This window comes from Saccharothrix sp. (genome assembly GCF_031180885.1).
Taxonomy (GTDB): Bacteria; Actinomycetota; Actinomycetes; order Mycobacteriales; family Pseudonocardiaceae; genus Actinosynnema.
Map to the genome: position 1 here is coordinate 55,845 of NZ_JAPSLK010000017.1, position 56,411 is coordinate 112,255.

The window sequence follows — 56,411 nt, forward strand, 5'->3', positions numbered from 1 at the left end:
GGGGTGGCGTGGCGCGGGCACAGTGCAGGCCGTCGAAGGAGGTCGGTACAGGTCAGAGCAGATCTGGGCGTTGCCACGGCTCGCCGAGCACGTGTTCGGCCAGGAACGCGAAGATCGTCTCGTACCAGACCTTGGTGTTGCCGGGTGTCAGGATCCAGTGGTTCTCGGTCGGGAAGTACAGGAACTTCGCCGGGACCCCGTGCCGGACAAGGTCGAAGAACAGCCGCTGGCCCTCGCCGACCGGCACCCGGTAGTCCTTGTCCCCGTGGATCACCAGCATCGGCGTCTTGATGTCGGCCACCCGCAGGTGCGGTGAGTTCGCGCGCACCCGCTCGTCGTCGTGCTGCGGGTCGCCGACCTCGCGGATCCAGTAGTAGGGGCTGTCCGTGGTCCCGGTGAACGCGTCCAGGTGCCACAGGGACGCGTGGGTCACGATCGCCTTGAAGCGGTCGGTTTGCGTGGCGATCCAGTTCGCCATGTACCCGCCGAACGACCCACCCATCGCCGCGGTCCGGCTGTCGTCGATGTCCGGCCGCCGCACGACCACGTCCGTGATCGCCATCAGGTCGGTGTACGGCTTGGCGCCCCAACTGCCCCAGCCGGCCTGGATGAACTCCTGGCCGTACCCCAGCGACAGCGCCGGGTCGGGCAGCAGCACGGCGTACCCGCGCGCGGCCATCAGCCACGGGTTCCACCGCCAGCTCCACGCGTTCCAGCTCATGATCGGACCGCCGTGCACCCACAGCAGCAGCGGCGCCGGGTCCTCGTCCGAGCAGCCCGTGGGCAGCACCAGCCACGCCCGCACGGTCCGGCCGTCATCCACGACGGTCGACACCTCGGCCAGCGTGCCCGGCAGGGACTCCACGGCACCGGGCGCGAGCAGCGCGACCGGCTGCTGGTCCGCGCCAGTCAGCTCCAGGCGCACCGGCCGCGGCGGGTGGTCCCACGCGCTGCGCAACGCGTAGACGTGGTCCCGGCCCACGATGACCTCGCTGTACGCGCCGGACGCGGTCAGCCGGACCAGCTCGTTCGACGCCAGGTCCAGCCGCCAGATCGGCTGGTGACCGCGCTGGGCGGCGGTGAAGTACACGGCCAGGCCGCCCGGTGCGACGACCGGGTGTTCGACCTCCTCGACGAAGTCCGGGACGAGTTCGGTGATCTCGCCGTCCAGGGAGATCCGGACCAGGTTGTTGCGCCACGGCCGGTCCCCGGTGGAGTCCAACGCGCGCACCGCGACCAGGCCCGACGAGTCGGGCAGGAACGCCGCCTGGCTGAACGAGTGCCCGTCCTGGTCGGCCAGCACCCGGCTGGACGACCCGTCGGCCGCCACCAGCCGCAGCCGGACCCGGGCACCGTAGGACGCACTGACCTCGACCCGCTCGGTGTGCACGACCCACTGGCCGTCCGGGCTGATCACGGCCGCGTCGTCGAGGCGGGTCGCCGACTCGGGCGTGAGGTCGACCAGCGTGGCGGGGTCGAGGCGTTCGGAATCCACGGCACCGGTCAGGAGGCGGGGGTAGGCGGGGCCGAGGTCGGAGTCCCAGTAACGGATCGGGTATGACTCGTGCAGGATCGCGGTCACGCCCGCGTCCTCGCGGGCCTTCCGCAACTCACCGTCCTTCGTGAACTCCCCGCCGGGGTGTGCGCCCGCCGTCAGCAGGAGGGTGCCGGACTCGCCGGCCACCAGGACCCGGTCCACGCCGCCCGCCGGGCGGAACAGCTCCCTCGCCTCGCCGACCGGCGGCAAGAGCCACAGGGCGGTCTTGTCCTTCGTGGAACCGGTGTCGCCGGGTTTCGCCTGCTGGTCCGGTCTGCCCGACAGGAACAGAAGATCACCCGACGGCGTGAACACCGGGTTGGACTCGCCCTTCGCGCCGCGGGTCAGCCGGCGGGCCGGGCGCTCCCCGGTCGGGTCCACTTCCCACAGCGCGCCCTGCCAGGTCTTGCCGTCCGCCGACAACCCGGCCACCACCGCGACCAGGCGCGTGCCGTCGGGGGACAGGGCCAGCGACCCGATCCTCGGCATCCGGGTGTACGCGGTCAGGTCGGCGAAGTCACCCGCTTCGATCGCCCCGCCCGCTCCGATCGCCCCGCCCGCTCCGATCGCCCCGCCAGGCCCGCCCGCTGCGCCAGGCCCGCCCGCTGCGCCAGGCCCGGCCGCCGCGCCACGCCCGCCCGCACCGGTCGCTCCGCCCGCACCGGTCGCCCCGTCGGCACCGATCGCTCCGACCGCTTCGTTCGCCTCGCCCATCAGGCGCCCTGCGACCGGGACCGGGTGAACTCCCACGCGTCGCGGACGATGCCCGCCAGGTCGACGCGCTCGGGCTTCCAGCCCAGCTCGGTGCGCGCCTTCTCGCTGGACGCCACCAGGACCGCCGGGTCACCCGCGCGGCGCGGGGCCACGTCGGCCGGGATCGGGTGGCCGGTCACCTCGCGGCACGCGTCGACGACCTGCTTGACGGTGAACCCGAACCCGTTGCCCAGGTTGTAGATCCGGTGCTCGCCCGCGGTGGCCGCGCCGATCGCCTTGACGTGCGCGTCGGCCAGGTCGACCACGTGGATGTAGTCGCGGACGCAGGTGCCGTCCTCGGTCGGGTAGTCGTCGCCGTACATGGCGACCTTCTCCCGCGCGCCGGCCGCGACCTGGAGCACGATCGGGATCAGGTGCGTCTCGGTGGCGTGCCGCTCGCCGAACCGGCCGTACGCGCCGGCCACGTTGAAGTACCGCAGGGACACCGCCGCGAGGCCGTGCGCCGAGGCGTACCCGGTGATCGCGTGGTCGATGGCGAGCTTGGTCGCGCCGTAGGTGTTGGTCGGCCGGGTCGGCGCGGTCTCCGGGATGGGCACCTCGTCCGGCTCGCCGTAGCAGGCGGCGGTCGAGGAGAACACCAGGCGCGGGGTGCCGTGCGCGAGCATCGCGTCCAGCAGCTTCAGGGCGGTGCCGACGTTGCCGTGCCAGTACTTCGCGGGGTCCTGCATGGACTCGCCGACCAGGGACTTGGCGGCGAAGTGCATGACGCCGTCGTAGCCCTCGGCCAGGACCTCGTCGATGACGTCGTTGATGTCGGCCTCGATGAGCCGGACCCCGTCGGGGACCGCGTCGGCGTGCCCGGTCGACAGGTCGTCGAGCACGACCACCTCGTGACCCGCCTCGACCAGTCGAGCCGCGCACACGCTGCCGACGTACCCAGCACCGCCCGTCACGAGCAGCTTCACCGTGATCCCCGCTTTCTACTCGTCCGCGAAATCGTCCCGGCCCGCGCCCGCCGAGGGCACGGCCGTGAAGGTCCTCGGGGTGGGCCACCCGCGCTGCGCGTACGCCGCGAGCACGGTCCGCACCACCTCGTCGTGCCGGTCGACGGGCGTCAGCGCGATCGCCGACCCGCCGAACCCGCCGCCGACCATGCGCGCGCCCAGCGCGCCCGCGGCCAGGGCGGCGTCCACCGCGACGTCGAGTTCCGGGCAGGACACCCGGTAGTCGTCGCGCAGGCTCTCGTGCGACGCGGTCAGCAGCGGCCCCAGCTCCGCCAGCCCGCCCGCGCGCAGCAGGTCCACCGAGCGCAGCACGCGCTCGTTCTCCGTCACCACGTGCCGCACCAGCGGCTGGAGCCGGTCCGGCACGCGGTCCAGGTCCGCGAGTTCCGCGTCCCGCAGCGCGGGCAACCCCAGCAGCGCCGCCGCCTCCTCGCACCCCGCCCGCCGCGCGCCGTAGCCGCCGTCGAGGTTCGAGTGGTGCGCGCGGGTGTCGATGACCAGCACTTCCAGCCCGGACGCCGCCGCGTCGAACGGCACCTGCTCGGCCTTGCCCGACCGCACGTCCAGGAACAGCACGTTCGCCTCGGTGCACAGCAGCGACGCGGTCTGGTCCAGCAGACCGGTCGGCGCGCCCACGAAGTCGTTCTCCGCCCGCTGCACCCAGCGGGCGATCTCGGGCCGGTCCTCGGGCACCCCGGCCAGCCCCAGCAGGGCCAGGGCAACCGCGCACTCCAGCGCGTGCGACGACGACAGCCCCGCGCCCGCGGGCACGTCACCCGCGATGACCAGGTCCGCACCCGACGTGACGCCGTGGTCGCGCAGCACCCAGGCGACCCCGGCCGGGTACGCGGCCCAGCCCGTCACCGCCCCGGGCGAGAGAGCGGCGACCTCGACCGGTTCGGCGCGCTGCACGCCGCCGTCGTCACCGAGGGTCGCCACGGTGAGCAGGCCGTCGGCGCGCGGGGACGCGGCCACGGCCGTCCGGTGGGGCAGGGCGAAGGGCAGCACGAACCCGTCGTTGTAGTCGGTGTGCTCGCCGATGAGGTTGACCCGACCGGGCGCCGACCACACGCCGCGCGGGGCGGCGCCGTGCAGGCGGCCGAACGCCGCCGCGGCCCGCCGTGCCTGCTTCTCCCGCCCCAGGCTCACCTCGCCTGCACCAGGACCGCGTGCGCCACGGACGGATCCAGCTCGGCCGTCGTGCCGTTGCCGCGGACCTGCACCACCTTCGCGCCGCCCATCGAGTCGACGTCCACCGTGCCGCCCGGCACCACGCCCGCCGCCTTCAGTTCGGCCATCAGGTCCGGGTCGAGCTGCACGTGCTCGGCGATCCGCCGCACCTCGACGCGACCGCCGCCGCGCCGGGCCACCTCGTCCACGCGGACCAGGTCGGACTCCGCCGGCGGGGCCGGGTCGCCGTCGCCCAGCTTGTCCAGGCCGGGGATCGGGTTGCCGTACGGGGAGGTGGTGGGGTTGCCCAGCAGCTTGACCAGCTTGCGCTCCACGGCCTCGCTCATGACGTGCTCCCACCGGCACGCCTCGCTGTGCACGTGCTCCCACTCCAGGCCGATGATGTCGACCAGGAGGCGCTCGGCGAGCCGGTGCTTGCGCATGACCGCGATGGCCAGGTTGCGCCCCTGCTCGGTCAGCTCCAGGTGGCGGTCGTCGGCGACGACGACCAGGCCGTCGCGCTCCATCCGCCCCACGGTCTGGCTCACCGTGGGACCGCTCTGACCGAGCCGCTCGGCGATGCGGGCGCGCAGAGGCACGACGCCCTCTTCTTCGAGCTCGTAGATCGTGCGGAGGTACATCTCCGTGGTGTCGATGAGGTCGTTCACACCCGCTCCCCTTCGTATGGTTGCAATGCTAGTCGCCCGGTGAGGGGTGCAGGATGGTGCCGTGCATCCATTGATCAGCACCGAAGCCCTGGCCTCCGCGCTCGCCGACGCAGCTGGGCCGGTCGTGGTGGACGTCCGCTGGCGGCTCGGCGGACCTCCCGGACGTCAAGACTACGAGGTCGGGCACCTGCCGGGCGCGCACTACCTCGACCTCGACACCGACCTCTCGGCCGCGCCCGGCGCGGGTGGACGACACCCGCTGCCCGCACCCGACGACCTGCAGCGCGTGCTGCGCTCGATCGGGGTCGACCAAGGTCACCCGGTCGTGGCGTACGACGGCGGTGACGGGTCGGTCGCGGCGCGTGTCTGGTGGCTGCTGCGCTGGGCCGGGCACCGCGAGGTGGCCGTCCTGGACGGCGGGTTCGCGGCGTGGGCCGCCGAGGGCCGGCCGGTGACCACGGAGGTCCCGACCGCCCGGGAGGGCGACATCGTGGTCAAGCCGGGCGCGATGCCCGTGGTCGACGCCGACGAGGCCGCGGCCCTGGCCCGCGAGGGCGTCCTCCTCGACGCCCGCGCCGCCGCCCGGTACCGCGGCGAAACCGAGCCGGTGGACCCGCGGGCCGGCCACATCCCGGGCGCCCTGAACGCCCCGTCCGCCGAACACGTCGGCCCGGACGGCCGCTGGCAGGACGCGGCGGCCCTGGCGGAGCGCTTCCGCGCGCTCGGCGTGCGTGACGGCGTGCGCGTGGGCGCTTACTGCGGGTCGGGCGTCACGGCGTCATCCGTCGTCCTCGCCCTGGAGGCCGCAGGCGTGACCACCCCGGACAAGCCTGCCGAGCTGTACACGGGCTCGTGGTCGCACTGGTGCGTGGACCCGTCCCGGCCGCTGGCGACCGGCCCGAACCCCTAGGCGTTGGGGATCTTCTCGAAGCCCTTGGTGGCGAGCTTCAGGGCCGCCTCGCAGGGCTTGCCGTTGTCGTCGATCGGCGTCACGGTCGCGCTGAAGGCGGGGGTGATCCCGATGCTGTCCGGCTCGTCCAGCACGACCACGACGGTGCAGGAGCCGCCCTCCTCGGGCACCTCGTAGGCCGTGTTGCCGCCGATCTCGAACGCCCGGCGCTGCTGGTCGTCGGTGATGTCCGCGCCGATCCGGAACAGCACCAGGGTGAACGGGTCGTCGGTGCTCTGCACGCAGCCAGGGTCACCGGGCTGCTGGGCACCGACGGCCTCGGCGACGTCCTGCGGCGTGAGCAGTTCGCAGCTGTCGAAGCCCTCGGACTTCTTGCGCGTGCCGATCTTGACGTCACCGCCCGACGAGCTGCCCGGCTTGGTCGCCGTGGTGCTCACCGCCGTCTTCTTCCCGCCCGTGGACTCCTTGGTCGAGCTGGGCTTGCCGGACGTGGTCTTGGTGCCGCTCGACCCGCCCGCGGCCGGCTTCGCGGAGCCGGTGACCGTGGTCGCGCACGCGGAGAGGCCGAGCACGAGGGCCAGCGCCAGCGCGGCCGTGAGGGTGGTGGAGCGTCGCATTCCTGTCTGACCCCGTTCCGACGCGCGGGGTTCCATCCTGGTGAACGCGTTCCGCCCCGACTCGTCGCGGCAGACTCTAGGACCTGGCGATCGCGGCGCACGCCGAGCGCCGCCAACCTGTGATCACACCGCCCGCGGGTGCGTGCATTAGGTTCCGGGGTCATGGGCGCCGAAGAAACCGCCGCGGTCGTGTGGGACGAGTCGTTCCTCGGCTACGACCTGGGCGGCGACCACCCGTTGAACCCGGTCCGGCTCGACCTGACCATCCGGTTGGCGACCTCGCTGGGCGTGCTGGACGGCGTGGAGACCCTGGTGCCGCACCCCGCGACCGACGCCGAGATCGAACGCGTCCACGAGCCGTCCTACCTGTCCGCCGTGCAGGCCGCGCCGATGGCCGCCTGGGACGTCGGCCACGGTCTGGGCACCGCCGACAACCCGGTGTTCGAGCGGATGCACGAGGCGTCCGCGCTGGTCGTGGGCGGTTCGCTGGCGGGGGCGCGGGCGATCGCCGACGGGCGGACCAAGCGGGCGGTGAACATCGCGGGCGGGCTGCACCACGCCATGCGCGACCACGCCGCCGGGTTCTGCGTCTACAACGACTGCGCGGTGGCCATCTCGTGGCTGCTGGACAACGGCTTCGACCGGGTCGCCTACATCGACTCCGACGTCCACCACGGCGACGGCGTGCAGGACGCCTTCTACGACGACCCGCGCGTCCTCACCATCTCCCTGCACCAGAACCCGCTGAGCCTGTGGCCGGGCACCGGGCGTCCCGCCGAGCTGGGCGGACCGGGCGCGGAGGGCACCGCGGTGAACGTCGCCCTGCCGCCGGGCACCCGCGACCCGGGCTGGCTGCGCGCGTTCCACGCGACCGTCCCGGCGCTGCTGCGGGGTTTCCGGCCGCAGATCCTGGTCACCCAGTGCGGCGTGGACACCCACCGCGAAGACCCGCTGGCCGACCTGGCGCTGTCGGTCGACGGGCACCGCGCGATCTACCGGACCTTCCGCGACCTGGCCGAGGAGATCACCGGCGGGCACTGGCTCGCGCTGGGCGGCGGCGGGTACGAACTGGTCCGCGTGGTGCCCCGGTCCTGGACGCACCTGCTGGCCACCGCGCTGGACCGCGACGTCGACCCGAAGACCCCGCTGCCCGCCGACTGGGTCGCCGACACCGCCAAGCGCGCGCCGAACTGGCCGCTGCCGGCCACCATGTCCGACGACGCCGACGTGGCGTTCGAGCCGTGGGGCGGCGACGCGGACACCCCGCTGGACGCCGCCGTCCGCGAGACCCGCCGCGCGGTGTTCCCGCTGCACGGCCTGGACCCCGACGACCCGAGGGACTGACCCGGTGGACCCGTACGACTACCCGCGGACCTGGGAGGCCGACGTCGTCCTGATCGACGGCGGCACCGTCCACCTGCGCCCGATCACACCCGACGACGGCGAGCGGCTGCTCGCCTTCCACGGCCGGCTGTCCGAGCGGACCCGGTACTTCCGCTTCTTCGGGCCGTATCCCCGGATGCCGAAGCGGGACGTCGAGCGGTTCACCACCGTCGACCACGCCGACCGGGTGGCGTTCGTCGCCCTGCTGGGTGACGACATCGTGGCCGTGGGCCGCTACGACCGGCTGGGTGGCGGGGACAGCGCCGAGGTCGCGTTCGTCGTGCAGGACGAGCACCAGGGTCGGGGGTTGGGGTCGATCCTGCTGGAGCACCTGGCGGCGGCGGCCCGCGAGCGCGGGCTGAGCCGGTTCACCGCCGAGGTGCTCGCGGAGAACGGCCAGATGGTGCGGGTGTTCCGGGACGCGGGGTACAAGGTGAGCCGCGCGTTCGAGGAGGGCGTGCTGCACCTGGAGTTCGACATCGACCCGACCGAGGAGTCGGTCGCGGTGGCGCGGGCGCGCGAGCAGGCGGCCGAGGCGCGAAGTGTGCACAACCTGCTGCACCCGCGGTCGGTGGCGGTGATCGGGGCGTCGACCGACCCGACCAAGATCGGGCACGCGGTGCTGGTGAACCTGTTGGAGGGTGTTTTCCACGGGCCGGTTTACCCGGTCAACGCCGAGCACCGGTCGGTGCGCGGGGTGCGGGCTTATCCGTCGGTGTTGGACATCCCGGACGACGTGGACCTGGCTGTCGTCGCGGTGCCGGCGGCTGGGGTCGACGAGGTCATGGATGCTTGTTTGGCCAAGGGCGTGAAGGCGCTCGTGGTCGTGACCTCGGGGTTCGGGGAGACCGGGCCGGGTGGGTTGAGCGCGGAGCGGCGGTTGGCGGCGGAGGCTCGGGCGCACGGGATGCGGGTGGTCGGGCCGAACGCGTTGGGTGTGCTGAACACCGAGCCGTCCGTGCGGCTGAACGCGACGCTGGCGCCGCGGTTGCCGGGGCGTGGGCGGACGGGGTTCTTCTGCCAGTCCGGTGCTCTGGGGACGGCGATCCTCGCGGCGGCGGCCGAGCGGGGGTTGGGGCTGTCGACGTTCGTGTCGGCGGGCAACCGGGCGGACGTGTCCGGCAACGACATGCTCCAGTACTGGGAGACCGATCCGGCCACCGATGTGGTGCTGCTGTACCTGGAGTCGTTCGGCAACCCGCGCAAGTTCGCCCGGCTGGCGCGGCGGTTGGGGCGGACCAAGCCGATCGTGGCGGTGAAGTCGGGGCGGCACGCGGTGTCTCCGGCGCTGGCGGCGACCGGGGTGCAGGTGGACGAGTCGTCGGTGCAGGCGTTGTTCGAGCAGGCCGGTGTGATCCGGGTGGAGTCGCTGGCCCAGTTGTTCGACACGGCGTTGCTGTTGGCCCACCAGCCATTGCCTGCCGGGCCTCGGGTGTCCGTGGTGGGCAACTCGACTGCGATCGGGTTGTTGGCTGCGGATACGGCTCTGGCCCAGGGGTTGGAGTTGGCTGGGGCACCGGTGGATGTCGGTGCGCAGGCTGGGCCGGAGGTGTTCGCCAAGGCTGTGCAGGACGCGTTGGCGAACCCGGACACGGATGCGTTGGTGGTGGTTTTCGTGCCGCCGTTGGCGGTGCCCGGGGCTGCGTTCGCGCGGGCGTTGCGGGATGTGGCTGGGACCAAGCCGATCGTGTCCACGTTCCTCGCGGTCGAGGGTGTGCCGGATGAGCTGGCCGTGCCCGGGCCGGACGGTGCCCCGGGGCGGGGGTCGGTTCCGTCGTATCCGAGTCCGGAGCGTGCGGTGCTCGCGTTGGCGCGGGCGACTCGGTACGCGCGGTGGCGGTCTGCGCCCCAGGGGCACTTCGTTCGGCCGGACGGGATTGACGCTGAGGCTGCGCAGGCGTTGGTCGAGTCGCTGGCGTTGGCTGAGGAACAGCGGGTGGACGACGAGACCGCTGTGCGCTTGTTGGCTTGTTACGGGGTCGAGGTTGTGCCGTTCCGGGTGGTGTCGTCTGCCGAGGAGGCGGTGGCGGCGGCTCGGGCGTTGGGGTTCCCGGTCGCTTTGAAGTCGGTGGACGAGCGGCTGCGGCACCGGACTGACCTGGTCGGCGTGCGGTTGGACCTGACCGGGGAGGACGCGGTGCGGTCGGCGTACGAGATGCTGGCCGAGGTGTCGGAACGGGCCGACGTGTACGTGCAGCGGATGGCGCCCAAGGGCATTTCGTGTGTCGTGGGGCTGCAGGACGACCCTTCGTTCGGGACGTTGGTGTCGTTCGGGCTGTCCGGGTTGGTCAGTGATCTGCTGGGGGACCGGGCTTATCGGGCTGTGCCGTTGACGGAAACGGATGCGCGGGCGTTGGTGCGGGCGCCCAAGGCGGCCCCGTTGTTGGCGGGGTACCGGGGTGGGGAATCGGCCGACCTCCCGGCGTTGGAGGAGTTGGTCCTGCGGTTGGCGGCTTTGGCGGAGGACCTTCCCGAGGTGCGGGAGTTGGCGTTGGAGCCGGTGTTGGCCAGTGCGGCGGGGGCGTTTGTGACCAGTGCGCGGTTGACGTTGGGGCCGCCGCCGTCCCGTCATGACACCGGTCCGCGGCGGCTGCGGTCGCCTGGGGGTGCTCGCTAACGCTCTCCGCTCGCGCGGTGCTTTCTCAAGCGTTTTAGTAAGAGGTTTGAACGACGCGCGTAGCGCTCTCAAGAAACGCGCTTCGCACTCTCAGGACGTACGCGCCGGCGCGCTTTCAAGATCAAAGCCAAAAGCGCGCCTGGAGGCCCCCCGGGGGACGAACCGAGGCCCCGCTGCGGCTTGGCAAGCCCGGGTGCGCCTGCGCCGCAGTGGGGGAGTGCCAGGGTTGGGAGTGTAGTGGTGAATTATTGACATTTCACGTTACGGTGATCTTGAGGTTGATGCGGAACCGTCATCCTTGACCGATCCGGAACGTGTCAACCGTCGCTCGACTATGGACGGTAAACCTTTCGCCGCTTAGGTTTCCGACATCTTTCGAGGAACCCGAAAAGGGGAAGAATGGCACTGGCATCGCTGCGCGCCCTCGCTGTGGCGTGCTCCGCCGCGCTGGTCCTGGCCTCGTGCTCCGCCGGCGACGACACGACCCTCGTCGGCAAGGCGACGTCCAACAAGTTGACCATCGCCGTCGCCTACGACCAACCCGGTTTGGGCGTGCGCCGGCTCGACGGCGTCTACAAGGGATTCGACGTCGACGTGGCGCGGTACGTCGCCAAGGAGTTGGGCGCGGACGAATCGAAGATCAACTTCGTCGAGGCGACACCCTCCCAGCGGGAGAAGCTGCTCACCGACGGCACGGCGGACCTCGTGGTCTCCAGCTACTCGATCACCGAGAAGCGCAAGGAGGTGATCGACTTCGTCGGGCCGTACTTCATCGCGGGGCAGGACCTGTTGGTGCGGTTGTCGGACACGCGGATCACCGGGCCGGAGTCGCTCACGGCGGGCATCCGGCTGTGCTCGGTGGAGAACACGACCTCGGCGCAGTACGTGAAGGACCAGTTCGCCCAGTCCGTGGAACTGGTGAACTACCCGAACTTCAGCGACTGCGTGACCGCCCTGCTGGCCGAGCAGGTGGACGCGCTCACCACCGACGACGTGATCCTCGCGGGCTACGCCGCGCAGAACCCCGAGCTGCTGCGGGTGGTCGGGAAGCCGTTCAGCGAGGAGCGGTACGGGATCGGCATCCGGCGCGGGGACGCGGCCGGGAAGGCGAAGGTGGCCGCCGCCGTCCAGAAGATGATGGACACCGGCGAGTGGCGCAGGTCACTGGAGGCCAACGTGGGGCAGTCCGGCTACGCCATCCCGGACCCGCCCAAGATCACCCCGTGACGTGCGACCCACTCCGATAGCGGTCTGACCGGCGGGTTCCAGGTCGTAGGCTCGCCGGGTGCCTGCTTCGCACTTCGCACCCCAGTACCGAGCGGACGGACCGGTCCGCGCCGGTATCCCCGAGCACGGTCGCATCCCGCGCTACTACGCGGTGAAGACCGAGCTGCTCTGGCTCATCGAGGCGCTGGGGGAGGGGACGGCGCTGCCCTCGGAGCGCGAGCTGGCCGAGCGCTACTCGGTCTCGCGGGTGACGCTGCGGCAGGCGGTGGGCGAGCTGGTGCTGGAGGGCAAGCTCCAGCGCCGGCAGGGGTCGGGCACCTACGTGGCCCCGCCGAAGCTCGTGCAACCCCTGTCGCTGGTGAGCTACACCGAGGGCATGCGCCGGCAGGGCGTGGACCCGGCGCGCAGCGTGATCACCGTCGAGCACCTGCCGGCGGACGACGTGCTGGCGCGGGACCTGCGGATCGAGCGCGGCGACCAGGTGGTGCACCTGGAGCGCGTGCTGCTGGCCGACGAGGAGCGGGTCGGGCTGGAGTCGACCTACCTGCCGGAGGCGCGGTTCCCCACTCTGCTGGACGTGTTCGACCCGACGACCTCGCTGTACGCGTGCCTGACCGACCGGTTGGGGGTCGTGTTCGCCGAGGCGGAGGAGCGGGTGGAGACGGTGTTGGCCACGCCCCGGGAGGCGTTGCTGATCGGCACGAACCCGGCGCTGCCGATGCTGTTGCTGCACCGCGTGTCGCATGACAACGATGGCGTGCCGATCGAGCGCGTCCGGTCGCTGTACCGGGGGGACCGGTTCAGCTTCGTGGCTCGGTTGCGGGCCGAGGGGCGTTGATCGGGTAGAGCTGGGCCATCGCGTGCACCGCTTTGGTGATGTGGAACCGGTGGCGGTTGCGGGTCGAGGCAAGCTCCAGCCCAAGGTGTCCAAGGGCGAGATCTTCGTGGCCAACGGCGATGTCCAGATGAACCCCTGGCCTCGATCCGCGACGACAAGTCCGAGTTCGAGATCTTCTTCCCGGCGGATGAGAAGGGTGTGCGCTCGACGTTCGCCATCCCGTACTTCGCGGGCCTGGCCGCGGGCGCGCCGCACGCCGACAACGGCAAGAAGTTCCTGGACTTCCTGCTGTCGGCGGAGGTGCAGAAGACGATCCCGACGGATGCCCTGGGTCAGGCGACCCGGTCCGATGTGCAGGCCGAGGGTCGGGTGTCGGAGGTGTTGAAGGGCGTCGAGGTGTGGCAGCCCGACTGGACGGCCGTTGTGGCGACGCTGGACGCCGACATCGCCGCGTACACCAAGGCCGTCGGGCGATGACGCCGGCGGTCGAGCCGCGCGACGTGTCCGTCTACTTCGGACGGACTGTCGCGCTCCACGGCCTGGACCTGTCGGTGGCGCCGGGGGAGACCCTGGCGCTGCTCGGGCCGTCCGGGTCGGGCAAGTCCACCGCGTTGAAGGCCATCGCCGGGTTCCTGCGGCCCACGTCGGGGCGGGTGCTGCTGGGTGGCCGGGACGTGACGGATTGCCCGCCGAACCGGCGTGGTCTCGGGGTCGTGGTGCAGAGCTACGCGTTCCCGCACATGAAGGTGTTCGACAACGTGGCCTTCGGGCTGCACGCCCGGCGGGTGCCGCGGCGGGAGGTGGCGGCCCGGGTCGCTGAGGTGTTGGACCTGGTGGGGATGGGGGGCGTTCGCCGGGCGGTACCCGCGGCAGTTGTCGGGCGGGCAGCAGCGGCGGGTGGCGATCGCGCGGGCGTTGGCGATTCGGCCGCCGGTGTTGCTGCTGGACGAGCCGTTGTCGGCGCTGCGCGGTTGCCGGCTGTGCAGTGGCGGGGGACCGGGTTTCGGTTGGGTGGAACTGGAGTTGGGGCATCGGGTGCGGGCGGAAGTTGCCGATGTGTCCGGGTTGGTGGTGGGGGCTCGGGTTGAAGGGTCCATTCCGGACGGTTGTCCGTTGGTTCGGGTGGCGTGAATGCGGCGGGTGGGTTGATGCGGCGGGTGGTGTGGCTGGTGCCGCCGGTGGCGGTGTTGGCGGTGTTCTTCGGATATCCGCTGGTGCTGGTGTTGTGGCAGTCGTTCGTCGCTGATGACGGTGCGGTCGGGTCGCAGACGTGGCAGGCCGTGCTGGGGTCGGCGGAGTTCCAGCGGGCGGTGGTGCGGATGGCGTTGCCGGCGGTGGCGGCCACCGCGGGTGTCTCGTGTTGGGCGTTTTTCTCGCGTTGGTGATCGCGTTCGCGCCGTTCCCGGGGGTGCGGGCGGTGTCGCGGCTGGCGGGCGCGGTTCGGGGGATGCGGTGGCCAGTGCTGTGGTGAGTGCGCAGACGGCCGTTGTCGCGGCGTTGGTGGCGGTGGTGCTGGGGACGTGGTTGGCGCTGGGGACGGCTCGGGCGCCTGCGGCGGTGCGGCGGGTGTTGGACGGCGCTGCTCACCTGCCGCTGGCCGTGCCGTCGGTGGTGGTGGGGTTGGGGCTGGCGCTGTCGATGGGGGAGGTGGGGGCGACGAACATGTTGTACCCGCCGGATTGGCGGACGTTGCCGGTGAGCGTGTTCGCGTTGACGGACCGTGGTCAGGTGTTCGCGGCTTCGGCGTCGACGGTGGTGTTGCTGGGGTCACGTTGGCGGGGCTGGTGGCGTTGGGGGCGGTGCGGCTTCGGGCGGCTGAGCGGTAGCTGCTGGGCTGTAGTTGCTGGGTGGGCGTGGTGCCCCTGTTGGGGCGTGGTGGTGCCTGTTGGGCGCGCAAGAGAACGTTAGCGAAGTGTGTCCGGATACCGCCCATTGGCAGGCGTCGCCTCGTGCCGGTGCGGAGCTATCGTTGGTGCTCGGGGAAGTCGAGTCTCCCTCACCCGCAACGGCGCGGGGGAAGCGGGGGTGAACCGGTGACGTTCAAAGAGGAGTTCCTGTCGGAACTCGAGGACTGCCTGCGCGGGTACGGCGCGGTGCCGGTCCTCGACCCGGGTGCGCTGGCACGGTTCATCGAGTACGTGCGCCTGCTGCCGGAGGACGACTCCCGGCTGCGGTGCCTGGAGGGTGTCGACCAGGGGTCGGGGTCGTTCTGGAACAACCCGGCGGTGTGGTGGGAGGAGGTCCCCCGGTTCGGCGTGGGGACCACGGACTGCTCGGCGTTGCTGGACCGGATGCTGGACGAGGCGATCAGCGACGAGATCGACGTCTTGGAGATGGAGATCCGCGAGCTTCCCGGCTGATTTTGGGAACGCGCTTCGCGCTCTCAGGACGTACGCGCCGGCGCGCTCTCAAGATCAAAGCTTGAAGGATCAAAAGCGGCGCTCGCCGCGCGGCAGGCCCCCGAGGCCCTTCCTGTGGCTTGGCAAGCCCGGGGAGCGCCTGCGGCGCCGAAAAGCGGAAAGCCGGCGGGTGTGCGGCGGTTTGGGCTGGTCAGGGGGTCGCCCGTGGTGCACCCGGGTCGCCGGACGCACCACGGGGGGACACATCCCACTTGGAATCTTCCAGTTGGAACTGTCGAACAACTACACGGACAGCAGTCGGTCGAAGAACGCGCGGTAGCGGCGGAGGGCCATGCGCAGTTCTTCCGTGTCAACCTGTTCGCCCTGCTGCCACTGGCCCTCCAGGGACCGTTTGTGGTCGGCGAACGTCGTGGCCAGGCTCTGGACCACCTGGGCGACTAGTTCGTCCGCGCGGCGCACCGCGTCACGCGGGTCGTCCACGAAGTCGGACTGGAGGGTTCGCCATTCGTTCCGGTACCCGTCTGCCTCGGCCGGAGCGAACAGCGGCTCGGAGTCGGAGCGGTCCGTGGGGGTCGCGGGCTGCTCCTGGGTGTACTGCTGGTCAGCGGGCGCGTCCGTGGTCGGGGTGTCCGTGGTCGGGGTGTCCATGGACGGTTGTTCCTGGCGGTCCTGTTGGGGGACGGCGTGGGGTTGGTCTCTGTCGGTGGTGGTGGTGTCGTAGCCCGTTGGTTCCTGTTCGTAGTCCGCGACGGGCTCCTGGTAGTCGGCGGGTTGGTCGCCCTGCTTGCGGTTCGCGAAGTCTTCGGTGCTCAGGCGCTCGGTCATGGTCAGCGCGCTCCTTCTTCCCTGCGGTCGTCTTCGCGACGGTCCAGCAGGTCCTCGAAAAGCGTGCGGTAGTGCACCATGGCCGCACGCAGGTCCTCGGTGGACGCCTCGCCCCGGTCCTGGCGCTGCGAGATGGTGTGCGCCTCGCGGTAGTGCTCCAGGGTGTTCGCGTGCTCGACGGACAGCAGCGCCTCCTGGCGCTCGTACCCCTCGGTGGGGTAGCCGCGTTCCGCCATCAGGTCGGTCACCAGGCGGTCCGCCTGGGTCACCGCGTCCTGCGGGGTGTCGACGAACTGCTCCTGGATGCGCGACCAACTCCGGGCGTAGCTCTCCCGGGTCACCGGCGTGAGCGGGCGGAGTTGGAGCTTGGCGTGTTCACGCTCGCGCTCGACCAGTTCACGCTCCGCAGCCATCCGGTTGTCGCTGCGCTCTACGGCCCGGTCGTACTCGGGGCCGAACCGCTCGCGCAACCTCTTGCGCTGCAAGAAGAATCGCGACAGCAATGCGACCGCTGCCACGACGACCAGCACGACGACGATGACGCCGACAAGGGTGCCGGTGGACATCTGTGGCCTCCTTGGGCTCGGATGTCCACCGGGGTTCCCACGATCGAGTGAGGGTAAAACAACCTACCCCTTCACGCAGACGACCTGCTTGAGCCGCGTGACGACCTCCACCAGGTCGCTCTGCTGGGCGATCACGGTGTCGAGGTCCTTGTAGGCGCCGGGGATCTCGTCCACCACGCCGACGTCCTTCCGGCACTCCACCCCGGCGGTCTGCGCGGCCAGGTCGGCGGCGGTGAACGTCTTGCGGGCCTTGGTGCGGGACATCCTGCGGCCGGCGCCGTGCGACGCGGACTCGAACGAGTCCGGGTTGCCCAGGCCGCGCACGATGTACGAGCCGGTGCCCATCGAGCCCGGGATGATCCCGAGTTCGCCCTTGCGGGCCCGGATCGCGCCCTTGCGGGTCACCAGGACGTCCTCGCCGAAGTGGTGCTCCTCCGAGACGTAGTTGTGGTGGGCGCTGATCGGCTCGTCGAAGGTGGTGTCGGGGAAGTGGCGCAGGAGGACGTCCGTGACGAGCTTGAGCATGGTGGCTCGGTTGCGGCGCGCGTACTCCTGCGCCCAGTACAGGTCGTGCCGGTACGCGGCCATCTCCGGGGTGCCGGACAGGAACACCGCCAGGTCCGGGTCGGGCAGGTCCTCGTTGTGCGCGAGGGTCCGCGCGACCGAGATGTGGTGCTGCGCCAACTGGTTGCCGACGCCCCGCGAGCCCGAGTGCAGCATGACCCACACCCGGTCGTCGGTGTCCAGGCACACCTCCAGGAAGTGGTTGCCGCCGCCGAGGGTGCCCATCTGCCGCAGCGCCTTGCCCTGGTCCAGGGTCGGCACCAGGCGGTCGAAGGAGTCCCAGAACGGGTCGCGCGCGACGACCGGCTCCTTGTGCATGGCGAACCCGACCGGCACGGCCTTCTCCAGCGCGCTGCGCAGGTGCTTCAGGTCGGCCGGGAGGTCGTTCGCGTGCAACGAGGTCCGCACCGCCGTCATGCCGCACCCGATGTCGACGCCGACGGCCGCCGGCGACACCGCGTCCTTGAGCGCGATGACGGACCCGACGGTGGCGCCCATGCCGTAGTGGACGTCGGGCATGACGGCAACGTGCTTGACCGCCCAGGGGAGGGCGGAGATGTTGCGCAGCTGTCGCAGCGCCTGCTCCTCGACCTCGTCCGGGTTGGCCCACAGCCGGATGTCCACGCGGGAACCGGCGATCGTCGTTGCGGTCATGGTTCAAGGCTAGGTCGGGCGGTGGCGCGCCGCGATCGGTTTACGGGGTGCGGGTGGGTGTTGCGCCCACCCGCACGGCCACGTGGTGTTACCGGCTGACTGCCTTGCGGTACTGGCGGATCGCCAGCGGCACGAACACCACCAGGAAGACCACCACCCAGATGAGGGTGGTCAGCACGGGGTGCTGGAGCGACCAGACGTCCGCCTTGGGGAACTCCGGGTTGGTGTTGCCGAACAGCTCGCGCGCGGCGGCGGTGACCGCTGAGACCGGGTTCCACTCCGCGAAGACCTTCAGCGGCCCCGGCAGGTTGCTCTCCTGCACGAAGGTGTTCGCGATGAAGGTCAACGGGAAGATCGCGATGAAGCTCGCGTTGTTGAACACCTCCGGGCTGCGCACCATGAGCCCCACGATCGCCATGCCCCACGACAGGGCGTAGGCGAACAGCAGCAGCAGCGCGAACCCGGCCAGCGCCTCGAAGAACGACGAGTGGATGCGCCAGCCCACCAGCAGACCGGTCAGCGACATCACGATGATGACGATGACGTTGTTCAACAGGTCCGAGGTCGTCCGCCCGACCAGCACGGCCGACCGCGCCATCGGCAGCGACCGGAACCGGTCGATGACGCCCTTCTGGATGTCCTCCGCGAGACCGCTGCCGGTGATGGTCGCGCCGAACACGACGGTCTGGGCGAAGATGCCCGCCATCAGGAACTCGCGGTAGTCCATGCCGGGGATCTGGATCGACCCGCCGAACACGTACGCGAACAGCAGCACGAACATGATCGGCGACAGCGTGGAGAAGACCAGCAGGTCCGGCACGCGCTTGATCTTGATCAGGTTGCGCTTGGCGACGACCGCGCCGTCACCCAGCGCCTGCACGATGGTGCTCATTCCCCCTGCTCCTCCTGCTTCTCCTCGGCCGCGTGCCCGGTCAGCGTCAGGAACACGTCGTCCAGCGTGGGCCTGCGCAGACCCACGTCGAGCACCTTGATCGCCTCGGCGTCCAGCCGCCGGATGCCGTCGACCAGCACCTCCGACCCGCCGGACACGGGCACGGTGAGCCGGTGGCCCCGCTCGTCCACCACGATCTCGCCGATCGCCAGACCCCCGAGGACCTCGCGGGCCCTGGCCACGTCGCCCTCGGTGCCCACGGACAGCTCCAGCCGCTCGCCGCCGACCTGGGCCTTCAGCTCGTCGGCGGTGCCCAGGGCGATGACGTGGCCGTGGTCGATGACGGCGATCTTGTCCGCCAGCCGGTCGGCCTCCTCCAGGTACTGGGTGGTCAGCAGCAGCGTGGTGCCGCCCGCGACCAGTTCCTCGATGACGTCCCACATGCCCAGCCGGCTGCGCGGGTCCAACCCTGTTGTGGGCTCGTCCAGGAACAGCACCCTGGGCGTGGCGACCAGCGCGCCCGCCAGGTCCAGCCGCCGGCGCATGCCCCCCGAGTAGCCCTTCACCGGCCGGTCGGCGGCCTCCACCAGGTCGAACCGCTCCAGCAGTTCGCGCGCCCGCTCGCGGCTGCGCTTCTTGCCCAGGTGGTAGAGCCGGCCGACCATGTCCAGGTTCTCGAACCCGGTGAGGTTCTCGTCGACCGCCGCGTACTGGCCGGACAGGCCGATCTGCCGGCGCAGCTCCTTGGCGTCGGCGACGACGTCGAGGCCGGCGACGGTCGCCTTGCCCTCGTCGTGCTCCAGCAGGGTGGTGAGCACGCGCACCGTCGTCGTCTTGCCCGCGCCGTTGGGGCCGAGCAAGCCCATGATGGTGCCCTCTGGCACCACGAGGTCGAGGCCGTTCAGGGCGACGACCGATCCGTAGCGTTTGACCAGTCCCTCGGCCACGATTGCGTCTGCCATGACCTCATCATGGCGTCGGGGTACGACAATTCAGCGGGAATTTTCACCCGGTCAGCCCAAGTTCGTCCCTGACCAGCGGTTTTCGCAACCTTCCGTCAACATGGAGGTCGTGACGATCAAGCGAGCCTCCACATCGGACCTCCCGACCATCCTGCCTCTGGTGCGCGAGTTCTACGCCGTCGACGGGCACCACTACGACGAGGCGGTGGTGACCGCCGCGCTGGAGCCGCTGCTGGTCGACGACCGCTACGGGCAGGTGTGGCTGTTCGACACCGGGTACGCGGTGCTGACGTGGGGCTACTCGCTGGAGTCCGGCGGGCGGGACGCGTTGCTCGACGAGTTCTTCGTGCGCAACCGCGGTGGCGGTGTGGGCGGCGCGGTGCTGAACGCGTTGGTGGAGGAGGCGCGGAAGGCGGGCGCGTTGAAGATGTTCCTGGAGACCGAGGCGCCCAACGACGCGGCCCGCCGGTTCTACGGTCGCCACGGGTTCGAGGCGGAGACCTCCACTTGGCTCAGCCGGCTCCTCTAGACCAGGAGGTGACTGCGCAGTTCGGGGTCGCGGAGGATGGGCAGGACGGACGAGTCGAGCACCCGGTCCGCGCCGGGTGCTTCGGCGAGCCGCAGCATCGCCTGGCAGACGTCGGCCAGCGGCTGGCCGCGCACGGTGAGCACCGCCTCCCGCATCTGCTCCGGAGCACCCCGTTCGCGCCCCTCGACCCACTTCTGGAGGGCCATCACGACCACGCGGTGTGCCTGCTCCCGACCCTGCGTCAGCACCGGCCGGTTCAGGTCGAAGACCTCGATGGTCGCCCGGCCCTTGTCCGTCAGCCCCACGTACTGGCCCAGCGACGGCGTCAGCAGCAGGTGCTCGAACGGGTCCTCGACGGTCGGGTCCACCAGCAGCGGCGTGCCGTCGGGGGCCAGCGGGAAGCGGTCGCGCTTGAGGTTGCTGTTGCAGGTGGCGCACGCGAGCAGGTGGTTGAGCCAGTCGAACGTGCGCACCGGGTTGCGGGACAACGGCTCGAAGTGGTCGATGTCGGTGCCCTGGCTGTCCCCGCAGTACATGCACCGCTGGTAGCCGGGCGCCATCTCCTCCAGCAGCCGCCGCAGCGGCGCGTGCACGGTGCGGCGCACCACGGCCCGCTTCCACGCCGCGCGGGCCACCCGGACCCGGTCGGGGGCGGCGGCGATCTCGTCGGTCAGCGGCGGTAACCGCCTCGCCAGGTCCGGGGGCAGGGCGGTGCGGGCGAGCCGGATCACCGCTGCATCCGGGCCTGGACCTCGCGCGTGCGCGCGACCGGTGAACTGGTCAGCAGCGCCTTGAGCTTCTCGTACCGGCGCACGGTCTTCTCGTCGGCCGCGCCGGTGATCACCCGCACCTCCAGCTCCACCAGCTCCGCCCGCAGCCGCTGCGCCCGCTCCGAGTACGGGGTGTCCAGCCCGAACAGGTCGGACAACACGGCGTCGTCACCGCTGCCGTAGACGATCCGCTCGTACAGCGCCCGGTCCACCACCCGCGGCGGCTCCTGCTGGTCGGGGCCGGGCAGCCGGACCAGGCCGCCCGGGTCGGCCGCCTGGCACACGTACGGGCTGTGCGTGGTCACCAGGAACTGGATGTTCGGGAAGTGCTCCTTGAGCCACCCGCCGATCCGCTTCTGCCACGACACGTGCAGGTGCGCGTCCACCTCGTCGATGATCACGACCCCGGGCGCGGTGAGCGCCAGCCCGCCGGCCGGCGTCGGGGCGGTGCGCAGCGCCCCGAAGGACTCGTGGATCTGCTTGACCAGGTCCACCACGAGCGAGGCGACGGTGCGGTAGCCGTCGCTCATCTCGCGCAACGGGAACCGGTGGCCGCCGTTGTCCACCCAGAGCCCGTCGGAGTCCACTCCCCGGATGCGGTAGTCGTCGGGCAGCAGGCCGTCGGACAGGATCGCCAGCGCGACCGACTTCAGCTCCTCCGCGCCCGGCCGCCGTTCCAGCGACCGGAGATGTTGCTCGATCAACCATCCCACGCCCTCGGCGAGCGACGCGTCCTCGTGGAACAGGGTCGCCAGCCGGGACACCGGGCCCAGGCTCGACATCAGCCGCTGCGCGTCGGGCGTGCCGCCGACCATGCGCCGGAACGGCCCGTAGGCGGCGCAGAACCAGCCGGTGGGGTTGTCCTGCCACGGGCCGCGGGTCGCGGCGGTCTTGCTGCCCTCCAGCTTCTCCTTCAGCGAGGGCTGGAGACCGCGGTAGCCGCGCCGGTCCTCCTCGTCCGGCATGGTCCACACCAGGCCCGCCCACAGCTCGCCGGACGGCCGGCGGCCCTTGCCCGACCACCGCTCGGCGTGTTCGTCCTGGGTGAACCGCACCTGGGCGACGGCCTCGCGCTCACCGGCGGTGACCCAGTTCTCGAAGTCCGGTACCAGGTTGCGGGCCACCGCGGGACCGCTGATCGCCAGCGCGATGGCGTGCAGGAGGGAGGTCTTGCCCGAGCCGTTGCGGCCGGCGATCACGGTCCAGCCGGGGGCGGCGAGCTTGAGGTCGACCTCGCGGGCGCCGTGAAACCCCTTGATGTTCCGCAGCCGGACCTGCGAGATGTACATGGTGGCGACTGTAGTGGGGGCGGGTGTCCATCCGGTGCGGTCGGCGGGTGCGGCGTGCAGTGCTTGCGGCGGGGGCATCTTATGGGGTGCGTATGCATCTTCTTAGCGCCCGAACGAGTGAACTGAAATCGCGGCGCTCGACCACTAGGGTGTTCGCAGTCTTTTCAGAGGAGCGATGGCGGATGGCAGCGGTCCAAACCCGACGCAAGCGCAAACTGGGGCAGTTCCTCAACGCACTGCGCAAGCGCGCCGGCAAGACGGAGATCGACTACCACGCGCTCACCCGCAAGACGCAGTCGACGCTGTCGCGGATGGAGAACGGTTACATCAGTCCGAGTTGGACCGAGCTGAGCGCGCTCCTGGCGCTCTACGGGGCGAGCGACGACGAGCGGCGCGAGGCGGAAGCCCTGTGGGAGGACGCGAAGCAGGATTCCACGCGCCTGGCAAACGCCGCGGCCTACACCCCCGAGGCGCGCACGTACGCGCGGCAGGAGGCGGACGCGACCGAGGTGCGCACCATCGAGATGATCGTGATCCCGGGGCTGCTGCAGACGGCGGCGTACGCGGCGGCCATCCGCCTGGCGGGCCGGCGTTTCGTGGACACGGCGGTGTCGGTCGAGCAGGCCGTGGCGGCGCTGGCGAGCAGGCAGCGGCGGCTGCCCGGCCTGACGCTGCACGCGGTGATCGACGAGGCGGCGCTGCACCGGGTGGTGGGCGGACCGGAGGTGATGGTTGCGCAGTTATCGCACCTTTTGGACATGTCGAAGCAGAGCAACATCACGATCCAGGTGATCCCGTTCGGCGCGGGGGCCTACGGGACCATGTCCGGCGGCGGCGCGACCGCTCTCCTGTTCGAGGAAGGCGATCCCTCCACCGTGTACCTGGAGTACGCCGGCGGTGGGAAGTGGGTGGACAATCCCGCCGATGTCGAGAAGTACCTGCTTCACTTCGATGACATGGCCGGCGAGGTCGCGCTGCCGCCCAAGGACTCGGCCTCGTTGATCAGCGAACTGGCAACCGCACTGAAGGAAACATGAACACGAAGAAGACGTGGCGTAGAAGCTCGTACTCGGGCGCGGCGAACAACTGCGTCGAGCTGGCGATCGGCCCCGCGGCCGCGGTTGTGGTCCGCGACAGCAAGAAACCCGGATTGGAACTGACCTTTCCGGACCGTCCGTTCCGGGCGTTCCTCTCCACCCTCCGCAAGAGCTGACCTTTACTCACGATTCCGCCGCCGCCCGCCCTGGTGAGGGGCGGGCGGTTCCACGCGGTCCACTCCGGACTGCCCCGTCGCAGGTCACGACACCAGCCGTGCGGCCGCGACCACCAGCGGGTCCAAGGCTTCCGGTGTGGAAGTTGTGTGCTGCAGCAACTCTTCCCGCATCCGGGGCTCCCAGAACGCGCGGATGTGCTGGGCGATCGCCGCCGCCGCGCGGTCCGCCGACTGGTGGTGGAACTGCGCGGCGATCTCGTTGGCCAATCGGACGGTCGGTGGCACCGGCATCAGTCGACCACCGCCGGCTCGCGTTGCGTGGTGCGCAGCGAGACTTGAACGGCTGTCACCTTGTACTCCGGGCAGTTCGTCGCCCAGTCGGAGTTCTCGGTCGTCACCACGTTCGCCCCGGTGACCGGGTGGTGGAAGGTCGTGTAGACGACGCCGACCGGCATCCGGTCCGACAACACCGCGCGCAGCGACGTCCGGCCCACCCGACTGGCCAACGACACCTCGTCGCCGTCCCGGATGCCGCGCACCTCGGCGTCGTGCGGGTGGATCTCCAGCACGTCCTCGGGGTGCCAGGCCACGTTCGCGGTGCGGCGGGTCTGCGCGCCGACGTTGTACTGGCTCAGGATGCGGCCCGTGGTGAGGATGAGCGGGAACTTGCGGGTGGCGCGCTCGCTGGTGGGCACGAACGACGTCGGCACGAACCGGCCCTTGCCCCGGGTGAACGTCTCGACGTGCATGGTCGGCGTGCCGGTGGGCGCGTTGTCGTCGCACGGCCACTGGATGCTGCCGAGTTGGTCGAGCCGTTCGAACGACACCCCGGCGAACGTCGGCGTCAGCGCGGCGATCTCGGCCATGATCTCGCGCGGGTGGCTGTAGTCCATGGGGTAGCCGAGGGCCTGGGCCAGCTCGCACACGATCTGCCACTCGTGCTTGCCGGTCTTGGGCGCCATCACCGGGCGGACGCGGTTGATGCGGCGTTCGGCGTTGGTGAACGTGCCGTCCTTCTCCAGGAACGACGTCCCGGGCAGGAAGACGTGCGCGAACTTGGCGGTCTCGTTGAGGAACAGGTCCTGCACGACGACCAGGTCCAGCGCCTCCAGGGCGGCGGTGACGTGAGCGGTGTTCGGGTCGGACTGGGCGATGTCCTCGCCCTGCACGAACAGGCCGCGGAAGGTGCCCGCGATGGCGGCGTCGAACATGTTCGGGATGCGCAGGCCGGGCTCGGGCCGGATCGTGCGGCCCCAGACGGTCTCGAAAACCGCGCGGACGGCGTCGTCGGACACGTGCCGGTAGCCGGGCAGCTCGTGCGGGAACGATCCCATGTCGCACGAGCCCTGCACGTTGTTCTGGCCGCGCAACGGGTTCACCCCGACGCCGTCGCGGCCGACGTTGCCGGTGGCCATCGCCAGGTTCGCCATGCCCATGACCATGGTGGAGCCCTGGCTGTGCTCGGTGACGCCCAGCCCGTAGTAGATCGCGGCGTTGCCGGCCGTGGCGTACAGGCGTGCGGCGGCGCGGATCTCGGCCGCGGGCACGCCGGTGACCTCCTCGACCACCTCGGGGCTGTTCTCCGGCCGGGCGATGAACTCGGCCCACTCGTCGTAGCCCTCGCACCGGGAGTCCACAAAGGACCGGTCGACCAGGCCCTCGGTCACGACCACGTGGGCGAAGGCGTTGACCACGGCCACGTTCGTGCCGGGGCGGAGCTGGAGGTGGTGCGCGGCTTCGATGTGCGGCGACCGGACCAGGTCGATGCGGCGCGGGTCGACGACGATCAGCTTGGCCCCCTGGCGCAGGCGCTTCTTCATGCGCGAGGCGAACACCGGGTGCCCGTCGGTCGGGTTCGCACCGATCACCACGATCACGTCCGCCTGTGCCACGGACCGGAAGTCCTGCGTGCCGGCGGACTCGCCGAAGGTCTGCTTGAGGCCGTAGCCGGTGGGGGAGTGGCAGACCCGGGCGCACGTGTCGACGTTGTTGTTGCCGAACGCGGCGCGCACCATCTTCTGCACCACGTACACCTCTTCGTTGGTGCAGCGGGAGGACGTGATACCGCCGATCGACGCTTGCCCGTGCTTGGCTTGGATCTCCCGCATCCTCGCGGCCGTGTGCGAGATCGCCTCCTCCCAAGAGACCTCACGCCACGGGTCGGTGATCTTCTCGCGGACCATCGGGCTCAGCACGCGGTCCGGGTGGGTGGCGTAGCCGAACGCGAAGCGGCCCTTGACGCACGAGTGACCCTCGTTCGCGCCACCGTCCTTGTACGGCACCATCCGCACCAGCTCGTCACCGCGCAACTCGGCCTTGAACGAGCAACCGACACCGCAGTACGCGCACGTGGTCAACACGGTCCGACTCGGCATCCCGAGCTGCACCACGGACTTCTCCTGGAGCGTCGCGGTCGGGCACGCCTGCACGCACGCCCCGCACGACACGCACTCGGACTGCATGAACGGCTGCCCGCCCGCCGACACCTTCGACTCGAACCCGCGGCCCTCGATGGTGAGCGCGAAGGTCCCCTGGATCTCCCCGCACGCGCGGACGCACCGTGAGCACGAGATGCACTTGGACGGTTCGAAGTCGAAGTACGGGTTGCTGGTGTCCTTCTCCAGGCCCAGGTGGTTCTCGCCGTCGTACCCGTAACGGACCTGGCGCAGTCCGACTTCGCCCGCCATGTCCTGGAGTTCGCAGTCCCCGTTGGCCGAGCAGGTCAGGCAGTCCAGCGGGTGGTCGGAGATGTACAGCTCCATCACGCCCTGCCGCAGCTTCTCCAGCTTCGGCGTCTGGGTGCGGACCTTCATGCCGGCGGCGACCGGGGTCGTGCAGGACGCGGGTGTGCCGCGCCGCCCGTCGATCTCCACCAGGCACAGCCGGCACGAGCCGAACGGCTCCAGGCTGTCCGTCGCGCACAGCTTGGGGATGTCGACGCCCGACAACGCCGCCGCGCGCATCACGGACGTGCCTGCCGGGACGGTCACCGGGATGCCGTCGACCTCGACGTCCACCACGGCCGGGCCGGGCTGCGCCGGGGTGCCGCGGTCGGGTTCCTTCAACAGGGTCACGACGTTGCCCTCCTCGGGGTGAAGTCGTCGGCGAAGTGCAGCAGCGCGCTGCGCACCGGGTTGGGCGTGAGACCGCCCATCGCGCACAACGACCCGTCGGTCATCAGGTCGCAAAGATCGTTCAACAGAGCCATGTTCGCGTCAGGGTCCTCGCCGCCCGTGATGCGGTCGATCACCTCGACCCCGCGCACCGCGCCCACCCGGCACGGCGTGCACTTGCCGCACGACTCCTCGGCGCAGAACTCGAACGCGAACCGGGCCATGGCGGCCATGTCCACGGTGTCGTCGAACACCACGATCCCGCCGTGCCCCAGCATCGCGCCCGCCTCGGCGAACTTCTCGTAGTCCATGGGCAGGTCGAGGCCGCTCTCCGGGATGTACGCGCCCAGCGGCCCGCCGACCTGCACCGCGCGGACCGGGCGGCCGGACCGCGTGCCGCCGCCGTGGTGCTCCACCAGGTCGCGCAGCGAGATGCCGAAGTCGGTCTCGAACACGCCGCCGTGCTTGACGTTCCCGGCGAGCTGGAAGACTTGCGTGCCGCGGGACCGTTCCACGCCGAGCTTGTGGTAGGCGGTGCCGCCGTCCGCAAGGATTCTCGGGACGGACGCCAGGGTGAGGACGTTGTTGACGACCGTGGGCCGGCCGAACAGCCCGGTGATGGCGGGGATCGGCGGCTTGGCGCGCACCACCCCGCGCTTGCCCTCCAGGCTCTCCAGCATGGAGGTCTCCTCGCCGCAGATGTACGCGCCCGCGCCGACCCGGACGTGCAGGTCGAACCTCAGGCCGCGGCCGAGGATGTCTTCGCCGAGCCAGTTGTGGGCGTAGGCGATGTCGACGGCACGGCGGAAGGTGGTGACGGCGTCGGGGTACTCGGAGCGGATGTAGATGTAGCCCTCGGTGGCGCCCACCGCGTGCGCGGCGATGGTCATGCCCTCGATCAGGCAGAACGGGTCGCCTTCGAGGAGCATCCGGTCGGCGAACGTGCCGCTGTCGCCTTCGTCGGCGTTGCAGCACACGAACTTCAGCTCGCCCGGGGTGTCCGCGACCGTCTTCCACTTGATGCCGGCGGGGAACCCCGCTCCGCCCCGGCCGCGCAAACCGGACTCGGTGACCTCGGCGACGGTGGCTTCGGGCCCGATGTCGAGGGCGCGGCGCAACCCCTTGATGCCGCCGTGGTTCTCGTAGTCCGTTGTGGACAGTGGGTCGGTGACGCCGACGCGGGCGAGGCAGATCCGGTTCTGGGCGCGCATCCAGGGCAGGTCGTCGACCGGCCCGAGGTGGAGGTCGTGGTCGGCTCCGGCGCGGATGGCGTCGAGGAGTTCGGGGACGCGGTCGGGGGTGACCGGGCCGTAGCCGACTCGGCCGTGGTCGGTGGTCACTTCCACCAGCGGTTCCAGCCACAACATGCCGCGCGACCCGTTGCGGACGACCCGGACGTCGGGGTGGCGGGCGAACGCGGCGGCGACCTCGTCCGCGCCGGCGGACCGGGCGGCGGAGTCGCGGGGGACGTGGACGGTGGTCATGACGACTCCTCGCGCGTCTGGTCGGCGATGGCGGCGTCGAGCTCGTGCGGTGTCAGGCGGCCGTGGAGCCGGCCGTTGATCTGCGCGGCCGGGCCGAGGGCGCAGTTGCCCAGGCAGAAGACCTGGTCGAGCGTGACGTTGCCGGCCGTTTGGCCGATCTTGGCGATGGTGCGCTCCGCGTGGGCGACCAGTTCCTCCGCCCCGACCGCTTGGCACGCCTCGGCCCGGCAGAGGAGGACCGTCACGCGGCCGGGTGGTTCGCTGCGGAAGTCGCGGTAGAAGGTGACGACACCGTGGACGTCGGCCCGGGAGAGGTTCAACTCCTTGGCCAGCAACGGGATCACGGACTGGTCGATGTACCCGAACTCGGCTTGGAGCCCGTGCAGGATCGGCAGCAGCGCGCCTCGGTCGTGGCGGTGCGCCTCGATCACGGCCAGCACCCGATCGGCCACATCCATGTCGACCTCCCTTGGAGAGGGTTGCGGTCGGATGTAGGCTACTCAATACTGTATACAATCTGCAAGGTGGGTGATCCGCTCATGCAGGCACACCACGTCACCGACATGTACGGCCGCCGCTACCGCATCGGCGAGACCGACCGCGAACTCCTCGGCCGCCCCCGCTCCTGGACGACCTGGCTCACCACCACCGCGATGCTCGTCACGGGCATCGGCCAGTACGGCTTCGGCGCCCTCGTCCCCGCCCTGTCGGCCCGCTGGGGCCTGGTCGAGGTGTGCTGGGCCTTCGCCCTGTGGACCGCCTGCCAGGCGGGCGTCGCCTACCCCGCCGCCCGGTTCCGGCACGTCCTCGGCCCGGCCCGCGCGCTGCCGCTCGGCGCGGTGCTGAGCGCGATCGGCCTGCTCGCCCTCGCCCACGCCGACACCCTGCCGACCCTCTACCTCGGCTACGGCCTCATCGGCGGACTGGGCGCGGGCCTGGTCTACGCGACCTGCGTGGGCACCGCCGTCCGCTGGTTCCCCGACCGCACCACCAGCCGCATCTCCCTGGTCACGGCCGCGTTCGCACTCGGCGGGGTCCCGTTCCTGCCGGTGGCCGGGCACCCCGCCGCACTGGACGTCGCCGCCCTCCTCACCCTGGTCGTGGTCACCGCCTGCGGCCTGCCGTTGCGCGACCCGCCGCCGCACTGGTGGCCGCCCGACGTCGACCCGCGCCGCCGCGCGTTGACCCACCGCACCAACCGGCCCGCCATCCGCCCCTTCGCCCCGGCCGAAGCCCTGCGCAGCGGCACCCTCGCCCCGCTGTTCCTCACCGTCACGGCCGCCGCCGCGGTGTCGCTGTTCGACTTGGTCTTCCTGGCCGTGCCGGGACACCTGCCGACCCTCGCCGTCCTCGCCGCCGCGACCGCCCTCGGCAGGCCCGCGGCGGGCCGGCTCTCCGACCGCATCGGCCGCCGCCGCACCCTCCGCCTCGCCCTGGCCACTGGCGGCGTGGCACAGCTCGTGATCTTGTCAGGACAGGACTCGCTCCCGATCCTCATGGTCGGCGCGGCCCTGGCCGGGCTGGGCACGAGTTGCTGCTACGCCCTCCTGGTCAACCTGGTCCGCGAGTACTTCGGCGAGGACACCGCACCGCTCAACTTCGCCGTCATCTACAGCGCCAAGGCGGTCGGCGGTGTGCTCGGCGTCGGCCTGGCCTCGATCCTCGTCACGCACCAGGGCTACGCACCCGCGTTCCTGACCGCGGCGGCCCTCGGCCTGGCGGGCGCGGCGCTCGGTGGCCGGCTCAGCCACCCCGGCCGGCCCCGCGGACTCCTGCCCAGCGAGGCGTCGTGACCACCCGGTTGCCGCACCTCGCACCCGGCCGCCACCCCACGCCCGCGCACGGCCGCTGCCTGCTCGAACTCGTGTCCCAACTCGCTGACGAGGTCTGGTCGGACCGCCCGGCCGCCGTGCACCCCGTCTTGGCGGCGGTCGCGCGCTGCGTCAACGACCGCACCACCCCGCACGGCCGACAAGCCCTCTTACCGCTCGCGGTTCCCTTGCTGCACACCGCGAACGCGCCCGCCCACGCGATCGTCGACCACTGCCTGCGCACCGCAGGCTTAAAGAAGCGTTGGTGGACCGGGATCTTCCCCACCATGGCCGTGGCACGCGCGGTCCGTCGCCTGAACACCGACGAAGCGCTCCGGCGCCTGCTCACCGAATGCGTGCACCTGAGCCGAAAGGACCCCACATGGGCAGAGTGACCAGCAGGCGGCGCGTGGTGCGGCTGGTGGACGGCGTCGCGCGCGCCCGACCGGACACGCTCACCGTCGAGGAACCGCTGGAGATCCGGGTCGCGGGCAAGCCGTTGTCGATCACCATGCGCACCCCGGGCGGCGACTTCGACCTGGCGGCGGGCTTCCTGGTCAGCGAAGGGGTGGTGCGCGCGCCCGACGACATCGCCGCGATCCGGTACTGCGCCGGGGCCACCGACGACGGCTCCAACACGTTCAACGTGCTGGACGTCGCCCTGGCCGAAGGCGTCGCCCCGCCGGACCCGTCGATCGAGCGCAACTTCTACATGACCTCGTCCTGCGGCCTGTGCGGCAAGGCGAGCCTCGATGCCGTGCGCACGACCGCCGCGTGGACCGTGGCGGAGGACCCGGTGGAGGTCGACATCGACACCCTGGCCGCGCTGCCCGACGAACTCCGTGCCGCACAAAGGGTTTTCGACCGGACAGGCGGCCTGCACGCGGCCGGGCTGTTCACCGCCGGCGGCGAGCTGCTGTGCTTGCGGGAGGACGTCGGACGGCACAACGCGGTCGACAAGGTGGTCGGCTGGGCGCTGCAGCACAGGGGATTGCCGTTGCGGGCGACGGTGTTGATGGTCAGCGGTCGGGCGTCGTTCGAGTTGGTGCAGAAGGCCGTGATGGCGGGGATTCCCGTGCTGGCAGCGGTGTCCGCGCCGTCCACGCTAGCCGTCGACCTCGCCGACGAGATGGGCATGACGCTCGTCGGGTTCCTGCGTGGCACGTCGATGAACGTCTACAGTGGACGGCACCGCCTGGTCGGTTGACGCCGACCAGGCGGTGCGCCGGTCACGCCAGCACTTCGCGGAGCAGCCGCGCGGTCTCGCTGGGCGTGCGTCCCACCCGGACCCCGGCCGCCTCCAGGGCTTCCGCCTTGGCCTGCGCGGTGCCCGCCGAGCCGGACACGATCGCGCCCGCGTGGCCCATGGTCCGGCCCTCGGGCGCGGTGAACCCGGCGACGTAGCCGACGACCGGCTTGGTCACGTGCTCCCGGATGTACGCGGCGGCCCGCTCCTCGGCGTCCCCGCCGATCTCGCCGATCAGGACGATCGCCGCCGTGTCGGGGTCGTCCTCGAAGGCGGCCAACGCGTCGATGTGGGTGGTGCCGACGATCGGGTCGCCGCCGATGCCGATGGCGGTGGAGAACCCGACGTCCCGCAGCTCGTACATCAGCTGGTAGGTCAGCGTGCCGGACTTCGACACCAGACCGATCGGGCCGTGACCGCAGATGTCGTCGGGGATGATGCCCGCGTTGGACTGGCCGGGGCTGATGATGCCGGGGCAGTTCGGGCCGATGATCCGGGTCCGGTTGCCCGTCGCCACGGCGTGCGCCCAGAACCCGGCGGTGTCGTGCACCGGCACGCCTTCCGTGATCACGACCGCCAGCCCGATGCCCGCGTCGATCGCCTCCACCACCGCACCGCGGGTGTGCGCGGGCGGCACGAAGATCACGGTCACGTCCGCGCCGGTGGCCTCCATCGCCTCGGACACGGACCCGAACACCGGCAGCACTGCTTGCCACGGGGCACTCGCACCCGAGCCGCCGTCGAAGTCGAAGGTCACCTTCTCGCCCGCCTTGCGCGGGTTCACCCCGCCCACGACCTGCGTGCCGGACTTCAGCATCCGTCTGGTGTGCTTGGACCCCTCCGCGCCGGTCATGCCCTGGACGACCACTTTGCTGTGCTGGTCGAGGAAGACAGCCATTCAGACCTCCCGGGAAGCGAGCCGCGCGGCCCGGTCGGCCGCGTCGTCCATCGTGTCGACCACGGTCACCAGCGGGTGGTCCGCCTCGGCGAGGATGCGCCGACCCTCCGCCACGTTGTTCCCGTCCAAGCGCACCACCAGCGGCTTGGTCGCGGTCGGACCCAGCACGTCCAGCGCCCGCACGATCCCGTCCGCCACCGCGTCGCACGCCGTGATGCCGCCGAAGACGTTGACGAACACGCTCCGCACGTCCGGGTCGTTGAGGATGACGTCGAGCCCGTCGGCCATCACGGTCGCCGACGCGCCGCCGCCGATGTCGAGGAAGTTCGCCGGCCGCACACCGCCGTGGGCCTCACCCGCCCGCGCCACCACGTCCAAAGTGGACATGACGAGCCCCGCCCCGTTGCCGATCACGCCGACCTGGCCGTCCAGCTTGACGTAGTTGAGGCCCCTGTCCTTCGCCTCGGCCTCCAACGGGTTCTCGGCCCGGCGGTCCGCCAGTGAGGCGTGCCCGGGGTGGCGGTAGGCGGCGTTGCCGTCCAAGGTCACCTTGCCGTCGAGGGCGACCACCGACCCGTCCTCGGTGCGCACCAACGGGTTCACCTCGACCAGCGTCGCGTCCTCCGCGACGAACGCCCGCCACAGCTTGACCAGCACGTCGGCGACCTGGTCGGCCACCTCGGGCGGGAACTTCGCCGCGGTGACGATCTCGTGCGCCTTGGCCAGGTCCACGTCCGTCACCGGCAGGCGCACGAGCGCGTCCGGCCGGGTGGCCGCGACCTGCTCGATGTCCATGCCGCCCGCCACGGACGCCATCGCCAGGAACGTCCGGTTGGCGCGGTCGAGCAGGAAGGCCACGTAGTACTCCTCGGCGATCGCGCTCGCCTCGACCACCAGGACCTCGCGCACCCGGTGGCCCTTGATGTCCAAGCCCAGGATCGAATCGGCCACCGCCTGCGCCTCCGGAGGCGTGCGGGCGAGCTTCACGCCGCCCGCCTTACCCCGCCCACCCGTCTTGACCTGCGCCTTCACCACTACGGGCAGCCCGAGCAGTTCGGCGGCACCGCGCGCGCCGGCCGGGGTGGTGGCGAGCACGCCGCGCGGCACGGGCACGCCGTGCGCGACGAACAGGTCTCTGGCCTGGTGTTCGTAGAGGTCCACGGCAGACGTCCTCTCCGAGGGAGGTTCCAGTCGGGCTCAGGGGGATTTCGGGTCCGGTCGGCTCTGGACATCGGCCCGAACTAGGCGTAAGCATATGGCTACCCCATACGGTATGCAATCTACAACGGGCCGGTTCCAGTGTCGGAAGCCCCGCTCCTCTCGGTGCTGCCGACCGCGATCGAAGGAGTTGACCAGCACATGACGCGGACAGCGACCGAGGCGGCAACCGGCGGGTCCGATGCGGGGCCGGCACTGATCTCCGGCGGCCACCTGGTGGCCAAGGCGCTCAAGGCCGAGGGCATCGACACGATCTTCACCCTGTGCGGCGGCCACATCATCGACATCTACGACGGCTGCGTGGACGAGGGCATCACCGTCATCGACGTCCGCCACGAGCAGGTCGCCGCGCACGCCGCCGACGGCTACGCCCGCATCACCGGCAAACCCGGCTGCGCGGTCGTCACCGCCGGCCCCGGCACCACCGACGCCGTCACCGGCGTGGCCAACGCGTTCCGCGCGGAGAGCCCGATGCTGCTCATCGGCGGCCAGGGCGCGTTGACCCAGCACAAGATGGGGTCACTGCAAGACCTGCCGCACGTGGACATGATGACCCCGATCACCAAGTTCGCCGCGACCGTCCCGTCCACGGCGCGCGTGGCGGACCTGGTGTCCATGGCCTTCCGGGAGTGCTTCCACGGCGCGCCCGGCCCGTCGTTCCTGGAGATCCCGCGGGACGTCCTCGACGCGTCCGTGCGGTTGGACCAGGCCCGCATCCCGGAAGCAGGCCGCTACCGCGCGTCCACGCGCAGCGCCGGCGACCCGGAGTCGGTCGAGAAGCTGGCGGACCTGTTGGTGCACGCCAAGAAGCCGGTCGTGCTGTTCGGCAGCCAGGTCTGGACGACCCGCGCCACCGACCCGGCGATCGAACTGGTCCGCACCCTCAACATCCCCGCCTACATGAACGGCGCCGGCCGTGGCACGCTCCCGCCCGGCGACCCGCACCACTTCCAGCTCTCCCGCCGCTACGCGTTCGACAACGCCGACGTCATCGTCATCGTCGGCACCCCGTTCGACTTCCGGATGGGCTACGGCCGCAGGCTCTCCGCGCAGGCCACCGTCGTGCAGATCGACTTGGACTACCGGACCGTCGGCAAGAACCGGGACATCGACCTCGGCATCGTCGGCGACGCGGGCCTGGTGCTCGCCGGCGTCACCGCCGCCGCGTCCGGCCGCACCGACAACGGCGCGGTCGGACGCAAGCCGTGGCTGGAAGAACTCCAAGCGGTGGAGGAGAAAGCGCGCGCCAAGCGGCTGCCGCAGCTGATGTCGACGGCCTCGCCGATCCACCCTTACCGGCTCGTGCACGAGATCAACGAATTCCTCACCGAGGACTCGATCTACATCGGCGACGGCGGCGACATCGTCACGTTCTCCGGCCAGGTCGTGCAGCCCAAGTCGCCCGGCCACTGGATGGACCCCGGCCCGCTGGGCACGCTCGGCGTCGGCGTCCCGTTCGTGTTGGCGGCCAAGCACGCCCGCCCGGACAAGGAGGTCGTCACGCTGTTCGGCGACGGCGCGTTCAGCCTCACCGGCTGGGACTTCGAGACGCTGGTGCGGTTCAACCTCCCGTTCGTCGGCATCGTCGGCAACAACTCGTCGATGAACCAGATCCGCTACGGCCAGGCGCAGAAGTACGGCACGGCCCGGGAACGCGTCGGCAACACCCTCGGCGACGTCCGCTACGACGAGTTCGCCCGGATGCTCGGCGGCTACGGCGAGGAGGTCCGCGACCCCGAGGACATCGCGCCCGCCCTGCGCCGGGCCCGCGAGTCCGGCCTGCCGTCGCTGATCAACGTGTGGGTCGACCCGGACGCGTACGCGCCGGGAACCATGAACCAGACCATGTACAAGTAGGGGAGCCCCGCATGGGAAAGGCGTTGGAGGGCATACGAGTCCTCGACCTGACGCATGTCCAATCAGGACCGTCGGCGACCCAGTTGCTGGCGTGGCTGGGCGCGGACGTCATCAAGGTGGAAGCACCCGGCCGCGGTGACGTGACGCGCGGCCAGCTGCGCGACCTTCCCGGCGTCGACAGCCTGTACTTCACGATGCTCAACGCCAACAAGCGCAGCATCACGCTGAACATGAAGAGCGACGAGGGCAAGGCCGTGTTCGGCCAGCTCGTCACCACCGCCGACGTCCTGGTGGAGAACTTCGGTCCCGGTGTGGTCGACCGGTTCGGGTTCACCTGGGAACGCCTCCAGGAACTCAACGAGGGCCTGGTCTACGCGTCCATCAAGGGTTTCGGCCCCGGCCGGTACGCGGACTTCAAGGCCTACGAGGTGATCGCGCAGGCGATGGGCGGCTCGATGTCCACCACCGGTTTCGAGGAAGGCCCGCCGCTGGCCACCGGGGCCCAGATCGGCGACTCGGGCACGGGCATCCACCTGGTCGCCGGCATCCTGGCCGCGCTGTACCAGCGGACGCGCACCGGCAAGGGCCAACGGGTGCAGGTCGCCATGCAGGACGCGGTGCTCAACCTGTGCCGGGTCAAGCTGCGCGACCAGCAGCGGCTCGCCCACGGCCCGCTGGGGGAGTACCCGAACGAGGTGTTCGGCGACGCCGTTCCCCGCTCCGGCAACGCCTCCGGCGGCGGCCAGCCCGGCTGGGCGGTGCGCTGCGCGCCCGGCGGCCCCAACGACTACATCTACGTGATCATCCAGCCCGTCGGCTGGGCGCCCATCACCAGGCTGATCGGCCGGCCGGAACTGGCCGACGACCCGGCGTGGGCCACCCCGGAAGCCCGGTTGACCAAGCTGGACAAGGCCTTCGCGCTCATCGAGGAGTGGACCGAGAAGCACACCAAGTGGGAGGTCATGGAGCAGCTCAACGCCCACGACATCCCGTGCGGGCCGATCCTGTCCACCAAGGAGCTGATCGAGGACGAGACGCTGCGCGAACTCGGGACCGTGGTGGAGGTCGAGCACCCCGAGCGCGGCGCGTACAAGACCGTCGGCAGCCCGCTCAAGCTCTCCGCCTCGCCGGTGGACGTGGGCCGCTCGCCGCTGCTGGGCGAGCACAACGCGGAAGTCCTCGCCGAACTCGGCTACCTGCCCGAGCAACTGGAGCGGCTCAAGGCCGCCGGTGCCATCTGAGGAGACGTCATGGCGGACTACGACCGGGCGGCGGTCGACCGGATCATCGCGGCGGTGGCGGCCGAGGGCCGCACCACCCTGACCGCGCCCGAGGGCAGGCTGGTGTGCCAGGCGTACGGCATCCCCACGCCGGCCGAGGGCCTGGCGGCCACGGCGGAGGAGGCGGTCGCGCTGGCCGAGGACATCGGGCTGCCCGTCGTGCTCAAGATCGTCTCGCCGGACGTCCTGCACAAGACCGAGGCGGGCGGTGTCCTGGTCGGCCTGGGCACCGCCGCCGAGGTCGCGGCCGGCTTCGAGACGATCGTGGCGAACGCCCGTGCGTACAAGGCGGACGCCGAAATCGTCGGTGTGCAGGTGCAGAAGTTGTTGACCGGCGGCCAGGAAGTGATCGTCGGCGCGGTCACCGACCCCACGTTCGGCAAGATCGTGGCGTTCGGCCTGGGCGGCGTGCTGGTGGAGGTGCTGAAGGACGTCACGTTCCGCCTCGCGCCGACCACTCTCGAAGAAGCCTCCTCTATGGTCGACGGCATCGCGGCGGCCGAGGTGCTGCGCGGTGTGCGCGGCGCGCCCCCGGCGGACCGGGAGGCCCTGGCGGACGTCATCCGCCGCGTCGGCGACCTGGTCACCGACTTCCCGCAACTGTCCGAAGTGGACCTCAACCCGATCCTGGCCACCCCGGACGGTGCGACGGCCGTGGACGTGCGGATCATCGTGGACCCCGAGCCCGCGCCCGAGCCGGTCCGGTTCAGCCAGGAGCAGATCCTGGCCGCGATGAACCGGATCATGAAACCGGCCGCCGTCGCGGTGATCGGGGCGTCCGCCGAGCCGGGCAAGATCGGCAACTCGGTCATGCGCAACCTGGTCGACGGCGGCTACCGGGGCGAGATATACCCGATCAACCCCAAATCCGACGAAATCCTCGACCGCAAGGCGTACCGGAGCATTTCGGACGTTCCGGGTGACGTGGACGTGGCGGTCTTCGCGATCCCGGCCAAGTTCGTGCCGGCCGCGCTGGAAGAGGTCGGCGCGAAGGGTGTCGCAGGGGCGATCCTCATCCCCTCCGGCTTCGGTGAGACCGGCAACCACGAGTTGCAGGCCGAGGTCGTGGCCATCGCCCGCAAGCACGGCGTGCGCATCCTCGGGCCGAACATCTACGGCTACTACTACACACCGGAGAACCTGTCGGCTACCTTCTGCACTCCGTACGACGTCAAGGGCGGTGTGGCCCTGTCCTCGCAGAGCGGGGGGATCGGCATGGCGATCCTCGGCTTCAGCCGGTCGGCGAACATCGGCGTGTCCTCGATCGTCGGCGTGGGCAACAAGGCCGACCTGGACGAGGACGACCTGCTGACGTTCTTCGAGCAGGACGAGAACACCTCGCTCATCGCCATGCACCTGGAAGACCTCAAGGACGGCCGGGCGTTCGCCGAGACCGCGAAACGGGTCTCCGCGAAGAAACCCGTGGTCGTGCTGAAGGCCGGCCGCACCGACCAGGGCGCCAAGGCCGCCGGTTCGCACACGGGGGCGTTGGCGGGTAACGACAAGGTCTACGACGACATCCTCCGGCAGAGCGGCGTCATCCGCGCGCCCGGCCTGAACGACATGCTGGAGTACGCGCGCGGCGTCCCGTTGCTGCCCACGCCGCAGGGGGAGAACGTCGTCATCATCACCGGCGCGGGCGGGTCCGGTGTGCTGCTGTCCGACGCGTGCGTGGACAACGGCTTGTCGTTGATGGAGATCCCGCCCGACCTGGACGCGGCGTTCCGCGAGTTCATCCCGCCGTTCGGCGCGGCGGGCAACCCGGTGGACATCACCGGCGGCGAGCCGCCGTCCACCTACCGCAACACCATCGCGCTGGGCCTGTCGGACGAACGGGTGCACGCCCTCGTCCTCGGGTACTGGCACACCATCGTCACCCCGCCGATGGTGTTCGCCGAGCTGGTCGTGGACGTGGTGCGGGAGTTCCGCGACAAGGGGGTGCACAAGCCGGTCGTCGCCTCGCTCTCGGGTGATGTCGAGGTCGAGGAGGCGTCCGAACACCTGTACCGGCACGGGATCGTCGCCTACCCGTACACCACGGAGAAGCCGGTCGCCGTGCTGGGCGCCAAGTACCGCTGGGCCCGCTCCGCCGGGCTGCTCTGAAGGGGGAAATCCGCCGTCGTCGTGCACAACCTCACGGGAGGTCCGTTGTGGATACACCCAATCCGCCGGGACAGCTGTCCGGCGGGGACGCCACCCCGGGAACCGTAGCGCCGTCACCGTCCTCCGAGCGCGTGTGGCGGGCGGGCCGGCTGGAGCCGATGCCCATCCGGAAACTGCCGGACGCGCCACCGTCCGTCCACGTCCTCGGCCCGACGGTGTTCCTCGTCGCGCTGGGCGTGGGAATGGGCGAGTCCTACATGTGGCCGCGCCTGGTGCTGCTGTTCGGTCCCGAGATCCGGTGGCTGTTCCTGATCGGCGTGACGCTGCAAGCCGTGGTGATGCTGGAGATGGCCCGCTACGCGATGGCCACCGGCGAGAGCATCTTCTTCGGCGCGGCCCGCGTCTTCAAGCCGATCATGTGGTTCTTCTTCACCGTCGCGATCCTGGTCTACATCTGGCCCGGCCACCTCTCCGCGGGCGCCGCCGCGCTGGAGGAGATGACCGGCGTGCCGTGGACGGTCTCGGCGTGCGTCGGTCTGATCCTGGTCGGGGTGGTGTTCAGCCTGGCCAAGGTGATCTACAACCTGCTGGAGAACGTGCTGTCGCTGCTGATCGGCCTGCTGGTGGTCGGCACGGCGGTGGTGGCCGCGATGGTGGGCACGTGGTCCGACGTCGTCTCGACGATCACCGGCATGTTCCACTTCGGCTACTTCCCGTCGGAGGCGTTGTCGGCCACGTGGTTCCCGATCGTCGTGGGGTCCATCGCGTTCGCCGGGCCGTCGGGGATGCAGCAGATGTGGTACACGCTGCACCTGCGCGACAGCGGCGCGGGCATGGGCGCGCACATCCCGGCCGTGCGCGGTCTCCGGCACGCCGGCGAGGAAGAGCAGATGCCTTCGCGGGGCTTCATGTTCGACACCGACGACGCCGACGAGATGCGCAAGTGGAAGGGCTGGCGGCGGTGGGTCACGTTCGACGCGCTGCTGTTGTTCTGGGGCGTGACGATGCTGGTGACGGTGTCGTTCACGGTGCTGGCGCAGGCGGCGAGCCGGCAGAGCCCGAACGTCAAGGCGCTGCTGGAGTCCGGTGAGCGGGAAGCGGCGTTGAACGCGATGTCCGACTCGTTCGCGGCGGCCGGTGGTCCCGCGTTGGGGATGGTGTTCCTCGGGTTCATCGCGTTGATCGGGTTGAACGCCACGCTGGGGTTGTTCGACTCGTTCTCGCGGGGTCAGGCGGACATGACGTATCACTTCGTGCGCGGGGCGAAGCGGTTCCGGATGTCCCACCTCTATGCGGGATTCCTGTGGGGTGTCATCGTTTTCGGCATCCTGGTCCTGTTGTTCGGGCCGGCGGACGGTCCGGGGGCGATCCTGGACGTGCTGGCGTTCCTGTCGACGTTCGCGATGGGCGCGTACTGCGTGGTGTTGTTGTTGGTGAACAACAGGATGCTGCCCAAGCCGATCCGGCCGCGGTTGGCGACCAACGTGATCATCGGGTTCGGCGCGGTGTTCTACCTCGGGATGCTGCTCTACAGCCTGGTCCGGTTCGGCGTGGTGGTGAGCTGATGCGGGATCGGCTGGAACTCGCGGTGCCGGGTGCGGTGGTCGGCGCGGTCGGCGGGCTGGTCGCCGGCGTGCTGGCGGCGGTTGTCGGACAGCCTTACGCTTGGGCGGCAACGGTTTCGCTCGGGTTGGCGGTGCCGTTGGGGGTGTTCGGCGGGGTCTTGGGGCTGCTGCTGGGGTCGGGGCGGGTGCGGATGGGGGTGTTCGCGCCGGTCGCGTTGTTCTGGCTGGTGGGGTTCCCCCTGGCGCGGTTGGTCGGTGAGGTGTTCACGGGTGCGGTGCTCGGTGGTCGGGTGCTGCCGGACGACGTGGTCGGGTTCCTGGCGTACCAGGGGATCGTGAGCTTCGGGTGGTCGCTGGGGTTCCTGTGGCTGCACGAGCGGATCGCGCCGCACTGGCTGGACCGGGTGCGCTCGGGGAACCCGTTGGCACAGCGGTGGTTCGAGCGGTACGCGGCGCACGCCCGGGTGCTCCGCGCGGCCCGGAGGTGACGAGATGCAGCTGCCCACCTGGGTGTGGCTGACGACGATGGGCGCGATCGCGCTGGTGATCGCGTTCGACTTCTACCTGGTGGCGCGGAACCCGCGGGAGCCGTCGTTCCGCGAGTCGCTGCTGTCGGTGTCGGTGTACGTGGGGCTGGCGGTGCTGTTCGGGCTCGGCGTGGTGGTGTTCGCCGGGCCGCGGTTCGGCGGCGAGTTCTTCGCCGGGTGGATCACCGAGTACTCGCTGAGCGTGGACAACCTGTTCGTGTTCGTGCTGATCATGACGCGGTTCGCGGTGCCGCGGGAGTACCGGCAGAAGGTGCTGATCATCGGTGTCGTGCTGGCGTTGGTGCTGCGGGCGGTGTTCATCGCGTTGGGCGCCGAGGCGATCTCGCGGTTCGACTGGCTGTTCTACGTGTTCGGGGCGTTCCTGATCTTCACCGCGTGGAAGCTGTTGCGGCAGGACGACTCCGAGGCCGCGGAGTTCCACGAGAACGCGGTGCTGCGCGTGGTCCGCCGCGTGGTGCCGACCGCTCCGGCGTACCACGGCGCGCGGTTGACGGCCGTGGTGTCCGGCAAGCGGGTGGTCACGCCGATGCTGGTGGTGATGATCGCGGTCGGGACCACGGATTTGCTGTTCGCGGTGGACTCGATCCCGGCGATCTTCGGCCTGACCAAGGAGCCCTACCTGGTGCTGACCGCGAACGCGTTCGCGCTGATGGGTCTGCGCCAGCTGTTCTTCCTGGTGGGCGGGCTGCTGGACCGGTTGGTCCACCTGGGCAAGGGCCTTGCGGTGATCTTGGCGTTCATCGGGGTCAAGCTCATCTTCGAGGCGTTGCACCACCACGGCGTCCCGTGGGCGCCGGAGATCCCGATCCTGCTGTCGCTCGGGGTCATCCTGGTGGTGCTGCTGGTCACGACCGTCGCGAGCCTGATGGCCTCGGCGCGGGCCGGGACGGCGGCCGTTGTCGCTGTCGCCGAGCAGCCGCCGGACTCGGACGCGTGACCTGGGTCGTCGGGCGGCGCGGTGAGGGGCGCCGCCCGACGATCACACGGTGGTCTTGTCCTGGTCGCGCCGGTCGAGGAAGTCCTCGATGTCGGTGACGGTGTTCCGGCGTTCGGCTTCCCGCGCGGCGGCCAGGCCGATGCCGATCCGGCGGCCGTCGGCGCTGAAGCCGTGGTCACGGGTGAGGGCGTGCTTGAGCTGCTGCCATGCGGACATGGTTCGGGTACCTCTTCGTGTGCTAGGGGGCTTCACATGCAGAATACAGACTTTTGTATACAGAATGTCGGCCAGGTGGCCACCATCACCTCATCGGGGTGGCCGGCGGCTGGTCAGTTCTCGGTGGCCTGCTGGTAGGCCTGACGGGTGCGCTCGGTGTGCTCGCCCATGAGGCGACCGGCGGTCTCGGCGTCGTTGGCCTTGACGGCCTCGATGAGGGCGGCGTGCTCGTCCCACGCGTCCTTGCCCCTCGTGAGGGCGAGGGGGGCGTAGTACCAGCGGACGCGGCGGTCGACGGTCGCGATCATCTCGGCCAGGACCGCGTTGCCGGCGATCTTGGTGATGTGGGCGTGGAAGGCGGCGTTCGCGGTGACGAGCTGCTCGGCGTCCTCGTCCTTGAGGGCGTTGACGCCGTTGGCGTGGAGGCGGAGGAGGTCGTCGACGTCGGCCTGGGTCGCGCGCTCGGCGGCGAGCTTGGCCGAGTAGGTCTCAAGGACGCCGCGGACGCCGAGGAGCTGGTCGGCTTCCTCGTCGGTGGGGGTGTGGACGAAGGCACCCTGGGCGGGGCGAAGGTCGACCCAGCCTTCGGTCTGGAGTCGCTGGAGGGCTTCGCGGACGGGTTGGCGGCTGACGCCGAGGTGCTCGGCGAGGTCGATCTCGACGAGGTGTTGGCCGGGCTGGAGGGTGCGGTTGACGATCAGCTCCAAGAGCGCGTCGTACACGGCTTGGCGCAGGGGAGCGGGCCTCTCGACCTTCCGAGCGGCCGCCCCGCTGAGCGACTCACGAGCCGCACGACGAGCGGCGGTCCCCGCACTGGTTGGCGGCGACTTGGGCTGACTCACGTGCCCTCCTAGGCGGGTTGTCGGGAATGCCCGGCTTTCAGCATACAGATTTTGGCATACAAAAAGCAATCGCCACCTACCTCACCTGCCACTTGCCGCGCCTGCCGCCCAACCCACCGCCACACCCCACCGCCGGTCATCGCGGCGACTACCCGCCGCCACCGCTACTACCCCCAACCCCCCCATCGCTGCCGCCCGCCCGCCGCCCCAGCCGCCGCCCCTGGGGGTCGCCGCTGCCAGCCCGCCGCCGCTGCTGCTGGCCGCCGCCACCCGCCGCCGTCGTTGCCCGCCGCCGTCGTTGCCCGCCGCCGTCGTTGCCCGCCGCCGTCGTTGCCCGCCGCCGTCGTTGCCCGCCGCCGTCGTTGCCCGCCGCCGTCGTTGCCCGCCGCCACGCGCCGTCGCCGCTAGCCGCCGTTGCCCGCCGCCACGCGCCGTCGCCGCTAGCCGCCGTTGCCCGCCGCCGTCGTTGCCCGCCGCCACGCGCCGTCGCCGCTAGCCGCCGTTGCCCGCTGCCACTGCCACTACCCGCTGCCGCCGCCGCCCGCCGCCGCCACGTTCGGCCCGGTTGGGGTATCGCCTTACCGCCGGTCGACAGGATACTGTATGCAATTATCGCGAAGGCGAGGGACGTCATGAGAGTCGCAGTTCTCGGGGCCGGGGCCATCGGGGCCTACGTCGGCGCTGCGCTGCACCGAGGTGGCGCGGAAGTTCATCTGATCGCTCGAGGTGCGCACCTTCAGGCCATGCAGCACAAAGGGGTTCGGGTGCGCAGTGCGCGCGGGGACTTCAGCGCGAAGCCGCACGCGACCGCCGACCCCACCGAAGTCGGCCCGGTCGACTTCGTGTTCCTCGGACTGAAAGCCCACCAGTACGCGAGTTGCGGGCCCCTGCTCGAACCGCTCCTCGGACCGGACACCGCCATCGTCGCCGCCCAGAACGGCATCCCCTGGTGGTACTTCCACGGCCTCGCCGGCCACCCCCTGGAAGGCACCCGCATCGAAGCCGTCGACCCCCGAGGCTCGGTCACCGCCGTCCTGGAAACCCAGCGGGCGATCGGGTGTGTCGTCTACTGCTCCACCGAAATCGAAGCACCCGGTGTCATCCGGCACGTCGAAGGCACGCGGTTCTCGCTCGGGGAGCCCAACCGCACAGTCTCCGAACGGGTCAAACTCCTCAGCGAAGCCATGATCGCGGGCGGCCTGAAGGCGCCGGTCGAGCGGGACCTCCGGGAGGACATCTGGGTCAAGCTCATGGGCAACGTCGCCTTCAACCCACTCAGCGCCCTCACCCGCGCGACCATGGCCGAGATCTGCGCCCACCGCGACACCCGTGAACTCGTCGCCCTCATGATGGCCGAGACGATCGCCGTCGCCCGCGCGGTCGGGTGTGAACCGAAGGTGTCCATCGAGAAGCGGATCGACGGGGCTCGGCGGGTCGGGGACCACAAGACCTCCATGCTCCAGGACCTGGAGGCGGGCAAGGCGTTGGAGATCGACGCCATCATCGGCGCGGTCGTCGAGATCGCGGGGTTGACCGGGGTCGCCGCGCCCACCCTGCGCAGCGTCTACGCGGCCACGGACCTGTTGGCGCGCAAAGCAGTCACCCTCTGAAAGGACCGCTAATGGACCAACCCATCCGGAAGCCGGGCACGTCCTGGCCGGAGCTGTACGAGCGGTGTCGGCGGGTCGCGCCCGAGGCTTTCCACGACGACCGGTTGCTCAACCACGTGGGTGGGCGGTGGCGGCGCAGCGGGACGGCAGGGGAAGCCACCTCGCCGGTGGACGGGTCGACCATCGCCGGACCGCCTCGCGTCGACGCCGTCACAGCCGCCGAAGCGACCCGGAAAGCCGCGGAACAGCACGAGAAGTGGCGGAGAACAGCACTCGCGGAACGCAGGAACAAGACGAGTGCCGCCCTGGACGACCTGCGGGAGCACCGGGACCTGCTCGCCCTCCTGCTGGTGTGGGAGATCGGCAAGCCCTGGAAACAAGCGACCGCCGACGTCGACCGGTGCATCGACGGAGTTCGTTGGTACGTCGAGGAAATCGACCCCATGCTGGCCGGCCGCACCCCTCTGCACGGCCCGGTCAGCAACATCGCCAGCTGGAACTACCCGATGAGCGTCCTCATGCACGCCATGCTCGTGCAGTCCCTGGCGGGCAACGCGGTCATCGCCAAGGCGCCCACCGACGGCGGCGTCGCGTGCCTGACCCTGGCCACCGCCCTCGCCGTCCGCCACGGCCTGCCGCTCACCCTGGTCAGCGGCAGCGGTCGGGAGCTGTCCCCGGTGCTCGTCGGCGCGCCGGAGATCGGCTGCCTGTCGTTCGTCGGCGGACGCGGTGCGGGCGGCGAGATCGTGTCCGCGCTGGACCCGAGCAAACGACACGTGCTCGAACAAGAAGGCCTCAACACCTGGGGCGTCTGGGAGTTCAGCGAATGGGACAACCTGAAACCCCAGCTGCGCAAGGCATTCGACTACGGCAAGCAGCGGTGCACGGCCTACCCGAGGTACGTGGTGCAACGCGAGCTGTTCGACGAATTCCTAGCCGTCTACCTGGAGTCGTTGCGGGAACTGCGGTTCGGGCACCCGTTGGCGGTCGACCACGCCGATGATCCGTTGCCGGAACTGGACTTCGGCCCGCTCATCACCGACGCCAAGGCGAAGGAACTGGCGGACGCGGTCGAGGAGGCGATCGGCAAGGGCGGGGTGCCGCTGTACCGGGGATCGTTGACCGACGGGCGTTTCCTGCCCGACCAGGACACCTCCGCCTACTTCGCCCCGGTCGCCCTGCTCGCGCCGCCGCCGTCGAGCCCGCTGCACCACGCCGAGCCGTTCGGACCGGTCGACACGGTCGTCCTGGTCGACACCGAGGCCGAACTCCTGGCCGCCATGAACGCCAGCAACGGCGCACTGGTCGCCTCGCTGTCCTGCGACGACGAGTCCACCGCACGCCGGCTCGCCGCCGACGTCAACGCGTTCAAGGTCGGCATCAACGCCCCGCGGTCGCGCGGTGACCGCGACGAGGTGTTCGGCGGGCGGGGCGCGTCGTGGCGCGGTGCGTTCGTCGGCGGGGCGCTGCTGGTGCACGCGGTCACCGAAGGGCCGCCCGGCGAACGCCTGTACGGCAACTTCCCGTCCTACTCGCTGTACCCACCGACCTGAGGAGGCCGTGATGTCCTACCGCGCCACCGTCCAGCGGATCGTCCGCACCGTGGTCGAGCCCCGGGCGGCGGAGGTCGACCGGGACGGCCGGTTCCCGCGCGAGGCGGTGCGGGCGTGCCACGGGGTGCTCGGGCTGACCATGTCGCGTGGGGTCGGCGGGGGCGGGCACGGGTTGGCGGAGGCGAGTTGGGTCGTGGAGCGGTTCGCGCGGGCGTGTGCCAGCACGGGAACCGTGTTGCAGTCCCATTTCGCGGCCGCTGCGGCGTTGGATCGGTTGGCGGACCGGGGTTTCCGGGGCGAGTTGGCGTCTGGGCGGCATCTGGCCTCACTTGCGGTGTTCGGGGCGGACGGGTGGTTCCTGAGTCCGGCCGGCACGGCGGTCCAACGCGGGACGGTGGTCGACCTGCGGGACCGCAAGAGCGGTGTGGTGTCGGCGGCGGAGGCGGACAGCTACCTGTGGTCGGCGCTGGACGGTCGCGGGCGGACGGCGCTGTGGCTCGTGCCGGGCAACGCGCCGGGGCTGCTGGTGCCGGTGAGCCGGCAGGGGATCGGCTTGCGCGGCAACGCTTCCACCACCGTGTGGGCCGACCCCGCGCAGGTGCCGGCGGACTGCGCGCTGGGTGACGGGTTCGACGCTCTCGTGCACCGCGTGCTGCCGTGGCACGTGGTGCTGGGCGCGTCGGTCGGGCTCGGGATCATGGAAGGGGCGATCGAGGCGGCGGAACGGGCGGCGGCCCCTCGGGCGTCCGTCGTCCGGATGCGGTTGCGGGCGGACGCGGTGCGGGTCCTGCACGCCGACGCGGTGGCGGCGGTGGGGTGGGAGCCGGAACGGGCGCGGCGGAAGCTGGGCCAGTTGGCGGTGGCGTCGGCGGAGGCCGTGACGGCGGTGACAGATCTGGCGGTCAAGACCTGCGGGGACGCCGCTTTCGACGGTGAACTGGGCTTGGAGCGCCGGTTCCGCGACGCGCGGGCGCTGTGCGCGATGGCCCCGACGGCGGACGCGGTGGTCGAGTTCATCGCGCGAGGCGAACGCCTGGGCGCGTAGGCACCGAGCGTGCCGGGCGGCTACCCGGGAGTGCGGTTTTCGTTACCCGGCCGGGTGATGGGCGGCGCTTGCCCGAGAACCGGCACCGATAGTGGGGTGAGTGGCGACCGGGCGGGGGAGGCGTGGGCGGCGCCGGGACTGGGGGCAGGTCTCGGCCCTGGTGTCCGCGTTGGCGGCGGTGGGGGCGGAGGTGTTCACCGCGCTGTCGCTGCGGGCCACGCGGGACCAGGTCGAGATCGCCGAGCGCGGGCAGGTCACCGACCGGTACAGCAAGGCGGTCGAGCAGCTCGCCCACGGCCGGTTCGAGGTGCGGCTCGGCGCGGTGCACGCGTTGGAGCAGATCGCGCGGGACTCGGCGTCGCACCGGGCGGTCCTCGCGGGCGCCGACCTCGACGGGCGAACCTCGCGGGCGCGTACGTCCGGGACGCGGACTTCACCGGCGCCACGGTCGACTTCGACCAGGCGCTCAAAGCCGGCGCGATCGACGACTACCCGCCGGACCCGCCGGCGTGCGGACTGTGAAAGGAGACCGGGCATGGCGCAGAACTGCCCGAACGGCACCGCCTGGCAGGACGGGTGGTACTACCCCGACCCGCCGGGCGACGGCAGCGGGTTGCGGCAGTACGCCAAGGGCCAGTGCTTCGCCGGCAGACTTGGCACGACCTGGCGGTTCAAGCACTCGATCCTGCCGCCCGAACCGCCGTACCCGCCGGGTCCGTGGGGTGGTGCGGGCTCGCCGTCCTGACGCGCCCGCACCGGCCCTGTCTGCGCACGCCGGGCGCGGCCTCCGGCCCCGGAACGATCATCTCACGCGACACCGACAATTCCGGTGGAGCGGGCTGACGGCCCGGTCGGTGCACGCCGGCACGGACCGGCCCGGTCAGTGCACGCCCAGCACGCCGTCCACCCGGCGCGGGATGCCCAGCGGGTTGTCCGCCCGCAGCTCCGCCGGCAGCAGGGCGTCCGGCCACGACTGGTAGGTCACCGGGGCCAGCCACCGCCGGATCGAGGTCGCGCCGACCGACGTGTGCAGCGGGTTGGTGGTGGCGGGCCACGGGCCGCCGTGGTGCATGCCCCACGCCACCGCCACCCCGGTCGGCCAGCCGTTGAAGATCAGCCGCCCGGCGACCCCGGCCAGCGCGGACGCGACCGCCCCGGCCAGCCCGTGCTCGTCGTTCGAGGCGTGCACGGTGCCGGTGAGCGTGCCGGGCAGCCGGGGCAGCACCTCCAGCAGGGCCTCGGGGTCGGTGTAGGTGACGACGATCCCGGCCGGCCCGAAGTGCTCCTCGGTCAGCTTCTCCAGGTTCTCGGCGAACACGTCCAGCGGCACCTCGAACAGCTTCGGCGCGGCCGTGAACCCCTCCTCCGGCGCGCTACCGGCGGCGACCTGCTTGGCCAGCCCGGACGCGGCCAGCTCCTCGGTGCCCGACCGGTAGGAGTCCGACATCCGCTCGTTGAGCATCGCGCCACCGGTCGTCCCGTCGACCGCGGACGCCAGCGCCGGCACCAGGGACTCCGGCGCGAACAGCAGCCCCGGGTTGGTGCAGAACTGCCCCACGCCCATGGTGAGCGACCCGGCGAACCCGGTCGCCACCTCCTCCGCCCGGGTCGCCGCCGCACCCGGCAGCACCACGGCCGGGTTCACGCTGCCCAGCTCGCCGTAGAACGGGATCGGGTCCGGCCGCCCCTGCGCGATGTCGAACAACGCCCGCCCGCCGCCGGTCGACCCGGTGAACCCGACCGCCTTCACCGCCGGGTGCTTGATCAGCGTCACGCCCGCCTCGGTGCCGTAGACGATCCCGAACACCCCGTCCGGCACCACGGAAGCCACCACGCGCGCGGTCTCCTGGGACGTCCCGGGGTGCGCCGAGTGCGCCTTCACGATCACCGGGCACCCGGCGGCCAGCGCGGACGCCGTGTCCCCGCCCGCGACCGAGAACGCGAACGGGAAGTTCGACGCGGAGAAGACCGAGACCGTCCCGAGTGGACGGAGCATCCGCCGCAGCACCGGCCGGGGCGGGACGGTGTCCGGGTCCGCCGAGTCCAGCACCGCCTCGACGTAACCGCCCTCCCGCAGCACCTGCCCGAACAGCCGCAGCTGGTTGGTGGTCCGCTTCAGCTCGCCGGACAGCCGGGGCACGCCCAGCGCCGTCTCCGCGTCCGCCACCGCGACCAGGGTCTCGGCGGACGCGTCCAGCGCGTCGGCCACCCGTTCCAGCACGTCCGCCCGCTCCGCCGCGGGCAGCGCCGACCAGGCCGGGAACGCGTCCGCGGCGGCCCGCGCCAGCACGTCGACCTGGTCGTCGGTGGTGGCCGGGACCGGCTCCCCGAACGGCTCGCCGGTCCGGGGGTCGTAGCCCTGCACGACGGTCACCGACCCGCCTCCTTCACAGCCGTGTCGAACTCCGGGCCGCACCAGGTGCCGCCCAGGTACTTGTGCGCCAACGAGTCGGGGTCGCCCTCGGGGACGTCCGCCGCGAACACCTCGGAGTCGTCCTTCGACTCGTACCCCAGCGCGCGGGCCTCGTCCAGGGAGAACCAGCGCCGCGTGTTGTCCGAGACGCCCCACACCACCCGGAAGCCCGGCGACGGCGCGGACAGGCACGCCTCGAACAGCCGTGCGCCGTCGTCCGGTGACAGCCAGGTGGACAGCATCCGGGCGTCCTTGGGCCGTTCGAAGCACGACCCGATGCGCACGGCGATGACGTCCATGCCGTACCGGCTCGCGTACAGGCTGCCCAGCGCCTCCAACGCCACCTTGCTCACGCCGTAGTAGGTGTCCGGCTGCGGGAACAGGTAGTCGCCCGCCTCGCCCGACGACCGCTCGTAGAAGCCCACGGCGTGGTTGGAGCTGGCCAGGACCACCCGGTTGACCCCGTTGCGCCGCGCGGCCTCCAGCACCACGTGCGTGCCGTTGATGTTCACGTCGAGGATCTGCGCCCACGGCTGTTCCAGGCTGTGCCCGCCCAGGTGGATCACCGCGTCGACGCCCTCGCACGCGGCGTCCATCGCGGCCTGGTCGGTCACCGAGGCCCGCACCACCTCGACGGCCTCGCCCTCGGCGGCCGGCGGCTGCTCGCCGATGTCCAGCAGCCGCAGCACTCGGCCGGGCGCGGCGAGCCGGGTGCGCATCAAAGTGCCCACCCCACCGGCGGAACCGGTGATCAAAATGCGTGAAGTCACTGGAATCCTCTCGCCGGAATTCAGCGGCCGAACTGCCTCAGCAGCTCGGTAATCGTTCGAGCGCCGTGCAAAAGCGCGTCCACAACCTGCTTCTCGTGCTCCGGCGTGAGCCGCCCCAAAGGCACCGAACAGCTCATCGCGTCCAGAACCGGCGACCGATAGGGCAGCGCGACCGCGAAACAGCCCAGACCGGGCGTGTTCTCCTCGCGTTCGTGGGCGTAGCCCACGGACCGGAACCCGGCCAACTGGGCGTGCAGCGCGCCCCGGTCCACCACCGTGTTCGGCGTCAGCGGCTCCAGCCTGACCGGCAGGATCGCGTCCACCTCCTGCGGCGTGCGGGCCGCCAGCAGCGCCTTGCCCAGGGACGTCGAGTGCGCGGGCAGGCGGCGACCCACGCGCGAGACGACCCGGAGGTGGTGCTCGGACTCCCGGCTGGCCAGGTAGACCACGTCGGAGCCGTCGAGGCGGGCCAGGTGGACCGTCTCGTTGATCTCCCGGCGGACCTGCTCCATGACCCGGATCGCGACCTGCACGACCGGGTCGTGGTCCAGGTACGAGGTGCCGACGAGCAGGGCGCGCACGCCGATGCCGTAGGTGCCGCGGGTGGTGTCCAGCTCGACCCAGCCGCGCGCGACGAGCGTCTGCAACAGCATGTAGAGGCTCGACTTGGGGTAGCTCAGCTCGCGGTGCAGTTCGGTCAGCGTCAGCGGGCGCTCCGACGCCGACAGCACCTCCAGCAACTCCACCGTCCGGTCGGCCGATTTGACCGCGTTCGGCCGTGCGGGTGACGCGGGACCAGTCACCTGTCCTCCCCGGTGAGTACTGAGACGCGCTTCTTGACACGTCGCAGTGGCGATTCTTACAGTCCGCCCATCACGTTCACAAGTACGACTCCGTTTCACGCATGTGAACAAGGAGAGCGCTCATGAGAACATCCCGCCGGTCCGTCACCGCTGCCGCTGCACTGGCCGTCGTGGGACTCGTCGGCTCGGCCTGCGGCACCTCGTCCGGCGGGGCCCAAGTCCAGCAGGACCCCAACGCGCCGTTCGAGGTGTGGACGCGCAGCACCGAGGCGCCCGCGAAGGTCTACGCGAAGCTGTTCGCCGACTTCGAGCAGAAGACCGGCGTCAAGGTGGACTACAAGCCGATCTTCACCGACTTCGAGAAGCAGCTCCAGCAGCGCGCGGCCTCGAAGGACCTGCCGGACGTCATCATCAACGACACCGGCTCGCTCGGCACGCTGGTCCAGCAGGGCCTGGTCCCCGAGCTGGACCGCGCCTCCGTCGTCGGCAACGGCGACATCGTCGAGCGGGCCTGGGAGAGCGCCAAGGGGGCGGACGGCAAGTACTACGGCGTCCCGTTCTCCGCGCAGTCGTTCGTCACCCTGATCCGCAAGGACTGGCGGGAAAAACTCGGCAAGCCGCTGCCGCGGACCTGGGCCGACCTCGCCGACCTGGCCACCGCGTTCACCACGCAGGACCCGGACGGTGACGGCCAGGCCAACACCTACGGGATGCTCGTCCCGGGCACCACCGACCGCGGCTACCTGGCCTGGTGGGCGTCGAGCTACCTGCTCCAGGCGGGCGGCGACATCGTCAAGGCCGACGGCGACAAGTACGCCGTCGCCATCGACTCCGCCGAGTCGGTCAAGGCCGTCGAGTGGATCCGCGGGCTGTTCTGCGACAGCAAGGTCGTCGTGCCCGGCGCGCTGACGCTCAACACCAACGACGCGCACGCGTTCTTCGAGTCCGGCAAGGCCGGCATCTACCACACCGGCCCGTACATGTTCGGCCGCTTCGACCAGAAGCTGGGCAAGGACAAGTACGAGGTCATCGCGCCTCCGGCCGGTCCGGCGGGCGTCGGGTCGCTGGCCGAGGGCGAGAACGTCTACCTGATGGCCGGGTCGCCGCGGGTGGCCGACCAGAAGAAGCTCGCCGAGTTTTTGATCAGCGCGGGCGCGCAGCAGGCCGGCATGAAGGGCGAGACGCAGCCGGTGGTCCGGCTGCCGGTCAACAAGAACGTGGACGTGGAGACCGTCTACAACGACGCCCGCTGGAACACCGTGGCCAAGCTCTACCAGGACAGCGCGAAGCCGTTCCCGAGCCTGCCGAACTTCCAGCCGTTCCGGCAGCAGACCGCCGAGGGCCTCAACGGCATCCTCGCCACCTGCGCCACCGACGTGAAGGGCGAGTTGAGCAAGCTCGCCGGGAACCTGAAGAAGGAGCTCCAGGCGCAAGGGATGGCCAAGTGACGGCGGTGGAGACCGCCCGAGACGTGGGGGCGACGGCCAACGGCGGCGGTGCCGTCGGTCCCCACCCCGTGGGGCGGCGCCGCGAGCGCCGCCTCACGGGCGCCACCCCCTGGCTGTTCCTCGCCCCCGCGCTGCTGCTGTTCGTGGTCTTCAAGTACGTGCCGATGGCCGAGGGCATCCGGCTGAGCCTGTTCCAGGTGCGGCCGTTCCTCGGGGACCTGTTCGTGGGCATGGACAACTACGTCCGCATCCTGGAGGACGACCGGTTCCGCTCGGCCATCGGCCGGACGTTCCTGCTCGCCGCGGGCCAGACCGCCGGGGCGATGCTCATCGGGTTCGCGCTGGCGCTGCTGCTGGAGGGCCACGCCCGGTCGCTGTGGTTCGTGCGGTCGGCGGTGTTCCTGCCGGTGGTCGCGGCCACCGCGGTGATCGGCGAGATCTGGCGGCTGCTGTACTACCCGGCCCCCGAGGGGTTCATCAACAACATCCTGTCGTTCGTCGGCCTCGGTCCGCTGACCTTCCTGGACAGCCCGGACTCCGCGCTGTGGTCGGTGATGGCGGTGGGCATCTGGAAGGGCGCCCCGTACGACATGGTGTTGATCCTCGCGGGTCTCGCGGGCATCGACCGGCAGCAGTACGAGGCCGCCGAGATCGACGGTGCCTCGACGTGGCAACGCATCCGTTACGTCACGCTGCCCGCGCTGCGGCCGGTGGTGACGATCCTGCTGACCCTGGCGGCGATTCGCGGACTGCGGACGTTCACCGAGGTCTACGTGCTCACCGGCGGCGGCCCGGCCGGGTCGACCGACGTGTGGATGACCCGCGTGTTCTCCGTGGCGTTCGAGCGCAACGAACTCGGGATCGCGTCGGCGGGTTCGGTGCTGCTGTTCCTGATCACCTTCGCGCTGACCGTCACCGTGCAGCTCTACCGGAGGAGGAAAGCCTCGTGAGCGTCGCGGAGAAGTGCGAGACCGCGCTGGGCTGGCGTTCCGACCGGTCGTCGTGGGTGTCGCGGGGCGTGCGGGTGCTGCTGTGCGTGGGCGCGGTCCTGTTCTTCACCGGGCCGCTGCTCACGATCTTCTCCGGCGCGTTCGACGACAACCCCGACCCGACCAAGCTGTCGGTGGTGCCCGACAACCCGTCGCTGGACAACTTCCGGGCGGCCGGCGAGAACCGGATCTGGCACTACCTGGGCAACTCGCTGATCATCGCGGGCGGCGCGCTGCTGCTCCAGCTCTCGGTCAGCGTGTTCGCCGCGTACGCGTTGGCGCGCAAGAAGTTCCGCGGTCAGGCGCTGGTCCTGCTGGCCGTCCTCACCACCATGATGCTGCCCGAGGAGGTGATCGCCATCCCGCTGTCGCTGGTGATCGGCGACCTCCCGGTGCTGGGCATCAGCCTCAAGGGCACGCTGCTCGGCGTCATCCTGCCGCTGGGCGCGTGGGGCTTCTCCATCTTCGTCATGACCGAGTTCATGAAGGAGATCCCGGTGGAGATCGAGGAGGCGGCCACCGTGGACGGCGCGGGGGAGCTGCGGATCTTCGCCCAGATCATCCTCCCGCTGTGCAAGCCGGCGCTCGGCGTGGTCGCCGTGTTCGGCTTCAACATGATCTGGGAGCAGTACCTGCTGCCGCTCATCGTGGCCACCGACCCGTCCGACTACACGCTGACCGTCGCCCTGCTGTCGTTGCGCTCCGACGACCAGGTCGGTCCGGGCATCGTGCTGGCCGGGGCGCTGCTGGCGCTGGTGCCGAGCCTGCTCGTGTACCTGTCGCTGCAAAAGTCTTTCCTGCGTGGGATCACCACCGGAGCGATCAAGGGATGAAGGTCGGTATGCAACTTGATGGGGTGCTGTTCTTCCCGGTGACGCCGTTCGACCCGGACGGGGCCGTCGCCGAGCACGTGCTGGCCGAGCACGTGAAGCGCGGGGTGGCGGCGGGCGCGGGCGGGGTGTTCGTCGCGTGCGGCACCGGCGAGTTCCACGCCCTGGACCTCGCGGAGTTCGAGCGCGCGGTGGCCGTGGCGGTCGAGTCGACGGCCGGGCGGGTGCCGGTGTTCGCGGGCGCGGGCGGTCCGTTGCCGGTGGCCAAGGCCTGCGCCCGCGCGGCCCGGGACGCCGGCGCCGACGGGTTGCTGCTGCTGCCGCCGTACCTGGTGACCAACCCGCCGCGCGGGCTCGTCCGGTACGTCGCCGAGGTCGCGGGGGCGACCGAGCTGCCGCTGATCGTGTACCAGCGCAACAACGCGGTGTTCACGCCGGAGACGGCGGTGGAGGTCGCGTCGCTGCCCACGGTGGTCGGGTTCAAGGACGGCCTGGGCGACATCGACCTGTTGCAGCGCATCGTGCTGGCGGTGCGGGCGGAGGTGGACAAGCCGTTCCAGTTCTTCAACGGCCTGCCCACCGCGGAGCTGACCGTGCCCGCGTACCGGGGGATCGGCGTGGAGCTGTACTCGTCGGCGGTGTTCTGCTTCGCGCCGGACATCTCCCTGGGCTTCTACCAGGCCGTGCAGGACGGTGACGACGAACTGGTCCGCCGCTACCTCACCGAGTTCTACCGGCCGTTCGTGGAGCTGCGCGACCAGGTCCCGGGTTACGCGGTGGCGCTGGTCAAGGCGGCCGTGAAGGCGACCGGGCTGGACGTCGGCGGGGTGCGCCCGCCGTTGCTGGACCCGACCGACGAGCACCTGGCGGAGCTGGAGAAGATCGTCGCGGCTGGACGGGAGCTGGCAGCGTGAAGATCACCTCGGTAGACCTGACCCCCGTCGCGTTCCGGGACCCGCCGCTGCTGAACTCCGTCGGCTGCCATGAACCCTGGGCGCTGCGCACGATCGTCGAGGTGCACACCGACGAGGGCATTTCCGGGCTCGGTGAGACCTACGGCGACATCGGCCACCTGACCCGGCTGCGCAACGTCGCGCCCGCGTTGACCGGTCTGGACGTCCACGACCTCAACGGCCTGCACGCCCGCGTCACCACGGCGCTGGGCGGCGAGACCGGGTCCGACCGGCACGGCTTGACCGGCAAGCTGACCGTCGAGTCCACTGTGGACCGCGTGTTCGCCGCGTTCGAGGTCGCCGGCTGGGACATCCGGGGCAAGGCCCTGGGCCGTCCGGTGGTGGACCTGCTGGGAGGCGCTGTGCGGACCGCCGTGCCGTACAGCGCCTACCTGTTCTACAAGTGGGCCGGGCACCCCGGTGCCGAGCCGGACGAGTTCGGCGAGGCGCTGGACCCGGACGGCATCGTCGCCCAGGCCCGGATGCTGGTGGAGCGGCACGGCTTCGGCTCGATCAAGCTCAAGGGCGGGGTGTACGCGCCGGAGGAGGAGATCGAGGCCATCCGGGCGCTGCGCGCGGCGTTCCCGGACCACCCGCTGCGGCTGGACCCCAACGCGGCGTGGACTCCTGCGACGGCGTTGAAGGTCGCTGCCGAGTTGGACGGGGTGCTGGAGTACCTGGAGGACCCGTCGCCGGAGATCGCCGGCATGGCGGAGGTCGCGCGGTCGTCGCCGTTGCCGCTGGCCACGAACATGTGCGTGGTGGCGTTCGAGCACATCGCCCGGTCGGTGGAGTTGGGGGCGGTGCAGGTCATCCTGTCCGACCACCACTACTGGGGCGGGCTGTCGCGGTCCAAGGAACTGGCCGCGATCTGCCGGACGTTCGACATCGGCTTGTCCATGCACTCCAACTCGCACCTGGGCATCAGCCTGGCGGCCATGACCCACCTCGCCGCCGCCACGCCCAACCTGAACTACGCCTGCGACACCCACTACCCGTGGAACTCGGCGGACGACGTGCTGATCTCGTCTCTGTCCTTTGTGGACGGTGCGTTGCCGGTGCCGTCCGGCCCCGGGTTGGGTGTCGAGCTGGACCGGGACGCGCTGGCCCGGTTGGCCGAGAACTACCGGAAGTGCGGGTTGGTGCAGCGCGACGACACCGGGTACATGCAGCAGCACGACCCGAGCTACGAGAGGAAGCGCCCCCGGTGGTGACGACCGTCGCCCACGTCTACCCGTGGGACATCATCGGTGATCCTGCGGCCGTGCGACGGGTTGCCGGGCTGGGGGTGGACGCCGTGGCGCTCGCGGCGGCGTACCACACGGTTCGCGCGGCCACGCCGTTCCACCCCGCGCACCGGCTGGTCGACGCCCGGCACGCGGCGTTCTACCTGCCGGTGCGAAAGGAGAAGTTCGGCCGCCTGGTGCCTGCTGAACCGTCCTGGGTTTCGCCCGACTCGTACCGGACCGCGTCGGATGCTCTGGAGGCGGCCGGGCTGCCGGTGTACGCGTGGACCGTGCTCACGCACAGCAGCCGACTCGGCGACCTGCACCCCGACGTCGTGGTGCGC

General features: G+C 70.8%; 54 protein-coding genes and 1 pseudogene (1 of these 55 only partly in view). 32 read left to right on the forward strand and 23 right to left on the reverse strand.

From position 1 onward, the window contains the following. Positions 1 to 52: 52 nt before the first annotated feature. The 4 genes from RIN75_RS20990 to RIN75_RS21005 are packed head-to-tail and all read right to left on the reverse strand — an operon-like array spanning position 53 to position 5,093. Positions 53 to 2,251: a S9 family peptidase gene (locus tag RIN75_RS20990; protein WP_309113681.1), complete on the reverse strand. Its 2,199-nt coding sequence runs from the start codon at positions 2,249 to 2,251 to the stop codon at positions 53 to 55. Then, on the reverse strand, positions 2,251 to 3,216 hold the full coding sequence (gene galE, locus RIN75_RS20995) for a UDP-glucose 4-epimerase GalE (protein ID WP_309113682.1): 966 nt from the start codon (positions 3,214 to 3,216) through the stop codon (positions 2,251 to 2,253). The genes RIN75_RS20990 and galE overlap by 1 nt, the downstream gene beginning before the upstream one ends. 15 nt (positions 3,217 to 3,231) lie before the next feature. Further along, the gene (gene galK, locus RIN75_RS21000; protein ID WP_309113683.1) at positions 3,232 to 4,404 is read right to left on the reverse strand and encodes a galactokinase; all 1,173 of its coding nucleotides are present in this window, start codon (positions 4,402 to 4,404) and stop codon (positions 3,232 to 3,234) included. Then, the gene (locus RIN75_RS21005) at positions 4,401 to 5,093 is read right to left on the reverse strand and encodes an iron dependent repressor, metal binding and dimerization domain protein (protein ID WP_309113684.1); all 693 of its coding nucleotides are present in this window, start codon (positions 5,091 to 5,093) and stop codon (positions 4,401 to 4,403) included. The genes galK and RIN75_RS21005 overlap by 4 nt, the downstream gene beginning before the upstream one ends. A gap of 61 nt (positions 5,094 to 5,154) precedes the next feature. On the opposite strand from RIN75_RS21005, the gene RIN75_RS21010 reads away from it, so the two are divergent. Further along, entirely contained in the window at positions 5,155 to 6,003 is an 849-nt protein-coding gene (locus RIN75_RS21010; protein WP_309113685.1) for a sulfurtransferase, read from the forward strand. Here the strand turns inward: RIN75_RS21010 and RIN75_RS21015 are convergent. After that, positions 6,000 to 6,620, reverse strand: a complete 621-nt coding sequence (locus tag RIN75_RS21015) for a DUF3558 family protein (protein WP_309113686.1) — start codon at positions 6,618 to 6,620, stop codon at positions 6,000 to 6,002. The two genes, RIN75_RS21010 and RIN75_RS21015, sit on opposite strands and share 4 nt — an antisense overlap. Positions 6,621 to 6,782: 162 nt before the next feature. On the opposite strand from RIN75_RS21015, the gene RIN75_RS21020 reads away from it, so the two are divergent. The 9 genes and pseudogenes from RIN75_RS21020 to RIN75_RS21060 all read left to right on the forward strand — a co-directional run bounded on the left by RIN75_RS21020 (position 6,783) and on the right by RIN75_RS21060 (position 15,045). Next, entirely contained in the window at positions 6,783 to 7,964 is a 1,182-nt protein-coding gene (locus tag RIN75_RS21020) for an acetoin utilization protein AcuC (protein WP_309113687.1), read from the forward strand. Between the two features lie 4 nt (positions 7,965 to 7,968). Further along, positions 7,969 to 10,620 (forward strand): GNAT family N-acetyltransferase, encoded by a 2,652-nt coding sequence (locus RIN75_RS21025; RefSeq protein ID WP_309113688.1) that lies wholly within the window; start codon positions 7,969 to 7,971, stop codon positions 10,618 to 10,620. Positions 10,621 to 11,019: 399 nt separating this feature from the next. Further along, on the forward strand, positions 11,020 to 11,847 hold the full coding sequence (locus RIN75_RS21030) for a glutamate ABC transporter substrate-binding protein (protein WP_309113689.1): 828 nt from the start codon (positions 11,020 to 11,022) through the stop codon (positions 11,845 to 11,847). Positions 11,848 to 11,905: 58 nt separating this feature from the next. Continuing rightward, complete coding sequence (locus RIN75_RS21035) at positions 11,906 to 12,685, forward strand: GntR family transcriptional regulator (protein WP_309113690.1); 780 nt, start codon at positions 11,906 to 11,908, stop codon at positions 12,683 to 12,685. Positions 12,686 to 12,883: 198 nt separating this feature from the next. Next, complete coding sequence (locus RIN75_RS21040) at positions 12,884 to 13,162, forward strand: hypothetical protein (RefSeq protein ID WP_309113691.1); 279 nt, start codon at positions 12,884 to 12,886, stop codon at positions 13,160 to 13,162. Then, positions 13,159 to 13,816, forward strand: a pseudogene (locus tag RIN75_RS21045) (ABC transporter ATP-binding protein). The gene RIN75_RS21040 and the pseudogene RIN75_RS21045 overlap by 4 nt, the downstream one beginning before the upstream one ends. Before the next feature lie 17 nt (positions 13,817 to 13,833). Beyond that, entirely contained in the window at positions 13,834 to 14,070 is a 237-nt protein-coding gene (locus RIN75_RS21050; RefSeq protein ID WP_309113692.1) for a hypothetical protein, read from the forward strand. An 82-nt stretch (positions 14,071 to 14,152) separates the two neighbouring features. Then, a complete protein-coding gene (locus RIN75_RS21055; protein ID WP_309113693.1) occupies positions 14,153 to 14,593 on the forward strand; it encodes a hypothetical protein in 441 nt (146 codons plus the stop codon). Positions 14,594 to 14,718: 125 nt separating this feature from the next. Continuing rightward, complete coding sequence (locus RIN75_RS21060) at positions 14,719 to 15,045, forward strand: hypothetical protein (RefSeq protein ID WP_309113694.1); 327 nt, start codon at positions 14,719 to 14,721, stop codon at positions 15,043 to 15,045. A gap of 282 nt (positions 15,046 to 15,327) precedes the next feature. Here RIN75_RS21060 and RIN75_RS21065 read toward each other — a convergent pair whose 3' ends face one another. From RIN75_RS21065 to RIN75_RS21085, 5 genes are all read right to left on the reverse strand, one after another. Further along, positions 15,328 to 15,870, reverse strand: coding sequence for a hypothetical protein (locus RIN75_RS21065; protein WP_309113695.1), 543 nt, complete (start codon positions 15,868 to 15,870; stop codon positions 15,328 to 15,330). A 2-nt stretch (positions 15,871 to 15,872) separates the two neighbouring features. Next, entirely contained in the window at positions 15,873 to 16,436 is a 564-nt protein-coding gene (locus RIN75_RS21070) for a hypothetical protein (protein ID WP_309113696.1), read from the reverse strand. Positions 16,437 to 16,499: 63 nt separating this feature from the next. Next, positions 16,500 to 17,654, reverse strand: coding sequence for an RtcB family protein (locus RIN75_RS21075; protein ID WP_309113697.1), 1,155 nt, complete (start codon positions 17,652 to 17,654; stop codon positions 16,500 to 16,502). Between the two features lie 88 nt (positions 17,655 to 17,742). Next, positions 17,743 to 18,546 carry an ABC transporter permease gene (locus tag RIN75_RS21080; RefSeq protein WP_309113698.1) on the reverse strand — a complete coding sequence of 268 codons (804 nt, stop codon included), beginning with the start codon at positions 18,544 to 18,546 and terminating at the stop codon, positions 17,743 to 17,745. After that, positions 18,543 to 19,508 (reverse strand): ATP-binding cassette domain-containing protein, encoded by a 966-nt coding sequence (locus RIN75_RS21085; RefSeq protein ID WP_309113699.1) that lies wholly within the window; start codon positions 19,506 to 19,508, stop codon positions 18,543 to 18,545. Before RIN75_RS21085 ends, RIN75_RS21080 begins: the two co-directional genes overlap by 4 nt. Positions 19,509 to 19,608: 100 nt before the next feature. Between RIN75_RS21085 and RIN75_RS21090 the strand changes: the two genes are divergently transcribed. Next, entirely contained in the window at positions 19,609 to 20,037 is a 429-nt protein-coding gene (locus tag RIN75_RS21090; RefSeq protein ID WP_309113700.1) for a GNAT family N-acetyltransferase, read from the forward strand. Here RIN75_RS21090 and RIN75_RS21095 read toward each other — a convergent pair. Beyond that, positions 20,034 to 20,768 carry an HNH endonuclease gene (locus RIN75_RS21095; RefSeq protein ID WP_309113701.1) on the reverse strand — a complete coding sequence of 245 codons (735 nt, stop codon included), beginning with the start codon at positions 20,766 to 20,768 and terminating at the stop codon, positions 20,034 to 20,036. The two genes, RIN75_RS21090 and RIN75_RS21095, sit on opposite strands and share 4 nt — an antisense overlap. Further along, positions 20,765 to 22,096, reverse strand: coding sequence for an AAA family ATPase (locus RIN75_RS21100; RefSeq protein ID WP_309113702.1), 1,332 nt, complete (start codon positions 22,094 to 22,096; stop codon positions 20,765 to 20,767). The genes RIN75_RS21095 and RIN75_RS21100 overlap by 4 nt, the downstream gene beginning before the upstream one ends. 182 nt (positions 22,097 to 22,278) lie before the next feature. Here RIN75_RS21100 and RIN75_RS21105 point away from each other — a divergent pair, with 182 nt between their 5' ends. Next, positions 22,279 to 23,133: a helix-turn-helix transcriptional regulator gene (locus tag RIN75_RS21105; RefSeq protein ID WP_309113703.1), complete on the forward strand. Its 855-nt coding sequence runs from the start codon at positions 22,279 to 22,281 to the stop codon at positions 23,131 to 23,133. Then, positions 23,130 to 23,309, forward strand: a complete 180-nt coding sequence (locus tag RIN75_RS21110; protein ID WP_309113704.1) for a DUF397 domain-containing protein — start codon at positions 23,130 to 23,132, stop codon at positions 23,307 to 23,309. Before RIN75_RS21105 ends, RIN75_RS21110 begins: the two co-directional genes overlap by 4 nt. An 84-nt stretch (positions 23,310 to 23,393) precedes the next feature. Here RIN75_RS21110 and RIN75_RS21115 read toward each other — a convergent pair whose 3' ends face one another. From RIN75_RS21115 to RIN75_RS21130, 4 genes are read right to left on the reverse strand one after another with little or no spacing between them, the layout of a single operon-like run. Further along, on the reverse strand, positions 23,394 to 23,600 hold the full coding sequence (locus RIN75_RS21115) for a formate dehydrogenase subunit delta (RefSeq protein WP_309113705.1): 207 nt from the start codon (positions 23,598 to 23,600) through the stop codon (positions 23,394 to 23,396). Next, positions 23,600 to 26,383, reverse strand: coding sequence for a formate dehydrogenase subunit alpha (gene fdhF / locus RIN75_RS21120; RefSeq protein ID WP_309113706.1), 2,784 nt, complete (start codon positions 26,381 to 26,383; stop codon positions 23,600 to 23,602). Before fdhF ends, RIN75_RS21115 begins: the two co-directional genes overlap by 1 nt. Then, positions 26,380 to 27,906 (reverse strand): NADH-ubiquinone oxidoreductase-F iron-sulfur binding region domain-containing protein, encoded by a 1,527-nt coding sequence (locus RIN75_RS21125; protein WP_309113707.1) that lies wholly within the window; start codon positions 27,904 to 27,906, stop codon positions 26,380 to 26,382. Before RIN75_RS21125 ends, fdhF begins: the two co-directional genes overlap by 4 nt. After that, complete coding sequence (locus RIN75_RS21130) at positions 27,903 to 28,364, reverse strand: NAD(P)H-dependent oxidoreductase subunit E (RefSeq protein ID WP_309113708.1); 462 nt, start codon at positions 28,362 to 28,364, stop codon at positions 27,903 to 27,905. Before RIN75_RS21130 ends, RIN75_RS21125 begins: the two co-directional genes overlap by 4 nt. Before the next feature lie 66 nt (positions 28,365 to 28,430). Between RIN75_RS21130 and RIN75_RS21135 the strand changes: the two genes are divergently transcribed. Genes RIN75_RS21135 through fdhD form a run of 3 tightly spaced genes read left to right on the forward strand, consistent with a single transcriptional unit; the run spans position 28,431 to position 30,924 of the window. After that, complete coding sequence (locus RIN75_RS21135) at positions 28,431 to 29,699, forward strand: MFS transporter (protein WP_309113709.1); 1,269 nt, start codon at positions 28,431 to 28,433, stop codon at positions 29,697 to 29,699. After that, positions 29,696 to 30,112 (forward strand): hypothetical protein, encoded by a 417-nt coding sequence (locus RIN75_RS21140; RefSeq protein WP_309113710.1) that lies wholly within the window; start codon positions 29,696 to 29,698, stop codon positions 30,110 to 30,112. Before RIN75_RS21135 ends, RIN75_RS21140 begins: the two co-directional genes overlap by 4 nt. Continuing rightward, the gene (gene fdhD / locus RIN75_RS21145; protein WP_309113711.1) at positions 30,100 to 30,924 is read left to right on the forward strand and encodes a formate dehydrogenase accessory sulfurtransferase FdhD; all 825 of its coding nucleotides are present in this window, start codon (positions 30,100 to 30,102) and stop codon (positions 30,922 to 30,924) included. The genes RIN75_RS21140 and fdhD overlap by 13 nt, the downstream gene beginning before the upstream one ends. Before the next feature lie 22 nt (positions 30,925 to 30,946). Here fdhD and sucD read toward each other — a convergent pair whose 3' ends face one another. Next, positions 30,947 to 31,861, reverse strand: coding sequence for a succinate--CoA ligase subunit alpha (sucD, locus tag RIN75_RS21150; RefSeq protein WP_309113712.1), 915 nt, complete (start codon positions 31,859 to 31,861; stop codon positions 30,947 to 30,949). After that, entirely contained in the window at positions 31,862 to 33,022 is a 1,161-nt protein-coding gene (gene sucC, locus RIN75_RS21155) for an ADP-forming succinate--CoA ligase subunit beta (RefSeq protein WP_309113713.1), read from the reverse strand. 198 nt (positions 33,023 to 33,220) lie between these two features. On the opposite strand from sucC, the gene RIN75_RS21160 reads away from it, so the two are divergent. From RIN75_RS21160 to RIN75_RS21185, 6 genes are all read left to right on the forward strand, one after another. Further along, on the forward strand, positions 33,221 to 34,936 hold the full coding sequence (locus RIN75_RS21160) for a thiamine pyrophosphate-binding protein (RefSeq protein WP_309113714.1): 1,716 nt from the start codon (positions 33,221 to 33,223) through the stop codon (positions 34,934 to 34,936). Between the two features lie 11 nt (positions 34,937 to 34,947). Further along, positions 34,948 to 36,177 carry a formyl-CoA transferase gene (frc, locus tag RIN75_RS21165; protein WP_309113715.1) on the forward strand — a complete coding sequence of 410 codons (1,230 nt, stop codon included), beginning with the start codon at positions 34,948 to 34,950 and terminating at the stop codon, positions 36,175 to 36,177. A gap of 9 nt (positions 36,178 to 36,186) precedes the next feature. Next, positions 36,187 to 38,319 (forward strand): acetate--CoA ligase family protein, encoded by a 2,133-nt coding sequence (locus tag RIN75_RS21170; RefSeq protein WP_309113716.1) that lies wholly within the window; start codon positions 36,187 to 36,189, stop codon positions 38,317 to 38,319. 158 nt (positions 38,320 to 38,477) lie between these two features. Beyond that, positions 38,478 to 39,884: an Nramp family divalent metal transporter gene (locus RIN75_RS21175; protein ID WP_309113717.1), complete on the forward strand. Its 1,407-nt coding sequence runs from the start codon at positions 38,478 to 38,480 to the stop codon at positions 39,882 to 39,884. Continuing rightward, positions 39,884 to 40,372, forward strand: coding sequence for a hypothetical protein (locus RIN75_RS21180; protein ID WP_309113718.1), 489 nt, complete (start codon positions 39,884 to 39,886; stop codon positions 40,370 to 40,372). Before RIN75_RS21175 ends, RIN75_RS21180 begins: the two co-directional genes overlap by 1 nt. A gap of 4 nt (positions 40,373 to 40,376) precedes the next feature. Beyond that, positions 40,377 to 41,369, forward strand: coding sequence for a TerC/Alx family metal homeostasis membrane protein (locus RIN75_RS21185; protein WP_309113719.1), 993 nt, complete (start codon positions 40,377 to 40,379; stop codon positions 41,367 to 41,369). A gap of 42 nt (positions 41,370 to 41,411) precedes the next feature. Here RIN75_RS21185 and RIN75_RS21190 read toward each other — a convergent pair whose 3' ends face one another. Together RIN75_RS21190 and RIN75_RS21195 are read right to left on the reverse strand one after the other, a co-directional pair. Continuing rightward, a complete protein-coding gene (locus RIN75_RS21190) occupies positions 41,412 to 41,585 on the reverse strand; it encodes a hypothetical protein (protein WP_309113720.1) in 174 nt (57 codons plus the stop codon). Positions 41,586 to 41,698: 113 nt separating this feature from the next. Continuing rightward, positions 41,699 to 42,427 carry a GntR family transcriptional regulator gene (locus tag RIN75_RS21195; RefSeq protein WP_309113721.1) on the reverse strand — a complete coding sequence of 243 codons (729 nt, stop codon included), beginning with the start codon at positions 42,425 to 42,427 and terminating at the stop codon, positions 41,699 to 41,701. A 632-nt stretch (positions 42,428 to 43,059) separates the two neighbouring features. Between RIN75_RS21195 and RIN75_RS21200 the strand changes: the two genes are divergently transcribed. The 4 genes from RIN75_RS21200 to RIN75_RS21215 all read left to right on the forward strand — a co-directional run bounded on the left by RIN75_RS21200 (position 43,060) and on the right by RIN75_RS21215 (position 47,380). Continuing rightward, positions 43,060 to 44,037: a 2-dehydropantoate 2-reductase gene (locus tag RIN75_RS21200; protein WP_309113722.1), complete on the forward strand. Its 978-nt coding sequence runs from the start codon at positions 43,060 to 43,062 to the stop codon at positions 44,035 to 44,037. 11 nt (positions 44,038 to 44,048) lie between these two features. Continuing rightward, positions 44,049 to 45,590: an aldehyde dehydrogenase family protein gene (locus RIN75_RS21205; protein ID WP_309113723.1), complete on the forward strand. Its 1,542-nt coding sequence runs from the start codon at positions 44,049 to 44,051 to the stop codon at positions 45,588 to 45,590. Positions 45,591 to 45,600: 10 nt separating this feature from the next. Further along, complete coding sequence (locus RIN75_RS21210) at positions 45,601 to 46,635, forward strand: acyl-CoA dehydrogenase family protein (RefSeq protein ID WP_309113724.1); 1,035 nt, start codon at positions 45,601 to 45,603, stop codon at positions 46,633 to 46,635. 100 nt (positions 46,636 to 46,735) lie between these two features. Further along, positions 46,736 to 47,380: a hypothetical protein gene (locus tag RIN75_RS21215; RefSeq protein WP_309113725.1), complete on the forward strand. Its 645-nt coding sequence runs from the start codon at positions 46,736 to 46,738 to the stop codon at positions 47,378 to 47,380. 135 nt (positions 47,381 to 47,515) lie between these two features. Here the strand turns inward: RIN75_RS21215 and RIN75_RS21220 are convergent, their stop codons facing one another. Genes RIN75_RS21220 through RIN75_RS21230 form a run of 3 tightly spaced genes read right to left on the reverse strand, consistent with a single transcriptional unit; the run spans position 47,516 to position 50,621 of the window. Continuing rightward, the gene (locus RIN75_RS21220; protein ID WP_309113726.1) at positions 47,516 to 49,009 is read right to left on the reverse strand and encodes an aldehyde dehydrogenase (NADP(+)); all 1,494 of its coding nucleotides are present in this window, start codon (positions 49,007 to 49,009) and stop codon (positions 47,516 to 47,518) included. Continuing rightward, positions 49,006 to 49,818 carry an NAD(P)-dependent oxidoreductase gene (locus RIN75_RS21225; RefSeq protein ID WP_309113727.1) on the reverse strand — a complete coding sequence of 271 codons (813 nt, stop codon included), beginning with the start codon at positions 49,816 to 49,818 and terminating at the stop codon, positions 49,006 to 49,008. Before RIN75_RS21225 ends, RIN75_RS21220 begins: the two co-directional genes overlap by 4 nt. A gap of 20 nt (positions 49,819 to 49,838) precedes the next feature. Continuing rightward, positions 49,839 to 50,621, reverse strand: coding sequence for an IclR family transcriptional regulator (locus RIN75_RS21230; protein WP_309113728.1), 783 nt, complete (start codon positions 50,619 to 50,621; stop codon positions 49,839 to 49,841). A 122-nt stretch (positions 50,622 to 50,743) separates the two neighbouring features. Between RIN75_RS21230 and RIN75_RS21235 the strand changes: the two genes are divergently transcribed. The 6 genes in view from RIN75_RS21235 to RIN75_RS21260 are tightly spaced (at most 8 nt apart) and all read left to right on the forward strand, a layout consistent with a single transcriptional unit that may run on beyond the window. Continuing rightward, positions 50,744 to 52,069, forward strand: coding sequence for a sugar ABC transporter substrate-binding protein (locus RIN75_RS21235; RefSeq protein ID WP_309113729.1), 1,326 nt, complete (start codon positions 50,744 to 50,746; stop codon positions 52,067 to 52,069). Then, positions 52,066 to 53,019, forward strand: coding sequence for a sugar ABC transporter permease (locus RIN75_RS21240; protein ID WP_309113730.1), 954 nt, complete (start codon positions 52,066 to 52,068; stop codon positions 53,017 to 53,019). The genes RIN75_RS21235 and RIN75_RS21240 overlap by 4 nt, the downstream gene beginning before the upstream one ends. Further along, the gene (locus tag RIN75_RS21245; protein ID WP_309113731.1) at positions 53,016 to 53,891 is read left to right on the forward strand and encodes a carbohydrate ABC transporter permease; all 876 of its coding nucleotides are present in this window, start codon (positions 53,016 to 53,018) and stop codon (positions 53,889 to 53,891) included. The genes RIN75_RS21240 and RIN75_RS21245 overlap by 4 nt, the downstream gene beginning before the upstream one ends. 8 nt (positions 53,892 to 53,899) lie before the next feature. Further along, a complete protein-coding gene (locus RIN75_RS21250; protein ID WP_309113732.1) occupies positions 53,900 to 54,802 on the forward strand; it encodes a 5-dehydro-4-deoxyglucarate dehydratase in 903 nt (300 codons plus the stop codon). After that, a complete protein-coding gene (locus tag RIN75_RS21255) occupies positions 54,799 to 56,055 on the forward strand; it encodes a glucarate dehydratase family protein (protein ID WP_309113733.1) in 1,257 nt (418 codons plus the stop codon). Before RIN75_RS21250 ends, RIN75_RS21255 begins: the two co-directional genes overlap by 4 nt. Then, positions 56,052 to 56,411: the 5' portion of a hypothetical protein gene (locus RIN75_RS21260; RefSeq protein WP_309113734.1), read on the forward strand. It continues 753 nt past the right edge of the window; only the first 360 of its 1,113 coding nucleotides appear in the window; it begins with the start codon at positions 56,052 to 56,054; its stop codon lies beyond the right edge, outside the window. The genes RIN75_RS21255 and RIN75_RS21260 overlap by 4 nt, the downstream gene beginning before the upstream one ends.

Bases quoted from the DNA above. Each gene is read 5' to 3' on its own strand.
- RIN75_RS21250 (WP_309113732.1), top strand. From the start codon at position 53,900: ATGCAACTTGATGGGGTGCTGTTCTTCCCGGTGACGCCGTTCGACCCG.
- RIN75_RS21020 (WP_309113687.1), top strand. From the start codon at position 6,783: ATGGGCGCCGAAGAAACCGCCGCGGTCGTGTGGGACGAGTCGTTCCTC.
- RIN75_RS21170 (WP_309113716.1), top strand. From the start codon at position 36,187: ATGGCGGACTACGACCGGGCGGCGGTCGACCGGATCATCGCGGCGGTG.
- RIN75_RS21075 (WP_309113697.1), bottom strand. From the start codon at position 17,654: ATGACCGCAACGACGATCGCCGGTTCCCGCGTGGACATCCGGCTGTGG.
- RIN75_RS21015 (WP_309113686.1), bottom strand. From the start codon at position 6,620: ATGCGACGCTCCACCACCCTCACGGCCGCGCTGGCGCTGGCCCTCGTG.
- RIN75_RS21110 (WP_309113704.1), top strand. From the start codon at position 23,130: ATGAACACGAAGAAGACGTGGCGTAGAAGCTCGTACTCGGGCGCGGCG.
- RIN75_RS21180 (WP_309113718.1), top strand. From the start codon at position 39,884: ATGCGGGATCGGCTGGAACTCGCGGTGCCGGGTGCGGTGGTCGGCGCG.
- fdhD (WP_309113711.1), top strand. From the start codon at position 30,100: ATGGGCAGAGTGACCAGCAGGCGGCGCGTGGTGCGGCTGGTGGACGGC.
- frc (WP_309113715.1), top strand. From the start codon at position 34,948: ATGGGAAAGGCGTTGGAGGGCATACGAGTCCTCGACCTGACGCATGTC.
- RIN75_RS21090 (WP_309113700.1), top strand. From the start codon at position 19,609: ATGGAGGTCGTGACGATCAAGCGAGCCTCCACATCGGACCTCCCGACC.
- RIN75_RS21085 (WP_309113699.1), bottom strand. From the start codon at position 19,508: ATGGCAGACGCAATCGTGGCCGAGGGACTGGTCAAACGCTACGGATCG.
- RIN75_RS21210 (WP_309113724.1), top strand. From the start codon at position 45,601: ATGTCCTACCGCGCCACCGTCCAGCGGATCGTCCGCACCGTGGTCGAG.
- RIN75_RS21105 (WP_309113703.1), top strand. From the start codon at position 22,279: ATGGCAGCGGTCCAAACCCGACGCAAGCGCAAACTGGGGCAGTTCCTC.
- RIN75_RS21125 (WP_309113707.1), bottom strand. From the start codon at position 27,906: ATGACCACCGTCCACGTCCCCCGCGACTCCGCCGCCCGGTCCGCCGGC.
- RIN75_RS21190 (WP_309113720.1), bottom strand. From the start codon at position 41,585: ATGTCCGCATGGCAGCAGCTCAAGCACGCCCTCACCCGTGACCACGGC.
- RIN75_RS21115 (WP_309113705.1), bottom strand. From the start codon at position 23,600: ATGCCGGTGCCACCGACCGTCCGATTGGCCAACGAGATCGCCGCGCAG.
- RIN75_RS21235 (WP_309113729.1), top strand. From the start codon at position 50,744: ATGAGAACATCCCGCCGGTCCGTCACCGCTGCCGCTGCACTGGCCGTC.
- RIN75_RS20990 (WP_309113681.1), bottom strand. From the start codon at position 2,251: ATGGGCGAGGCGAACGAAGCGGTCGGAGCGATCGGTGCCGACGGGGCG.
- RIN75_RS21200 (WP_309113722.1), top strand. From the start codon at position 43,060: ATGAGAGTCGCAGTTCTCGGGGCCGGGGCCATCGGGGCCTACGTCGGC.
- RIN75_RS21070 (WP_309113696.1), bottom strand. From the start codon at position 16,436: ATGTCCACCGGCACCCTTGTCGGCGTCATCGTCGTCGTGCTGGTCGTC.
- RIN75_RS21205 (WP_309113723.1), top strand. From the start codon at position 44,049: ATGGACCAACCCATCCGGAAGCCGGGCACGTCCTGGCCGGAGCTGTAC.
- RIN75_RS21185 (WP_309113719.1), top strand. From the start codon at position 40,377: ATGCAGCTGCCCACCTGGGTGTGGCTGACGACGATGGGCGCGATCGCG.
- RIN75_RS21100 (WP_309113702.1), bottom strand. From the start codon at position 22,096: ATGTACATCTCGCAGGTCCGGCTGCGGAACATCAAGGGGTTTCACGGC.
- RIN75_RS21050 (WP_309113692.1), top strand. From the start codon at position 13,834: ATGCGGCGGGTGGTGTGGCTGGTGCCGCCGGTGGCGGTGTTGGCGGTG.
- sucD (WP_309113712.1), bottom strand. From the start codon at position 31,861: ATGGCTGTCTTCCTCGACCAGCACAGCAAAGTGGTCGTCCAGGGCATG.
- RIN75_RS21175 (WP_309113717.1), top strand. From the start codon at position 38,478: ATGCCCATCCGGAAACTGCCGGACGCGCCACCGTCCGTCCACGTCCTC.
- RIN75_RS21080 (WP_309113698.1), bottom strand. From the start codon at position 18,546: ATGAGCACCATCGTGCAGGCGCTGGGTGACGGCGCGGTCGTCGCCAAG.
- RIN75_RS21065 (WP_309113695.1), bottom strand. From the start codon at position 15,870: ATGACCGAGCGCCTGAGCACCGAAGACTTCGCGAACCGCAAGCAGGGC.
- RIN75_RS21160 (WP_309113714.1), top strand. From the start codon at position 33,221: ATGACGCGGACAGCGACCGAGGCGGCAACCGGCGGGTCCGATGCGGGG.
- RIN75_RS21130 (WP_309113708.1), bottom strand. From the start codon at position 28,364: ATGGATGTGGCCGATCGGGTGCTGGCCGTGATCGAGGCGCACCGCCAC.
- RIN75_RS21030 (WP_309113689.1), top strand. From the start codon at position 11,020: ATGGCACTGGCATCGCTGCGCGCCCTCGCTGTGGCGTGCTCCGCCGCG.